Source organism: Microbacterium stercoris, assembly GCF_017592545.1.
Taxonomy (GTDB): domain Bacteria; phylum Actinomycetota; class Actinomycetes; order Actinomycetales; family Microbacteriaceae; genus Microbacterium; species Microbacterium stercoris.
This window is the reverse complement of sequence record NZ_JAGFOA010000007.1, coordinates 170,475-213,441: the sequence shown is the minus strand read 5'-3', so window position 1 is coordinate 213,441 and position 42,967 is coordinate 170,475. Positions and strand designations below refer to the sequence as shown.

General features: G+C 70.8%; 38 protein-coding genes (1 of these 38 running past the window's edge). 5 read left to right on the top strand and 33 right to left on the bottom strand.

The window, feature by feature from the left end:
• Window positions 1–33: 33 nt before the first annotated feature.
• The 6 genes from J5V96_RS15950 to J5V96_RS15925 form a co-directional block, all read right to left on the bottom strand.
• A complete protein-coding gene (locus J5V96_RS15950) occupies window positions 34–1,506 on the bottom strand; it encodes a cell wall-binding repeat-containing protein (protein WP_208505239.1) in 1,473 nt (490 codons plus the stop codon).
• 111 nt (window positions 1,507–1,617) lie between these two features.
• The gene (locus tag J5V96_RS15945) at window positions 1,618–2,673 is read right to left on the bottom strand and encodes an acyltransferase (protein WP_208505237.1); all 1,056 of its coding nucleotides are present in this window, start codon (window positions 2,671–2,673) and stop codon (window positions 1,618–1,620) included.
• Complete coding sequence (locus J5V96_RS15940; RefSeq protein WP_208505236.1) at window positions 2,670–4,937, bottom strand: cell wall-binding repeat-containing protein; 2,268 nt, start codon at window positions 4,935–4,937, stop codon at window positions 2,670–2,672. The genes J5V96_RS15945 and J5V96_RS15940 overlap by 4 nt, the downstream gene beginning before the upstream one ends.
• Window positions 4,938–4,989: 52 nt before the next feature.
• Window positions 4,990–6,519 (bottom strand): cell wall-binding repeat-containing protein, encoded by a 1,530-nt coding sequence (locus J5V96_RS15935; RefSeq protein ID WP_208505234.1) that lies wholly within the window; start codon window positions 6,517–6,519, stop codon window positions 4,990–4,992.
• A gap of 81 nt (window positions 6,520–6,600) precedes the next feature.
• Complete coding sequence (gene wecB / locus J5V96_RS15930) at window positions 6,601–7,665, bottom strand: non-hydrolyzing UDP-N-acetylglucosamine 2-epimerase (RefSeq protein ID WP_208505232.1); 1,065 nt, start codon at window positions 7,663–7,665, stop codon at window positions 6,601–6,603.
• 32 nt (window positions 7,666–7,697) lie between these two features.
• Window positions 7,698–8,789 carry an acyltransferase gene (locus J5V96_RS15925; RefSeq protein ID WP_208505230.1) on the bottom strand — a complete coding sequence of 364 codons (1,092 nt, stop codon included), beginning with the start codon at window positions 8,787–8,789 and terminating at the stop codon, window positions 7,698–7,700.
• Between the two features lie 69 nt (window positions 8,790–8,858).
• Between J5V96_RS15925 and J5V96_RS15920 the strand changes: the two genes are divergently transcribed.
• Window positions 8,859–9,962 carry a glycosyltransferase family 4 protein gene (locus tag J5V96_RS15920; RefSeq protein WP_208505228.1) on the top strand — a complete coding sequence of 368 codons (1,104 nt, stop codon included), beginning with the start codon at window positions 8,859–8,861 and terminating at the stop codon, window positions 9,960–9,962.
• On the top strand, window positions 9,959–11,029 hold the full coding sequence (locus J5V96_RS15915) for a glycosyltransferase (protein WP_208505226.1): 1,071 nt from the start codon (window positions 9,959–9,961) through the stop codon (window positions 11,027–11,029). The genes J5V96_RS15920 and J5V96_RS15915 overlap by 4 nt, the downstream gene beginning before the upstream one ends.
• A gap of 32 nt (window positions 11,030–11,061) precedes the next feature.
• On the opposite strand, the gene J5V96_RS15910 is transcribed toward J5V96_RS15915, so the two are convergent.
• From J5V96_RS15910 to J5V96_RS15820, 19 genes are all read right to left on the bottom strand, one after another.
• On the bottom strand, window positions 11,062–12,204 hold the full coding sequence (locus tag J5V96_RS15910; RefSeq protein ID WP_208505224.1) for a glycosyltransferase family protein: 1,143 nt from the start codon (window positions 12,202–12,204) through the stop codon (window positions 11,062–11,064).
• 9 nt (window positions 12,205–12,213) lie between these two features.
• Window positions 12,214–13,455 (bottom strand): glycosyltransferase, encoded by a 1,242-nt coding sequence (locus tag J5V96_RS15905; protein ID WP_208505221.1) that lies wholly within the window; start codon window positions 13,453–13,455, stop codon window positions 12,214–12,216.
• A gap of 22 nt (window positions 13,456–13,477) precedes the next feature.
• On the bottom strand, window positions 13,478–14,611 hold the full coding sequence (locus tag J5V96_RS15900; protein WP_208505219.1) for a glycosyltransferase family protein: 1,134 nt from the start codon (window positions 14,609–14,611) through the stop codon (window positions 13,478–13,480).
• Entirely contained in the window at window positions 14,608–15,699 is a 1,092-nt protein-coding gene (locus J5V96_RS15895) for a glycosyltransferase (protein ID WP_208505217.1), read from the bottom strand. The genes J5V96_RS15900 and J5V96_RS15895 overlap by 4 nt, the downstream gene beginning before the upstream one ends.
• On the bottom strand, window positions 15,696–17,480 hold the full coding sequence (locus J5V96_RS15890) for an ABC transporter ATP-binding protein (protein WP_208505215.1): 1,785 nt from the start codon (window positions 17,478–17,480) through the stop codon (window positions 15,696–15,698). The genes J5V96_RS15895 and J5V96_RS15890 overlap by 4 nt, the downstream gene beginning before the upstream one ends.
• Before the next feature lie 31 nt (window positions 17,481–17,511).
• Complete coding sequence (locus tag J5V96_RS15885; protein ID WP_208505213.1) at window positions 17,512–18,720, bottom strand: glycosyltransferase family protein; 1,209 nt, start codon at window positions 18,718–18,720, stop codon at window positions 17,512–17,514.
• A 4-nt stretch (window positions 18,721–18,724) separates the two neighbouring features.
• The gene (locus tag J5V96_RS15880; RefSeq protein ID WP_208505277.1) at window positions 18,725–19,711 is read right to left on the bottom strand and encodes a Gfo/Idh/MocA family protein; all 987 of its coding nucleotides are present in this window, start codon (window positions 19,709–19,711) and stop codon (window positions 18,725–18,727) included.
• Window positions 19,708–20,805 carry a DegT/DnrJ/EryC1/StrS family aminotransferase gene (locus tag J5V96_RS15875; RefSeq protein ID WP_208505211.1) on the bottom strand — a complete coding sequence of 366 codons (1,098 nt, stop codon included), beginning with the start codon at window positions 20,803–20,805 and terminating at the stop codon, window positions 19,708–19,710. Before J5V96_RS15875 ends, J5V96_RS15880 begins: the two co-directional genes overlap by 4 nt.
• Window positions 20,802–21,413 carry an acyltransferase gene (locus J5V96_RS15870; RefSeq protein ID WP_208505209.1) on the bottom strand — a complete coding sequence of 204 codons (612 nt, stop codon included), beginning with the start codon at window positions 21,411–21,413 and terminating at the stop codon, window positions 20,802–20,804. The genes J5V96_RS15875 and J5V96_RS15870 overlap by 4 nt, the downstream gene beginning before the upstream one ends.
• A gap of 21 nt (window positions 21,414–21,434) precedes the next feature.
• Window positions 21,435–22,640, bottom strand: coding sequence for a glycosyltransferase family 4 protein (locus J5V96_RS15865; RefSeq protein WP_208505207.1), 1,206 nt, complete (start codon window positions 22,638–22,640; stop codon window positions 21,435–21,437).
• The gene (locus J5V96_RS15860) at window positions 22,633–23,037 is read right to left on the bottom strand and encodes a DUF2304 domain-containing protein (protein ID WP_208505206.1); all 405 of its coding nucleotides are present in this window, start codon (window positions 23,035–23,037) and stop codon (window positions 22,633–22,635) included. The genes J5V96_RS15865 and J5V96_RS15860 overlap by 8 nt, the downstream gene beginning before the upstream one ends.
• Window positions 23,034–23,765, bottom strand: a complete 732-nt coding sequence (locus J5V96_RS15855) for a glycosyltransferase family 2 protein (RefSeq protein ID WP_208505204.1) — start codon at window positions 23,763–23,765, stop codon at window positions 23,034–23,036. The genes J5V96_RS15860 and J5V96_RS15855 overlap by 4 nt, the downstream gene beginning before the upstream one ends.
• A 47-nt stretch (window positions 23,766–23,812) precedes the next feature.
• Window positions 23,813–25,732 (bottom strand): DUF6541 family protein, encoded by a 1,920-nt coding sequence (locus tag J5V96_RS15850; RefSeq protein ID WP_208505201.1) that lies wholly within the window; start codon window positions 25,730–25,732, stop codon window positions 23,813–23,815.
• Window positions 25,733–25,883: 151 nt separating this feature from the next.
• A complete protein-coding gene (locus tag J5V96_RS15845; RefSeq protein ID WP_208505198.1) occupies window positions 25,884–26,879 on the bottom strand; it encodes a glycosyltransferase in 996 nt (331 codons plus the stop codon).
• A gap of 55 nt (window positions 26,880–26,934) precedes the next feature.
• Window positions 26,935–28,413, bottom strand: a complete 1,479-nt coding sequence (locus tag J5V96_RS15840) for an LCP family protein (protein ID WP_372439955.1) — start codon at window positions 28,411–28,413, stop codon at window positions 26,935–26,937.
• Between the two features lie 13 nt (window positions 28,414–28,426).
• Window positions 28,427–28,894, bottom strand: a complete 468-nt coding sequence (purE, locus tag J5V96_RS15835; RefSeq protein ID WP_208505273.1) for a 5-(carboxyamino)imidazole ribonucleotide mutase — start codon at window positions 28,892–28,894, stop codon at window positions 28,427–28,429.
• 97 nt (window positions 28,895–28,991) lie between these two features.
• Entirely contained in the window at window positions 28,992–30,104 is a 1,113-nt protein-coding gene (locus tag J5V96_RS15830; protein ID WP_372439954.1) for a 5-(carboxyamino)imidazole ribonucleotide synthase, read from the bottom strand.
• Window positions 30,105–30,125: 21 nt separating this feature from the next.
• The gene (locus J5V96_RS15825) at window positions 30,126–30,683 is read right to left on the bottom strand and encodes a PH domain-containing protein (protein ID WP_208505193.1); all 558 of its coding nucleotides are present in this window, start codon (window positions 30,681–30,683) and stop codon (window positions 30,126–30,128) included.
• A gap of 48 nt (window positions 30,684–30,731) precedes the next feature.
• Window positions 30,732–31,472 carry a biotin--[acetyl-CoA-carboxylase] ligase gene (locus J5V96_RS15820; RefSeq protein ID WP_208505185.1) on the bottom strand — a complete coding sequence of 247 codons (741 nt, stop codon included), beginning with the start codon at window positions 31,470–31,472 and terminating at the stop codon, window positions 30,732–30,734.
• Window positions 31,473–31,562: 90 nt separating this feature from the next.
• On the opposite strand from J5V96_RS15820, the gene J5V96_RS15815 reads away from it, so the two are divergent.
• Window positions 31,563–33,185, top strand: a complete 1,623-nt coding sequence (locus J5V96_RS15815; protein ID WP_372439953.1) for an acyl-CoA carboxylase subunit beta — start codon at window positions 31,563–31,565, stop codon at window positions 33,183–33,185.
• Entirely contained in the window at window positions 33,182–33,409 is a 228-nt protein-coding gene (locus tag J5V96_RS15810; RefSeq protein WP_208505181.1) for an acyl-CoA carboxylase subunit epsilon, read from the top strand. Before J5V96_RS15815 ends, J5V96_RS15810 begins: the two co-directional genes overlap by 4 nt.
• A 306-nt stretch (window positions 33,410–33,715) precedes the next feature.
• On the opposite strand, the gene J5V96_RS15805 is transcribed toward J5V96_RS15810, so the two are convergent.
• The 6 genes from J5V96_RS15805 to J5V96_RS15780 all read right to left on the bottom strand — a co-directional run bounded on the left by J5V96_RS15805 (window position 33,716) and on the right by J5V96_RS15780 (window position 39,442).
• On the bottom strand, window positions 33,716–34,744 hold the full coding sequence (locus tag J5V96_RS15805; RefSeq protein WP_208505179.1) for a hypothetical protein: 1,029 nt from the start codon (window positions 34,742–34,744) through the stop codon (window positions 33,716–33,718).
• Window positions 34,741–36,000 carry a sensor histidine kinase gene (locus J5V96_RS15800; protein ID WP_208505177.1) on the bottom strand — a complete coding sequence of 420 codons (1,260 nt, stop codon included), beginning with the start codon at window positions 35,998–36,000 and terminating at the stop codon, window positions 34,741–34,743. Before J5V96_RS15800 ends, J5V96_RS15805 begins: the two co-directional genes overlap by 4 nt.
• A 4-nt stretch (window positions 36,001–36,004) precedes the next feature.
• Complete coding sequence (locus tag J5V96_RS15795) at window positions 36,005–36,652, bottom strand: response regulator transcription factor (RefSeq protein WP_208505176.1); 648 nt, start codon at window positions 36,650–36,652, stop codon at window positions 36,005–36,007.
• Window positions 36,649–37,338, bottom strand: coding sequence for a Pr6Pr family membrane protein (locus J5V96_RS15790; protein WP_208505174.1), 690 nt, complete (start codon window positions 37,336–37,338; stop codon window positions 36,649–36,651). Before J5V96_RS15790 ends, J5V96_RS15795 begins: the two co-directional genes overlap by 4 nt.
• 58 nt (window positions 37,339–37,396) lie before the next feature.
• The gene (locus J5V96_RS15785) at window positions 37,397–38,677 is read right to left on the bottom strand and encodes a class I SAM-dependent RNA methyltransferase (protein WP_208505171.1); all 1,281 of its coding nucleotides are present in this window, start codon (window positions 38,675–38,677) and stop codon (window positions 37,397–37,399) included.
• 114 nt (window positions 38,678–38,791) lie between these two features.
• The gene (locus J5V96_RS15780) at window positions 38,792–39,442 is read right to left on the bottom strand and encodes a Maf family protein (RefSeq protein ID WP_208505169.1); all 651 of its coding nucleotides are present in this window, start codon (window positions 39,440–39,442) and stop codon (window positions 38,792–38,794) included.
• Window positions 39,443–39,580: 138 nt separating this feature from the next.
• On the opposite strand from J5V96_RS15780, the gene J5V96_RS15775 reads away from it, so the two are divergent.
• Window positions 39,581–41,350 carry an acetyl/propionyl/methylcrotonyl-CoA carboxylase subunit alpha gene (locus J5V96_RS15775; protein WP_208505167.1) on the top strand — a complete coding sequence of 590 codons (1,770 nt, stop codon included), beginning with the start codon at window positions 39,581–39,583 and terminating at the stop codon, window positions 41,348–41,350.
• A gap of 61 nt (window positions 41,351–41,411) precedes the next feature.
• Here J5V96_RS15775 and J5V96_RS15770 read toward each other — a convergent pair whose 3' ends face one another.
• Window positions 41,412–42,578 carry an acyl-CoA dehydrogenase family protein gene (locus J5V96_RS15770; protein WP_372439956.1) on the bottom strand — a complete coding sequence of 389 codons (1,167 nt, stop codon included), beginning with the start codon at window positions 42,576–42,578 and terminating at the stop codon, window positions 41,412–41,414.
• 57 nt (window positions 42,579–42,635) lie between these two features.
• On the bottom strand, window positions 42,636–42,967 hold the final stretch of the coding sequence (locus J5V96_RS15765; RefSeq protein ID WP_208505271.1) for an HpcH/HpaI aldolase/citrate lyase family protein. 496 nt of this gene lie beyond the right edge of the window; the window shows 332 of its 828 coding nt (coding positions 497–828); the start codon falls outside the window, past its right edge; it ends in the stop codon at window positions 42,636–42,638.

The following is a 42,967-nucleotide window of genomic DNA, read 5'->3' as shown; positions in this document are numbered from 1 at the left end:
GGGGGCCGGCGCGATGCGGATGCGGATGCGGGCTCAGCCGATCCGGGTCCAGGTGCCGCAGCCCGACGTGAGGAAGCCCGTCTCGTCCGCCGTGATGTCGACGGTCACCTCGGCGCCAGCCGCCGCCGCACCGGAGTCCATCGTCTCCTCGAGGAGCCACTCGAAGCCGGACATCGTCTCCCAGTAGCACCCGTCACCGGGCGGGACGATCGAGCGGTAGGTCCCGGGCTCGAACTGGTGGCCCGTGAGGAAGACGCCCTCGCCGGGGATGACGCCGCCGGCGAGCTCCGGCGCCTGCTGGATCGGTCGCCAGAGAGCGCAGTCGGAGGCGAAGCCGTAGTTGTCCTCGGTGATCGTGACGATCTTCTGCCCGGTGCTCTCATAGCCCGTCACCACGCTGTCCGGCGACGGATTCAGGGAGTTCAGGTGAACCCACGAGCAGGGGAAGGACCGGGCCGCGGAGACGTAGGTGCCCGTGGCCACCTGCTGTCCCACGATCAGGCCGTCCGGAGCCGTGAAGGCGGGCGCGGGGTTGCAGATCGTGCCGTAGACGACACCGGCCTTGACGACCCCGGCGCCTCCGAAGATCCACCGCTGTGCGGGTGCCCATTGCGTGACGAGGTCTGCGGCCGAGCGTGTGAGGCAGGTGCCGGCGGTGACCAGCAGCGGCGCGCCGCGCCGGCCGGCGAAGGCCGCGCCCGCCAGCGCGTCCGCGAACCCCGTGCCCGCCGCGAAACTCACATCGGTCGCATTCGGGAAGGCGTTCGCGCTGATCGCGACAGACGTCTCGTATCGGTCCTTGCCCGCGAGACGGATGACCGGGGCCCACTGCGCAAGATGACTCGCGATGCCGGCGGACACCGCGCCGGTGCCTCCCGCCACCCGGATCTGCTCGGGCCCGAAGGTGCCGATCAGCTCGGCGAGGCCGCCATCGACCTGGGGCTTGCGGCCATCGAGCAGCAGCACGGCACCGCCCATGCTCCCCGCCGCGGCCGAGGAGCTCAGCGCATCGGGGAAGTCACGCCCGCTCGCGATGTAGACCACCGAGGCGCCGTTCGGGAAGGCGCGCTCGTTGACGATGCGGGAGGTCGCATAGCGGTCCGCTCCCGCATCGCGACGGATCTCCGGCTGGATGCCCGCCAGCTGCGCGTAGACGCCCGCGGAGACGGCCCCCGTTCCCCCCACCACCACGATCTTCTGCGGCTGAAGTCGCAGCAGCTCGTCTCGGACGACGGCGGGCAGCTGGTTCGGCGCGGTCAGAAGCAGCGGTCCCCCCTGCGCCGCTGCGGCCGGGGCCGCGCTCAGCCCGTCGGGGAAGGCCGTTCCTGCGGCGATGTACACCACCGGGACTCCGGCCGAATACTGCTGGCTGATCGCAACCGAGGTCGAATACCGATCGGCGCCGGCGAGGCGATCGACCTCACCGGGAAGGGCGGCTCGCGCCGGGATCCCCACTCCGAGCACAAGGAGGGCGGCGACGCTGATGCCCACGAGAAAACGTTTCATGGCTCACTGTTACCACGCGCGCGCGTTCGCCACGGGAACCGCGCGACCCGGATCGGCGAAATCAACCGACGAGCGCGGCGGCGGCTGAATAGGCGCGAGCCGCCCGCGTCCTCAGACCAGGCGACGCACCCCGGGGATCCGCCGCATCACCATCGCCGCCGCGAACGAGAGCACGAGGGTCACGAGCCACAGCGCGGTGACCGCCACGGGGTGATCCGGATCGAACAGGGGGCGCAGCAGGGTCACGATCGCGAAGTGCACGAGGAAGACGCCGAACGCCGCATCGGACAGCTCACGCAGCACGGCGGCGACGCGTGGCCCCGGGGCGACCTTGGCGAACAGGCTGGCGCTCACCACGAAGATGCCGATCGAGGCGAGCACAACAAGCGGCCCCGGATAGGTGTTCGGCAGCGCCGCGGCGAGCAGCGGGTGCTGATCGGCCGTGCCGTAGAGCCACACATAGCCAGCCAGCAGCGCAGCGGTCGCCGCCGCGGCCGCGGCGAGCGCGAGGCCCCGCAGCCTCACCTGTGCGAGGGCCCATCCGGCGACGAAGTACCCCACGTACGGCACCCACTGCGTGAGCGAGATGAGCGTCATGGGCCGCGGGTGCCCCAGGTACGTGAGCAGCGACGCCGAAGCCCAGGTGAGGGTCGTCGCCGCCAGCACGCACGCGGCGAGCATCAGCGCCCGACGGCGTCCCCCCTCGCGCAGGAACGCCGCCAAGACGGGCGCGACCGCGTACAGCCCGACGATCAGCCAGAGGAAGTACAGCTGCGAGTAGGTCTTGCCGTCGACGAACATCGCGACCCACGCCGAGGGGCTGAAGTGCTGGCCGAGCATCAGCACGCGCACCACAACGACGTAGAAGATCGGCCAGAACACGAAGGCCGGGGCGAGCCTCAGCAGGCGTCGGCGGTAGAACCAGGCCGGACCGCGCTCATGCTGTCGCGGGGCCAGGATCAGCGCGCCGCTGATCATCACGAACACCGGCACCGCCCAGACGAAGCCGGCATCCATGATGACCGCGTACCACCAGCGAGCAGATCCGTGCACGGCCGGATCGACGACGACGTTGCCGAAGGTGTGGATCGACACCACGCCCGCGATGGCGATCACGCGCAGGATGTCGAGCGACCACTCCCGCGCCGGGGGCGTCTGCGCGCTCACTTCACCCTGCACTGGCCAGCGGCGAGCAGCAGTTCCTCACTGACCGACGACGTTCCGCCGACCGCGGTCACCCGGCGCGGATCCAGTCGATAGATCTCCGCGCACAGCGCCTCGGTCATGGTCCGCCCGTCCACGAGGAGCACCGAGCCGGGAGAGGTTCCCGTCGTCGACGCCGCGGAGAGCGCATCGGGGAAGTCCCGTCCGTTCGCGAGATAGACGTCACCGGCCCCGGGTTCGAAAACGGACCGGGAGATCTCGAGCGAGGTCTCGAATCGGTCTGCACCCGCGATGCGGTCGACCCGACCGCTCACCGCGTACGGCGTCAGCTGCGATCGCACACCCTCGGACACGGCGCCGGGGCCCCCGAGCACCACGATCCGCTGCGGCTTCAGCCGCGTGAGCTCGGTCGCCACCGCGCCGGGGACGTTCTCACCGACCAGCAGCATCGGACCGCCGTCGGCGATCGCCGCCACGGCGCCGGAGAGGGCATCGGGGAAAGCCGTGCCGCTCGCGACATACGCGACAGGCACGCCCGGTGCGAACCTGGCGCGGGAGACCGCCGCCGCTGTCGCGTAGCGATCCGGTCCGGCGATCCGCTCAACGGACGCAGAGGGGTTCTCGCGCCGGAGCCACGCGACGACATCGTTCGACACCGCCCCCGTGCCACCGAGCACAACGATTCGCTTCGGAGCCAGGTTCCTCGTGGCCAACGACGTGGCGTAGGGCAGGAAATCACGGGCGGTGAGCAGAATCGACCCCTTCTCGATGCCCGCCGCGGCTGCTCCGGAGAGCGCATCAGGGAAATCGAAGCCATTGGCGATGTACACCACGGGTTGGGTGCCGAACCCGCCGCTCGCGGCCACCGCGGTCTCGAAGCGATCAGCTCCCGCGAGGCGATAGGGCCCGTAGTTCGGCTGCACCAGGAGCTCCTTGCTGCGGACAGCACCGGTGGTTCCCGTGGGGAGCACGCCGTTCACCAGCACCGTCAGGCTCTTCCCCGCGTCGTCGGTCGTCAGACGGTACGTGGGCGACGTCGCCCCGGCGATGGGCTTTCGATCGTTCGGGCCCCCGTGGAACCACTGGTAGGTGAGCTTCGACCCGCTCGGCCATTTGTCCAGGCCGCCGACCGACACTGTCGCGCCGGTCTTCGGGCGGCCGAGGATCGTCGGCTGACCGACGTCGATGAAGGTGACGACGAAGGGCGCGCTCTGAACGGTGACACCCTCCGAGGACGTGAAATCGACAGCGAACTCGCCCAACGGGGCCAGGAACGACCGATCCACTTGCACCTGGGCCCGACCGTCAATCGGGACCTTCACCGACACGCGGGTGGGATCCCGCCAATGCGGTACGACGACATGGATGGTTCCCTGCATCCGAGGGCTGATCGTGACGTCGATGGTGAGGGGCTCCTCCGAGAGCGCCAACTCCGTCGACCGCCCGGGCACCGCCGTCACCACGGGCAGATGGCGTACCCGCAGAGGCGCCGATACGGATGGCTCGTTCCAGGCCGTGCCCAAAGTGCGGACCCGGTAGTAACCCTCGTTCGCCGCGGCGTTCTGGAACCACCTCGTCGTCGCGGCGTACACGTGCTGGAAGGTGACGCGCTCGAGCTCCGTATACGAGTTCCCCGTGGCCGAGAACTCCCACACGAGATCCACCGGCGGCACCACGTCATCGACCGCAGCCCACTGATCGAGCGCACTCCCTCGCTTGATCCAGATCGTTCCGTCCGTGGCCTGCCCGAAGACAGGTTCGAGGGTGGCGGTCGGCTTCTCCTTCTCGATGGTCACAACGACCTCGGCGCTCGTCGCGCCTGTGTACTCCACCGTCGAGGTGACAGGTGAGGGCGCCTGTGGCCACACCTCGGTGCGCGGGCGGATCACGAAACGCAGCCGATGTGTCCCCGGCAGGAGAGGGTCCTTCTGCAGGAAGCTCTCGAGGATCGGCATCACATCGATGCGCTTCGAAACCTCACCGACGCACGGCTCATTGGAGACCTCCATCTGGATGTAGGGAGGCACGAATCGCCACTCATCGCCATCCCAGATCTCGGGGTCCACACCCGCGGAACAGCCAGGAGTGCTGACAGTGAGCGACGCGTCGCCCAGAGGCGCGGCGACGATCGAGGTGCGGTCGACGTTCAGGTAAGCCTCGACCGGGCCGTCCGCGGCGTGTGCGGGACCAGGAAGGATCGCGGCGACCGCGGCGACGAGAAGGGAGGCCAGCATCGCGGCACCGCGACGCAACGGCAGGGGCGTCATCGAAGAAGTATCGCAGAGCTGTGGCCCCGCGCCGTGCCGCGCGCCGGGCCCGTCACGGCAGCGGCGGCTGGGTGAGGCCCCGGTACTCGACGTGCAGGTGGTCGCAGGAGTCCTGGAACTGCACCCAGCCCGGCGGCATCGTCAGCGGATCCTCGCTGCGGCATTGGTACTGCCCGAGCCCCGCGGGCGTCGGCATGGCGACGAGCAGGTCGGTGATGAGCGCGCGCTCGGCAGGGGTCTTCCCGGTGGTGGTGACGCCGTTCACGGTGCGGATGTCGATCGCGTGGCCCCCGCCGCGCTGGTAGTGATAGCTGGCCGATCCCGCGCCGGAGGTCGCATCGCCGACGCAGTACCGGTTGAGCGACCACAAGCCGAGCCGGTAGCCGCGATCGACGACGATCTTCTTCAGCGTGGAGAGGATCGCGTTGTCCACCAGGCACTCTCGGGCGACGCCGTCGATCGTGTGCGTCCGGATCACCCCGTTCGCGTAGGCGCGGAGCTGCTCGTACGACTCCCCGCTCGCGGTGACACGGCCCGTGGCGATGATCGCCTGGGCGGTCTTCTGCTGCGCGGGGGTGACATCCGTCCCCGGTTCGTTGGTGCCGGCCCGGCAGGACTCGCCGTCCTCGACGCCCTGGCCGAGCACGGCGACCCCGCCGAGCAGCCAGCGGTGGCGGGGCGACCACTTCTTGACGAGGGCGAGCGTGGCCGCCGGGAGGCACGCGGGTGGGGTGACGATCAGAGGGGCTCGGCGATTGCCGGAGAAGGCCGCACCGGCCAGGGCATCGGCGAACTGCGTGCCCACGGCGAAGCTGACCTCGGTGGCCGTCGGGAAGGCCTGCTGGCTGATCGCCACGGATGTCTGATAGCGATCGGTTCCGGAGAGGCGCAGGACCGGGGCGATCGTGGCGAGCTGGGTCGCGATGCCGGCCGTCAGCACCCCCGTACCGCCGACCACGCGGATCTGCGTGGAGCCGAGGGCGCTCACGAGCGCCCGGGTCGGGTCGTCGACCGAGGGCCGGGTTCCGTCCACGAGCACAACGGCTCCCCGGAGACTGCCGGCGGCCGCCGAGGCGCTGAGGGCATCGGGGAAGGCGCGCCCGGTCGCCACGTACGTGACCGCGGCACCCTGAGGGAAGGCGCGCTCGTTCACGATCCTCGAGGTCGCGTAGCGGTCGGCACCGGCGTCGCGTCGGATGTTCGGCTGGATCGCGGCCAGCTGGCGATACACGGCATCGGAGACCGCCCCCGTACCGCCGACCACAACGATCTTCTGGGGCTTGAGTCGCCGCAGCTCCTCCGCCACCACGGCGGGAAGCGATGTCGCGCTGGTGAGCAGCAGCGGCCCGCGCTGCGCCGCGGCCGCGGGTGCCGCGCTCAGCGCATCCGGGAACTCCAGGCCGTTCGCCACATAGGCGACCGCGACCGACGGCGCGTAGGTGAAGGAGATCCTGGCCGAGGTCGCGTAGCGATCGGCGCCCGCGAGCCGGGTCGTCTCTCCCGGCAGCGCGGCGGACGCCGGAGCCGCGATGCCGAAGGTGACGAGAGCCACGACAGCGGCGATCGCGGCGATTCGTCTCATAAGGGGACGATAACCCGGCGCACCGCTTCGGTCGGAGCGATGTCCCAGCCGTCGGCTGCGTCGCGCGATGGGCACGCTCCCTCAGGCCCGGTCGATCAGTTCCCGCACAACGCGCTCGGCCGCGTGTCCGTCGCCGTACGGGGCCTCATCCGTGTCCGCCGGACGCGGGCGCGTCACGCCGGCCGCGATCTCCTCCGCCGTCAGGGCCAGCACGTTCCAGCCCAGTGCCACCGTCTCGACCCACTCGGTCTCGGTGCGCACCGTGGTGCACGGCACCCGCAGCAGGAACGCCTCCTTCTGCAGGCCACCCGAATCGGTCACCACACCAGCGCTGTCCAGCACGGCCGCCAGCAGATCCGCATACGCCAGCGGCGCGTGCACATGCAGCGTGCCCTGCGCCAGATCGATGCCGTGCGCCGCCGCCTTGGCCACCACACGCGGGTGAGCCAGCAGGATCACCGGCTTGTCCAGCCCCGACAGGGCGCCTGCGATCTCCGCCAGACGAGCCGGGTCATCCGTGCTCTCCGCACGGTGGATCGTCGACACGTAGAACGACCCCGGCTCCAGACCCAGCTCGGCGGCGAGCTTGGACGGGCCCTCCGGCAGCGCATCACGCTGCTCGAACAGCACATCGGTCATCACATCCCCCACCAGCACCGTGCGATCGGCCAGGCCCTCGGTGGCGAGATGATCCACCGCCACCTGCGTCGGAGCCAGCAGCACGTCGGCGGCATGGTCGGTGAGCACACGGTTGTGCTCCTCGGGCATACGGCGGTTGAAGCTGCGAAGACCCGCCTCCAGATGCGCGACCGGGATGTGCAGCTTCACCGCGCTGAGCGCGGCGGCCACCGTCGAGTTCGTGTCGCCGTACACCAGCACCCAGTCGGGACGGTGCTCATCGAACACCGCATCCAGCGCCCCCAGCATCGCCCCCGTCTGCACACCGTGCGAACCCGAGCCGACACCCAGATGCACATCCGGGGCCGAGATGCCCAGCTCCGTGAAGAACACGTCCGACAGCATCGGGTCATAGTGCTGACCCGTGTGCACGATCACGTGCTCCACCCCCGCCGCACGCGCGGCCTTGTCGATCGGGGCGAGCTTGACGAACTGAGGACGGGCACCGACAACACTCAGGATCTTCACGTCGACCGAGTCTACGTGGCCGGTCGGGACACTCAGAGAACGCGACGGACCACGGGCACCCGACGCAGCAGGATCGTCGCCCCGAACGAGATCACCACGGTCGCGATCCACAGCAGCGTGACCATCACCGGCGAATCCAGCGCGCCGGCGAACGGCGGCGCCTGGCGCAGCAGGATCAGGATGACGAAGTGCATCAGGAAGACGCCGAAGGACGCATCGGACAGCTCGCGCAGCGCCGCCCCGATGCGCCGTCCCGGCACGAAGGCTGAGAGCAGGCCGTTTCCGGACACGAACACGCCCACCGCAGCCAGGGCCACGAGCGGACCGAGATACGAGATCGGCGCCAGGGCATCCAGCAGCGGATGCGCGGGCCGGGTGCCGTACTGCCAGACGAGCAGCGCGATGACCGCGGCCGTGAGCACCGTGGCCGCCGCGAGCTTCGCGCCGCGCGGGCGCAGGTCGCGCAGGGCCCATCCGGCCACGAAGTACCCGGCATACGGCAGCCACTGCGTGAACGCCAGGAGCGTGAGCGGGCGCGGATGACCGGCGTATCCGAGCAGGGACGACGCCGACCAGGTCGCGACCGCGACGGCGAGCAGGGCACCGGCGAAGAGGAGCGCGCGCTTCTGCCCGCCGTCCGAGAGGAACGCCGCGAGCACCGGCGCCACGGCGTACAAGCCGACGATCAGCCAGAGGAAGTAGAGGTGCGTGTACGTGCGGCCGTCGAGAATCGAGGTCGCCACCCCCGCGACCGTCAGCGTCTGCCCGGAGATCCATCCGAAGACGACGACGATGTAGAAGATCTGCCAGAACACGAAGGCCGGCGCCAGCCGCAGCAGTCGGCGCCGGTAGAACGAGGCGGGACCCTCCGCGTGCTGACGCGGAGCGAGCAGCAGCGCGCCACTGAGCATCACGAAGACCGGCACGACCCAGATGAAGCCGATGTCCATGGCGGTGGCGTACCACCACCGCGCGGAGCCCTGCAGGTCGGGGTTGGAGACCATGCCGGCGAACGTGTGGATCGCGACCACGCCGACGATGGAGATGACACGCAGAACGTCGTACGACCACCGGCGGGACGACCGCGCGGAGACGCCGCTCGCGATGCTCGTGTCGTTCGTCACGGTTGGCGAGCCTACCCCGCAGGGGTCGCGGCCAGCGTTCGCAGGGGCGCGGGTTGCTACCGTGGTGCGGTGCGCATCCTCCTGCTCACGACCTGGTATCCCACGGTCGCGGCCCCCAGCTCCGGAATCTTCGTCCTCAAGGACGCCGAGCTGCTGGCACGGGAGCACGACGTGCAGGTCGTCCATCTGGCATCGCCGCGCCTGCTGAGCGCGGAGGACGAGGCGGTCGACCGCGACCGCGCCGTGCCGGTCACGCGCATCCCGATGTCAACGACGAACCCGCTGCAGATCCTCGCCGCCGCGCGGCGCATCCGGCCCTTCCTCACGGATGTCGACGTGCTGCACACCGAGGCGATCAGCACGCTGCTGCCGCTGCTCGCGGTGGGCGTGCGGGTGCCGTGGGTGCACGTCGAGCACTGGTCGGCGCTGTCGAATCCCGACACCATCGGCAGGGCGCGCCTCGCGCTGCCCGTGCTCAGACGACTGCTGCGCCGCCCGGATGTCGTCACCGCCGTCTGCGACTACCTCGCCGACCCGATCCGTGCCCATCGCCCCGGCCCGACGCGTGTGGTGCCCTGCATCGTGCCGCAGCCCGAGACCGTCGCGCCACACCCGGGGGGCGCCGGTCCGCGCCTGGTCGCCGTGGGCGGCCTCGTCGAGCGCAAGGATCCGATCACCGCGGTCGAGGCGCTGCGTCTGCTGCACGATGCCGGCCTTCCCGCCTCGCTCCACTTCGTCGGCGACGGCCCCCTGCGTGATGCCGTGCGGGCTCGCGCCGACGCGCTCGGGCTCGGCGAGAACGTCGTCCTCGGCGGAGTGCGCGACCAGACCGGCGTGGAGGCCGAGCTCGCCGCAGCCGACCTGTTCCTGCTGCCGACGAAGGGCGAGAACTTCTGCGTCTCGGCGGCCGAGGCGATCGTGCACGGGCGCCCGGCGGTGGTGGGGGCGAACGGCGGCCAGCGGGAGTACGTCACCGACCTCAACGGCCGGCTCGTCCACGAGCAGACACCCGAGGCCTACGCGTCCGCCGCGCTGGAGCTGCTGCGCCGCGACCCCCGTCCTTCGGCGGACGCGGTCGCGGCCACCATCGGCGATCGCTTCTCCCCTGCTCGGGTCGCCGAGGGCTACGCGGCGGCATACGAAGAGGCGCGCGCGGTTCGGGCCTCCCGATGACCCCCGAGGTCGATCTCGTCATCGCGGTGCACGACCCGGCGCGGCCGATCGATCGCGCGGTGGGCAGTGTGCTCGACGCCACGGATGCCGAGGTGCGCGTCACGGTGGTGGTGCACGGGATCGACCCCGACCTCATCGCACGGAACCTCGCCACGCGCCTGCCGGATCCGCGACTGCGGCTGCTGCCGTTCTCCGACGGCCGCCGCAGCCCGGCCGGCCCCTTCAACGCCGGTCTCGACGCCGCCGACGCGCCCTTCACGTCGGTCATGGGATCCGACGACACACTCGAGCCGCATGCGATCGACTCGTGGCTGCGCGTCGCCCGTCGCGATGCGGCCGACGTCGTGATCGCTCGCCTGCGCCACGCGGGAGGGGCCGCCGTGCCCACGCCCGCCACACGCCCCTTCCGCTCGCGCCGGCTCGACGGCGTCCGCGATCGTCTGAGCTACCGCTCCGCGCCGCTCGGGCTCGTGTCGCGGGCGCGTTTCGGCGACCTGCGCTTCGCCCTGGACGTGCCCACGGGCGAGGACATCCCCTATGTCACCGCCCTTTGGTTCTCGGGCGCCGGCATCGCCTACGACCGTCGCGGACCCGCGTACCTGATCCACGACGACGGTGGGCCCCGCACCACCTTCGCGCGCCGCTCCATCGCGGACGAGTTCGCGTGGCTCGACCGCCTGCTCGCCGAGGAGCGGTTCTCGACGCTGCCTGCGGCAGCACGATCGGCCGCCGTGGCGAAGCTCATCCGGATCCAGCTGTTCGGGGCGATCTTCTATCGCGCCGACGCGGAGCTGTGGGGCGCGTCCGAACGCGCCGCGCTCGCGGATGTCGCGGCGAGACTCGTCGAGACCGGTGCCGGAGTGCACGAGCAGCTCTCCCGGCGCGACCGAGACGTGCTCGACGGCGCCCTCGACCCCGCCCGTCCTGCCACCGAGCTGATCGCGGCCGCGTACGCGCGGCGCCGGTTCCTCGCGGTGGGGTCGCTGCTCCCCCGCCGCCTCCGCTTCGCGCTGCATCGTGAGGCGCCGCTGCGGTTCGCCGCGGCGACCGCCCTCCAAGCACGCTGACGACAAGCCGCAGCCCGCGCGGCTCGGACCGCTCAGAGACGCGCGAGAAGCGCCTCCACCGCGGACCTCCAGGCCGTGACCTGGTTCTCGCTCGACAGCTCGCGCGCGTGGGCGTGCGCCTTCGCCTTCGCGGCCGACACCGTCTCGGGCGTCAGTCCGTCGATGGCGCGCGCCAGCGCTTGCGCGGAGAAGTCCTCGGCCACCACGCCGAGGCCATAGCCGGTGACGTACTCGGCCATCTCCGGCGACGGACCGATCAGCACGCCGAGCCGCGCCTGAACGTAGTCGAAGATCTTGTTCGGCAGTGCCCACCGGTTGTTGAAGTTCACCGGCGGCAGGATGTGGATGCCCACGTCGTAGCCTCGCAGGGTCTCGGCGAGACGGGCGTACGGCACCGGATCCTGCACCCGCACGCGGCCGCCCGTCGTCGCGGCGCGCTGCTTCAGCTCGTCGATGTACGACGGGTCGTTCGGGGTGAGGTACAGGTCGAGCGTGCCCGCGCGCGAGGCCAGCACACCGTCGACGATCGTGTCGAGGAAGCGACTGCGCTGCGCGGCACCCGAGTGCACGAACCGGATCGGGTCATGCACCTCCGTCGGCACGGCATCCACGAAGGGCGCGGCGTTCGTGACGACGACGGGACGGAAGCCGAAACGGCGCGCGTACTCGCGGGCGAGTCCGTTGCTGACCGTCGACCAGGATCCGGCCTTCGCGACGTGGTGGCGGCAGATCCACTCGATGAACGGCTTCACGAACACGCGGAACCGGAGCAGCTCCTCGTGCTGGCGCGGCGCGTACTCGTGCAGGTCCGCATGGATGCCGGCGCGCACGGTGGTCGACAGCGCCACGCCCACGGCGTCGACGTCGTTGGCGATCGCGACGTCGAACACGCGGCCGCGCAGCGCGGAGGTGGCGGCCGCGATCGCCTTGTTCTCGCGGTACGCGCGGCGGTACTGGCGCAGCACCACGGCTAGGCGCGGGTAGCGCCACACCGCGAGCTCGTCGGGGATCCGCAGGTGCTCGACGACGCCGTCCGGCTTCTCACCGTGCCCGAGCGTGGTGATGGCGTAGTCATCGCGGAACAGCGCGATCTGCTTGAGCAGACGCGCATCGGCGATGATCGGCGAGAACGAGACGATCAGCAGGCTCGGACGAGTCGGCGTGGGCGTGGTCACAAGCGCTCCTCAGGGGATCAGGTCGCGGACGAGCTGTGCGGCCCGCGCGCCGGTCACGGTCGCGTCGAACTCGAGGCGCCAGCGCTGGCGGGGCGCGAAGGCCTCGTCGTCGGAATCGAGCACGGTCCGGATCGCCCGAGCCAGCTCCGTCGGCTGGGGATCGGAGGAGACGAGCAGGCCGGTGCGCAGCTCGGATCCGACGATCTCGGGACTGCCTCCGACGGCCGTCGCCACGACGGGGATGTCGTGCGCGATGGCCTCCATGATGCTGACGGGCACACCCTCGCTGCTGCTCGCGTTGACGAGCACATCAACGCGGTGATCGCGATAGAACGAGGCGATCTCCTCATTCGGCGTCTGACCGCGCAGGTCGATTCGCAGTCCGGGCGTGGTGGCCATCGCCTCGTCGGCCGCCCGCTGGAGGTCGTCCATGAGCGGTCCCGTGCCGAAGTGCACCCACCTCACCGGCGCTTCGTCCGACATTCCGGGCAGGGCGCGAAGGGCGGCGAGGATGAGCGCGACGCGCTTGATGTCGGTCACCGCGGAGCACGACACCACAAGACGCTCGTCGCCGTCACGCGACGGGCGCGTGAACTCCTCGGGCCCCTCGGCGCCGAGCCGGCTCAGCACCGTCTTCGCATCCACCCGGCGGTCGCGATAGGTCTCGGCGAGGTACATCCGCGCGTCCTGCGAGATCGCCAGGATCCGGTCGGCACGCGCGAGCAGGAACCGACGGAAGGGAAGGTAGCCGCCGGGCGCGCGGTCCTCGTACAGGTCGTAGCGGTGCAGGCGCAGCGCCTTCGCACGCACCCCGCGCAGCCAGGCCAGTCCGAGCCCGCCGCCCATCCCCCAGAACGCATACGCGACGGTGTCGCGGTCGCCGGCGATCGCCTCGCGCACGGCGCGGCGATTGGCCTGGGTGATGCCGACGCGCGCTCCCATGAGGAACAGGCGCAGATGCCGCAGCAGACGGCCGGCCCGGAGCTCGCGCCAGGCAGCATCCGCCAGCAGGGCGAGATTCGGCGGGGTGAGCGGCGTCCAGAGGCGGTCGTCGTCGCTGCGCTCGAACAGGTTGCCGCCCAGCGTGACATTCGCCGGCATCTGGACCCGGCCCGGCGAGGTGTCGCGCGCATGGCAGAACACCACGACGTCGTCGAACCGCTCGGCGAGATACGGGATCTCGCGAGCGACGAAGCCGCAGTCACCCGTGGCGTACGGGTACTCGTTCGTGAAGAGCAGAAGGCGGGTCATCGCACCGGAGCCGTCGACGACGTCAACGACGTCCCCTCATCAGCCGGTCGATGAGCGACACCCACACGTCGACCTGGCGCTCGCCTGCGAGCTCGGCCGCGTGTGCATGCGCATTCTGCTTGAACGCCGTGACCGACTCGGGGGTGAGCTTCTCGATTGCGGCGCGGATGTCGTCGCGCTCGAAGCTCGCCGACACCTCTCCGATGCCGTACTCGTCGGTGTAGTGGATCATCTCCTGCGACGGTCCGATGAGCACGCCGAGCCGGGCCTGCACGTAGTCGAACAGCTTGTTCGGCAGCGCGAGCTTGTTGTTGAAGTTGATCGGCGGCAGCACGTGGATGCCGACGTCGTAGCCGTTCAGGATGCCCGCGAGCTGCGCGTACGGCACGGGGTCGTGCACCGTGACGCGATCGGTCGTCGCCGCGAAGTCCTTCAGCTCCTGCAGGTAGGGCGGGTCGTTGGCCGTCAGATAGAAGTCGAGGGTCACATCGTTGGCGGCCTCGGCAACGGCCTCCGCCATGACGTGGAGGTTGCGATTGCGCAGGCATGCGCCACTGTGCACCATGCGGATCGTGGTGCCGACCGGCGTCGGCTCGGCCTCCTGGTACGGAGCGGCGTTGGTGACGAGCTCGGCCCGGAAGCCGAAGTTCTTCTCGTACTCGTCGACGATGCCGCGGCTCACGGTCGACCACGCCTTGGCGCGGGTCACGTAGAGACGCACGATGAAGTTGAACCACGGGGTGATCCGCTTGAACCACAGGGCGTGGTCGTCGTGCAGACGCGGGCTGTACTCGTGCAGGTCGGCGAGCACACCGCGGCGGGGCCGCAGCCGCACCGCCACGGGCACCGCCTCGACGTCGTTCGCGATCGCCACATCGAACTTGCGTCCACGCAGCGCCTGGCGCGAGTACTTCACGGCGGACAGGCGCCAGTACGCCGTGTAGTACCGCTTCAGGGTGATGAGCGATCCGTTGAGGTCGTTGTATCGCTCCGACTCGGGGATCTCGATGTGCTCGACCACCCCTTCCGGGGCGGGACCGTAGCCGCAGGTGGTGACGTCGTAGTCCTGGGTGAAGCGCACGACCTGCTTCAGCACGCGGGCATCGCGGGCGATCGGCGAGTACGACAGGATCAGCATGGAGGGGCGAGTGGTCATCGGTTCGTCCGTTCGCGGTTCAGCAGGTAGAGCACGTAGCGGCGCAGACTCGTCTCGCGACCGAACGCACGCAGCGGGTTCCGGGTGAACCAGCGCTGCAGGCGCCCGGCACGCGCGGCCTTCTCGACGGCTGCGAGCACGCTCGCCAGATCGGGAGTCCCGAGCAGCACATCCAGGAGCGCGCGATCCTGGAGGTTGAAGGGGGCGAGCACACCCGGCGCGAGCGACACGAGGCGACGCAGAAGCTCCGCGAGGAAGGCGAGCTCCTTCTCGTCGCTCCACTGCGCGGCGGTCGGGCGGGCGCGGACCTTGCCGACGATGCTGACACGCACGAGCTTGATCGCCAGGGCGCGGCGATCCGCGGGCGAGAGCAGCCCGGGCAGCTCGCTGTCCAGCAGACGCGTGACGGCCGCGAGGTCGTCCTCGAGGCGCATGGGCGCGAGCGTCGTGCGTTCGCGCGCATCCTCCCCGATGACGTAGCAGGGCGCGTCGCCCAGAAAGTCAACCCGGTCGGCGAGAGCGAACAGTCGCACGCTGAAGTCGAGATCCTCCCCGACACGCACCCCCTCCGTCATCCGCAGGCCCATGCGCCGCATGGTCTCGGTGCGGATGAGTCCCAGGGGGGCGGTGCGGTAGAAGAGCCGGTCACGAGCCGGGTCGAGGTCGTGACGCCGCCCGATCCGAACGAGCGGGTTGGGCATGATCGGCTGTCCCGCGATCCGGATCCGGGCGATCGCCGCATCCGGACGCCGCGCCTCGGCGGCGGAGATCCATCCCGCCAGTGCGCCCGGTTCGAGCGAATCGTCCGACCCCATCACCGCGCAGTACTCCGCGTCGGCGAGGCCGAGGCCGTGGTTGTACGGCCCGGCGGCGCTGCGGACGCCGTCGGCGAACTCGACGACGCGCCATTCGCCCTCGATGCCCGCGAGCCTGTGCTCGAGTGGTGCTGCCGGGATGCCGTGCGCGACGACCGTCACGCGCACACGATCGCGCACGGAGGAGTCGGCGAGCACCGACGCGACGGCGCGCTCGAGCGGGCGGGATTCGTCATGGCAGGCGATGACGAGATCGACGAGACGCGCGTTCACGCGAGCCCCGCGAGCTGGGCCTGCTCGGCGAAGTTCGGCACCGCCCGCACCAGCTCGTCGAACGTGCCCCGCGCGGCGATCTCGCCGTCCTGCATAAAGCACACCAGGTCGCTGTCACGGATCGTCGAGAGACGGTGCGCGACAGACACGATCGTCACCTCGCCCTTGAGACCCCGGATGGCCTCGGTGACGAGCTTCTCGGTCTTGGTGTCGAGCGCGCTCGTCGCCTCGTCGAGCACGAGGATCAGCGGGTCGCTGTACAGGGCGCGCGCGATGCCGAGACGCTGACGCTGGCCGCCCGACAGCGCGAGACCTCGCTCGCCGATGCGTCCGCGCATGCCGCCATCGCGCTTCTCGATCGTCTCCCAGAGCTGGGCGCGCTCGAGCGAGGCGCGGACGCGGTCGTAGTCGATCCCGTCGTCATCCCACGACAGGGCGACGTTCTGGGCGATCGTGCCGTCGAAGAGCGCGACGTCCTGGGGCACGTAGCCCACGCGGTTGCGCCACGAGGCGAGGATGTCCGTGAGCTTCTGGTCATCGAGCATGATCGTCCCCTGCTGCGGCACGAGCAGTCCGAGGAGCACGTCGACGAGCGTCGACTTTCCGGCGCCCGAACTGCCGACCAGGGCGAGGGAGCTCCCGATCGGGATGTCGAGGTCGATGTTCTTCAGCGTGGGCGTCTCCTCGTGGCCGGGGTAGCCGTAGCTCACCCCGGACAGGCGCAGCATGCGGGGATGACCCTCGATCTCGTCGTGCCCGAGACGCTCGGCCACCTCGAGGTACAGCTCCGTCGACTTGAGATCGAAGATGACGGCCTGGACGTGCGGCACGTTCGCGGTGGTCGTCGTCACGATCGACTGGAAGCCCGTCAGCGACGGGATGAGACGGAAACCCGCGACCGCGAACAGCGCCACGCCACCGAGCGCCTCCTCGAGACCTCCGACGAGGTACCCGACGGCGCCGACCAGGATGAAGCCGCCCACGAGCGCGGCGTTGAGCACGAAGCTCGGCAGCGAGCCCAGGAAGTTCATGTTGGCGCGCGCCCGCGTGCTGAACGAGCGGTTGTAGTGCACGACGTCGGCGACCTCGCCGGTCTTGTTGCGGAGGGTGATCTCCTTCAGCGCCTGCATCATCTCGGTCATCAGGGCGGCGACCTTGAAGGAGTAGTCGCGGGACACGCGCCCCGCCTGCACGGCTCGCCCGGAGACCACGCGGTACATCAGGAAGACGATGAGCCCGAGATACACGATCGTGATCAGCGCCGTCAGCGGCTGGGTGATCACGATGATCGCGATGATCAGGATGAAGCTGGCGGCGATCGCGGGCAGCTGCACGATCGGCAGCAGGAATCCGCTGATGACGTTGGCGATGCCGACATCCGCGATGCGCACGATCTGCGCGGTGTTGCGAGCAAGACGATGCGTCCACGGCGCCTTGATGTAGGCGTCGAACAGCTGTCGCCCGATCTCGAGCTCGAACTGCGCGAATCGCCGGGTGGCGAACCACTGCTGCACCATCGCCAGGATCGACTTGGCGAGGATCAGGAAGGCGACGACGGCGATCAGCCAGACGTACGCCTCGCGACCGAAGGATCCGATGAACGGGATCCGGATGTCGGCCCCCGAGATCATCGGGGCGAGGCTGACCGCGAGCACCATGATGGCGACGATGTCGAGCACGGCGAGCACGCACGAGATGATCACGTACTTGGTGAGGTAGCGCCGCGCGTCGCCCGGAAGCCAGCGCATCAGCTCCCGCAGCGTCTCCAGAACGAGCTTCATAGGGCGGGGCCTTCGCTCAGGTGAACGGTCATCATCCCATCCTCGCATGGGCATACTGACCGGATCCGGCGAGGAAGCCTTCGAGCACGCGGGCGGAATGCGCACCGGAGTGGAGCGCATCGACGAACACCGGACCGCGCGCCGCGATGGCCGCGAAGCGCTCGCGATCGGCGATGACCCGTTCGAGAGTCTCCACGATGTCGCGCCCCCGCGATTCGACGATGGGAAGGTCCTGCCCGGTGAGGCGGCGCGCCTCGGCGCGGACGGTCTCCGAGGTGCGGCTGATCACGAGACGGCCTGCGGCGAAGGCCTCACAGGCGGCGACGCCGTAGATGCCCAGCCCGAACTGATCGAGGACGATATCTGCTCGGCCGTAGAGAGCGGGCATCTCAGCGGCGGGGATGTCGGAGACGAGCCGCAGCTCGATGCGCCCGTCGGCGTGCATCCGCTGCAGGGCGTCCTCGACGAGGGCCGTGCCCTTCAGACCCGCGCGGCTCGGTGCGTGCACGACCACGGGCCGCTCGCGCTGGAGCGGCGGCTGCGGTGCCGCGGCACGCCACCGTTCCGGCTCGACGACGACGGGCAGCAGCGTGGCCCGCGGGGCCCACTCGAGGAGATCCGGTGTCGAGACGAACACGGGCAGGTCGAGCTCCGCCATCAGGCGATGGTTCTCCTGCGCGACGCGCTCGAGCGCTTCCTGATCCTCGTAGCCGTCGTCGCGGAACGGCGAGTCCTCGTCGCGCTGCGCGTGCAGACTCGGGATGCGGATGTCGCTGCCGTGGAAGAGCAGGCCGACGCGGACGCCCCGGGCGGTCAGATCAGCGATCTGTCCGCGCAGATCGTCGGGCGCATAGATGCCCCGGCCGGATTCGATCAGCACGTGGGTGAAGCCGCGGATGATCGCGCGACGCTGTGCCCGCTGCCAGCGCTTGTTGTGCACGAAGTAGGGCGTGGGAACCGAGTGATCCGCCGGGAAGCGGAACGCGTCTGAGGCGCCGCGGTACATGAAGTCGCACGCCGACGTGTCGGGCAGCGTCTCGGCCGCGCGCGCCCAGGCGTACCCCTGCCCCGCCGAGTTGACGGGCCCGATCAGCAGCCGGCGCTCGGCGGGCCTCGTGCTCGACACGCCAGCCGCGGCGAACGCACGGCGCCGCCAGGGCACCACCCGATCCGCGATCGGATCCGGGATCGCGCGGACGACTGCCCGCGCGATCCGGTGCGCGACCGACGGCCCCGTCACGGCGTCAGAGGGCGACCGAGGTGCCGCCGCGAGCCGAGTCCAGCGCGCCCTCGACCACCGCCAGCGTGCGCAGGCCCTGCTCCATGGTGACGACGTCGCTCTGCTCGCCGAGCACGGCATCACGGAAGGCCTCGTGCTCGACGCGCAGCGGCTCGCGCTTCGCGTACGAGTACCGGATGACATCGCCCTCGGAGACGCCGCGGAACGACGAGACCGACTCCCACTCGAGCGGGATGGTGCCGTTGGCGTAGAAGGTGAGGTCGCCCGTGGAGGTGTCGGCGACGAACGCACCCTTCTCGCCGGTGATGACCGTGAGGCGCTCCTTCATCGGCGAGAGCCAGTTCACCAGGTGATTCACGATCACCCCCGACTCGAGACGACCGGTGATGGCGATCATGTCCTCATGCTCGCGGCCCGACTTGAAGGTCGTCTGCGCGAACACCGTCTTGTACGTCGACTGCGCAACCCACGCGGTCAGGTCCACGTCGTGCGAGGCGAGGTCCTTGGCGACCCCGACATCCGCGATGCGCGCGGGAAAGGTGCCCTGACGACGCGTGGCGATCTGGTACACGGCGCCCAGGTCGCCGGCCTCGATGCGGCGGCGGGCCTGCTGCAGGGCGGGGTTGAAGCGCTCGATGTGACCGACAGCTCCGACGAGACCTGCGTCGCGGAAGGCATCCACCATCCGCTGGCCCGCCTCGAGGCTGTGCGCGATCGGCTTCTCCACCAGCGTGTGCACGCCCGCGGCGGCCAGCTTCAGCGCCGCGTCCTCGTGGAACTGCGTCGGAACCGCCACCACCGCCAGATCGATGCCCTCGGCGATCAGCGCGTCGATATCGGGCAGGATCTGCAGCTCGCCCGCGACGCCGTGCGGGTCACCACCCGGGTCGGCGATCGCCACCAGCTCCACACCGTCGACCTCACGCAGCACACGCGCGTGGTGACGACCCATCATGCCCACACCCAGCAGACCCGCACGCAGAGTCATCAGGCACCTGCCTTCGCGACGGCGTTGACGGCGGCGACGATCCGATCCAGATCGCCCTGCGACAGCGACGGGTGTACGGGCAGCGAGACCACCTCGCGGGCGGCGCGCTCGGTCTCGGGCAGCTCCAGGCCGGGCGCGTACGGCGCCAGCGACGGCAGACGGTGGTTCGGGATCGGGTAATACACACCCGCACCCACCCCGTACTCCTCCTTCAACGCCTTCACGAAACCGTCACGGTCCTCCGCCACCCGGATCGTGTACTGGTGATACACGTGCACCGCCCCCTCGGCGACCGGAGGCGTGATGACGCCCTGCAGGTTCGCATCCAGGAACGCCGCGTTGTCCTGACGGGTCTTCGTCCACGCGTCGACCTTCGTCAGCTGCACACGACCGATGGCGGCGTGGATGTCGGTCATGCGGGCGTTGAACCCGACGATCTCGTTCTCGTACTGACGCTCCATGCCCTGATTGCGCAGCAGCTTCACCCGGCGAGCCAGCTCCGCCGTCGCCGTGGAGACCATGCCGCCCTCACCGGAGGTCATGTTCTTCGTCGGATACAGCGAGAACATCGCCCACTCACCCCACGTGCCCACCGGACGCCCATCCAGCGACGCCCCATGCGCCTGCGCCGCATCCTCATACAGCGCCACACCCCGCTCGGCGGCGATCGCCTCCAGCTCACGCATACGCGCCGGGTGACCGTACAGATGCACCGGCAGGATGCCACGGGTCTTATCCGTGATCGCCGCGGCAACCGCCTCCGGCGCAATCGAGAACGTCTCCGGCTCGATGTCCACAAACACCGGCGTCGCCCCCGTCAACGCCACCGAGTTGCCCGTCGCCGCGAACGTGAACGACGGCACGATGACCTCATCGCCCGGGCCGACACCGGCCGCGAGCAGCCCCAGGTGCAGACCCGCCGTGCCCGAGTTCACCGCCACCGCCGGGCGCCCCTGCACGAAGTGCTCCGAGAACTCCGCCTCGAACGCCGCCACCTCCGGCCCCTGCGCGACCATGCCCGAACGCATCACACGATCGACCGCCTCGCGCTCCTCATCACCGATGATCGGCTTCGCCGGGGGAATGAACTCGCTCATGCGTTCTCCTTGGTGAGCTTTCCAGCAGTCTCGATATAACGGGCGCCCGTCGTCGGGCACACCCAGACGCCCTCGGCGTCTCCGGGGGTCAGCGGCACGCCGGCCTCGCCCACCCAGCCGATGCGGCGGGCGGGCACGCCCACCACGAGCGCGTAGCGCGGGACGTCCTTGACGACGACCGCGCCGGCGGCCACGGTCGCCCAGGCGCCGATCGTGACCGGAGCCACACAGGTGGCGCGGGCTCCGATGGAGGCGCCCTCCTCGATCGTCACGCCGACCGGCTCCCAATCGTGCGCCGACTTGAGGGACCCATCGGGGTTCACGGCGCGGGGGTAGGTGTCGTTCGTCAGCACCACCGCGGGGCCGATGAACACGCCGTCGCCGAGCTGGGCCGGCTCGTACACGAGGGCGTAGTTCTGCACCTTGCAGTTGTCGCCCATCTGCACGCCGGTGCCGATGTAGGCGCCGCGTCCGATCACGCAGTTCTCGCCCATGACGACGCCCTCGCGCACCTGCGCGAGATGCCAGATGGAGGATCCGCCGCCGATGACGGCGTCGGGAGAGACATCGGCCGAATCGACGATGCGGGCGGCAGGGACGTTGGTCACATCAGCTCCTTGATCCGGGGGTCACCGGTGAGGGTTCAGTCTACGGCGGGCGCGATCGGCGACCGTCTCGAGCACCGCGTCGGCCGCGCGGCGGCCCGCGGCCGCGAGGGACACGTTCTCGCGCACCCAGGCGGCGCGCGTCGAGCGGAGCGTCTCGCTCTGCCCCGAGTCGTGGTCGGCGAGAAGCCGGCGCATCGCGTCGGCGACGGCTTCGGGCGTGAACGCGACGGCTTCGCCGAGGCCGGCCTCGCGCACGAGCTCGCCGCCCGTGCGCGCTCCCGCGAACAGCACCGGAGTGCCGCAGGCGGCCGCGGCATAGGTCTTGGTGGGACGAGCGAAGTCGTATCCGACACCGGGGGTGATGCTGACGAGAGCACCCACCGCGCCGCGGATCCACCCCGCGGCCTCGGCGGGCGGCACAACGCCGCCGAACTCCACCCGCCCAGGGAGCAGCTCGGCCGCGAGCCGCTCGAGCTCGTCGCGCAGGGCCCCCTGTCCGAAGAAGCGCAGGCGGACATCCGGATACTCGTCGGCGATCCTCGCGAAGGCGCGCACGAACACGTCGGGTCGCTGCCACTCCGACATGGTGCCGGTGTACGCGAAGTACCGCTCCTCCGGCGCCGCCGGGGCGACATCGGGGCTGAAGACGTCCGTGTCGATGCCGTTGCCCACCTCGACGATGCGCTGCGGATCGGCACCCAGTGCGACCAGGCGCCCCGTCACCTCGGACGAGACCGACAGGATGCGCGACGCCGACCGCAGCGTGGCCCGCTCGAGCAGACGCATCACGGCGACGACGGGGCGCGGGGCGCCCATCGAGATGACGCCGTCGGTCCACACGTCGGCGGCGTAGTACACCAGCGGCACGCGCTTCATCCAGGCGACGACGGCCGAGACGACGCCCGTTGTCGGAGGCGACTCCGCGATCAGGGCGTCGACGCGTCGGCCGAGGAGCCGAAGCGCGAGAGGAGCATCGAAGCTGAGGTACTGGATGTATCCGCGCACGTTGCCGCCGGCGTCGCGCAGCACAGGCCACCGCGAGATCTCGACGCCCGCGATATCGAACGGGCGGCGCAGAGCCGGCGGCGCCTGGGTCGTGACGACCGTGACCTCCGCTTCGGAGGAGGCAAGCGCTCGCGCCAGCGCGCCGAGGCGGAAGGCACCGGCGCTGACCTCTGGTTCGAACAGTCGGGACGCGAGCACCACCCGAGGGCGGGACTCACTCATCCGCGTCCTCCCGGCGGACCGGGCCTGGCTCATCCGGGATCTCGCTCTCGCGCTGCTCGAGCTCGCGCAGCCGCAGCTCGATCGTCGCCACCCGCTCGGCGAGCGTGCGGGCGCGATCCTCGATCTGGGTCAGCTCCGTTGCCTGCTGCAGACCCACGAGGAAGAGCAGTCCGACCGCGATGAACACGACCATGTTGAACGGCACCTCGATGCCGAGCAGATCGGATGCCCAGAACAGGGTCTGCGGGAAGACCGCGGCGACCAGCGCCAGCACCGCCCCCACGGTCCACCAGACGGCGTGGCGCTCCCGCAGCGCCGACCGGCGCAGCATCTCGAACACCAGCACGAGCACGAGAATCGCCGCGACGATTCCGAAGACATAGGAGATGGTGCTCACGAGACCTCCTCCAGCGGCACGGCGGGCCGGAACAGCGCGAGACAGAAAGCGAGGCTGGCGCGCACGAGATGACGCGTGGCGCTGAGCACACCCTGCGACGGCACACCGCCCTGGCGCGGACGCATCGACACCGGCAGCTGCCGGATCACGAGCCCGGAGCGCGCGGCGATCACGAGCGCCTCCACCGTGTCGCCCAGATACTCCGCGGGGTAGGTGTGGGCGAACAGACGCACGGCGCGGGGGCCGGCCGCCTTGAATCCGCTGGTCGCATCGGTCAGGCGTGTGCGCGCGACGGCGCTGACGGCATGCGCCAGCAGCCACATCGCCCAGCGGCGCGGGCCACGCGCCTCGTACTCGGCGCCGCCGGCGAAGCGCGCGCCGATGACGACGTCGGCCTCGTCGAGGCCCCCGATCAGCTCGGGAATCGCGCGGGCGGGATGCTGACCGTCGCCATCGACCTGCACCACCACATCGAAGCCGCGCTCGCGCGCGAGCCGGAAGCCTGCGCGCATCGCACCACCGACGCCCAGATTGACCGGCAGCCGCAGCACGGTCGCGCCCGCGGCGGAGGCTACGGCGGCGGTGTCGTCGTGCGACGCATCGTCCACGACCACGACGGTCGCCTCGGGCATGACCTCGTTGATCTCGGCCACCACGGCGCCGACGGCCTCGCGTTCGTTGAAGGCCGGGACCACGATCATCACGCGCGCGCGGTCGATCCCAGCCATGTCCAGAAGCCTATTGCCGATCGTCCGGGCTTCCTGAGCACCCGCCGTCAATCGCGATCTCCGCAGCCGGTGACTTCGAAGAGCTTGGCGTCTCCCGAGCTTGCGATCTCGGTGAGCACGGGCGAGCGCTCCAGGCGGTCAAGACCGGTGTAGCGAGGGTCTCCCGGCGGGAAGACGCTCACCTCGCCGAAGTCGAGGGCGTGCGTGACGCCCATCCGGTTGATGGCATCGCAGACGTCGGCGCCCCCGAAGCGCAGCCTCTTGCCCAGCAGGTCCGCATCGTCCGACCAGTCCCCCAGGATGTGGGGGAAGACGACGCGGATGCCCGTCGCGGCATAGAGCAGGCCCGTCGCCGTGAGCGGGCTGCCGACGACCAGCGCGTCGTCGGGCAGCAGGCGCTCAGCCTCGGCGAACAGGGCTTCCTCATCGGGAGACAGGCCCGTCGCCTCGTCGGTGGCGTTGAAGGTGCCGATGCGCATCGTCTTGGTCTCGTTGCGCACCGCGAGGAACTGCGGGCCCAGCAGCGCGGCCAGCGCCACGAGCGCGACGCCGATGCGGGCGATCCGCGCGAGTCCGTCCTTCTGCCGCGTCGCTGCCCACCAGGTGCGCACGGCGCCCAGTACGGGCTCGACCCCCCGCGCGGCCAAGGGCAGCGACGCGACGACGAGCGTCGCCGCCGCACGGTTGAGGTCGCTGTACCAGATGCCGACGATGAGCTCCCGCAATCCCGCGTGCAGCAGCGAGACGGCACAGAGGAAGAAGAACACGCCCACCGCGTGGGTCACGAGCAGCCAGCGGCCCTGTGCCCGACGAATCGCCACGATCGCCCCGACCACGCCGAGCACAACGATGACGGCGGGGATCGGGCGGGACATCGGGGCGAGCAGCAGCGCCTCGCCGAGGCCCTGGGCGGGCGACTGGTTCGGCAGCCACTCGTTGTGCACGCGCCGCAACGCGACCCAGATGACGGCGATCGCCGCGGCAGCGACCACCAGGGCGACGGTCCATGCCACGCGGGCGGTGCGTGTGCCGCGACCCTCCCGCCACAGTCCGATCACACGCTCGGCGAAGATCGGCACGGCGAAGACCAGGGCGAGCAGCAGCGACGAAGGATGCCCCAGCGCGCAGGCACCGGCCGCCCCGAGCAGGAGCACCGCGTGCGCGAAGCGGTCTCGGGCCGCGACGCCGGTGCGCAGGATCCACACGATCAGGGCGAGGATCGCGGGGACGAGCGCGTTGCCGAGCAGGTTCGGCAGCAGCGGGCCCCAGTTGAGGAAGCCCATGGGGAAGAACGAGATGCCCAGCGTGAGCACGGGTGCAGCGAGGATCGCGATGCGCTGCTTCGGCCACACCGCCGCCGTCAGCAGCATCACCGAGGCGGGCCACAGCACGGCGCACGCCGCGATGATGACGAGGTTGGTGGCCTCGAAGACGCCGCCCGCGACGGGAACGACGAGCGCCGTGTAGGCGTGCCAGAGCGCCGGGTAGAACACCGACGACGACTCCGGGTAGGCGAGGGTCTGATGGAACGACGAGGCGTCGCCCGTGTCGAGCACGAAGCGCACCGCGTTCAGGTGGTAGAGCCCGTCGTAGTTCTGGATCGGCAGGGACGGACGGGTCATGCTGTAGGCCATCAGGGCGATCCAGACGACCGCGGCGCCGACCAGCCAGAGCCATCCCTGAGACCGGATCGCAGGACGCCCGCCCCGACGGAATCCCGCGACGATCCCGACCACGAGGCTCAGGACGACCGTGCCGATCAGCACCGGCACCAGCGACCAGCGCAGCCCCACGACGGGCGCTGCGAGGGAGGAGGCGGCGATGATCGCGAGCGATCCCACCGATCCGATGCCGATCAGCAGCGGGCCGCGGAACCCTGCCAGCCACGCCGCGGGAAGGCCGGGCAGCACCAGGAGGGCGATCGCGAACGCGAGCGCCGGGAGGCTGTCGATCCAGTCCAGAATCATCCGACGCGCACGGTGGTGGTCAGTGCGCGGCGGCGGCTGCGCACGGGCGAGTCGGTCATGATCGGGGAGGAGGATGGCACGAGCACCCATCCTAGGCCAGGGGTCTGAGCCGCCTCCGAGGACTCCCGGGCACCCTCCAGCACCCGCGAGATCACAGGTCGGCGTGCAGCTGCCACACCCGCTCTGCGGCGCCGGCCCAGGAGAACGCCCGCGACCGATCCCTCCCGAGCACCCTCAGGCGTGCCGCGTCGCGCCCCCCGCTCGCGGTCTCGGCGACGGCGGCGGTGAGCTCGTCGGCCGCCACAACGAGGCCACCGTCCAGCACGACCTCGCGATGCACCTCGGAGTCGAGAGCGACGAGCGGGGTGCCCAGCGCCATCGCCTCGAGCGCCCGCCAGGGCCAGGCGCTGTGCCCCGAGGGCGCCAGGCAGAGCACCGCCTCGGACAGGACGGTGGCCCGGTCACCGCGGTCCAGAGAGGCGAGCGGATGAACGCGAGCCGGGTCGAACCCGGCCGAGATCGCCCGTGTGCGCGCCGCTTGCGCAGTCTCGGGCCGGACGTCCAGGATGACGACGTCGAGCCCGGTCGGGGCCGCGGCCGCCAGGCCCGCCGGGAGGCCGTCCTCTCCCCCGACGAGCGCGACGAAACGCGCAGGGAGCCCCAGATCTCGATGGCGGGCGGCGGCATCCGTGGGCGCGCCGAAGCCGCCCGGATGCGCGCCGGCGATCACCCGCACGCGATCGTCGAGTCGCGCGAGACCTCGCAGCCTCTCGGCCATGGCGTGCGTGGGCACCACCACGGCATCGGCGCGCTTGGCGGCGCGGCGCAGGCGCTTGCGCGCGTCGGCGACCTGCACGTGCGGCAGCTCACCCGGCGCCTCCCACGGGCGGAGATCCCAGACCGTGACCGCCGTCTGATCTCCGGTAGCCTCGCGCCCGCGGCGGGCGAGCGGGGCGCGCAGCGTGGGCGAGTGCACCATTCCACCCGGTGCCATCTCCCGCGGACGCGCGGCCACGAGCTCCTCCACGACGCACCCTTCCGGCGCCGTCTCGTGCAGGGCCGCCACCAGCTCGCGCGAGGCCTCCGCGAGGTCGGCGTCGTCGGGCGCGACCAGCTGGTCCAGCACCACCCGCAGCGTCACCGTCATGGGACGAAGCGTAACCAGCGGCGCTCCGAGCGAGCCGCTGACAGGACGGGCAGGCCTACTCCCCCGGCGTGGGCGCGGGGGTCGGGTGCAGCGTCTCTGCGAGGTGCTGCCGGATCGCCTCGAAGTCGGGTGCGTCCGGATCGACGAGCGGCGGCACGAGCTCGATGGTCGTCACCGGCTGCTCCTTGGCCTTGAGGCCGAGCTCGACGAAGTACGACAGCATCGACTGCGGCAGATCGGTCTCGACGATCGCCGATCCGGCCTTCGCCACATCCTGGAACCGCGTGAGCACGGTGGACGGGGTGAACTGCGCGAGGATCGCCTGCTGCAGCTGGCGCTGACGCTGCATCCGATCCCAGTCGCTGGTCGTGTAGCGCGATCGGGCGTACCACTGCGCGGTGTCGCCGTCCATACGCTGCAGACCCGGCTCGATCCAGCCGGTCGCCCACTCCTGCGCCGGCTGACCCTGGTATGCCGGTCCGCCGCCCTCCGGAAGCCGTTCTGTCACCTCGATCTCAACGCCTCCGAGCGCGTCGATCAGCGCCGCGAAGCCGTGCATGTCGATGAAGACGTAGTACGGGATCTCGATACCGAGGATGCCCTCGGCCGCGTCCTTCGTGGCCTCCACGCCGGGGGCCGAGCCGCGAGCGGCGGCCTCCGGGTACAGCCCCGTGCCCTTGTCGTCGCGGCAGTTCTCCGCGGCGTTGCGCAGCTGGTTGATGCCGCCGTCCCAGCCGCATGCCGGGTCGCCGTGGCCCTCGAAGCCGTTCGGGTAGAGCTCGCGCATCGGGCTCCCCTCGCTGAAGGGGAACTGGCGCATGTCACGCGGGATGCCCGTGATGGTCACGGCGCCCGTGTCGGCGTTGATCGACAGCACCGAGATGCTGTCGAAGCGCATGGAATCCCGGCCGTCGCCCGAGTCGGCGCCCAGCAGCAGGATGTTGTAGTGCCCGTCGGAGGGCTCGACCGGCGGTCCGCTCTGGCCGAACACCGCGCCGAGGGTGTCACGCACGGCGCCGATGCTGGACGAGGCGTACGCGGCGGTGCCGCCCGAGATGACCATCAGCACGATCGACAGCACGGCGATGCCGACGCGCGACCATCCGCGGGTCTTCACCAGGCGCACCAGGCGCAGGGTGTCGATGCCGAGGATCACCCAGAGGATGCCGTAGCCCGCGGCCGCGACCTGCGCGATCGTGAGCAGGATGGGGCCGATCACCGGCGCGAACATCACCGACGTCACCCCCGGACGCCACAGCATCACGGCCAGCACCAGCACAACGCCGATCGTCCACATCCAGAGCGTCGCGCCCAGCCCGAACCGCCCGAGGCGGCGATTGCCCGCGAGCACCTGGGCCGATCCAGGCACGAGCCAGCCGAGCACGACCAGCCACCAGCCTCGGCGCGTCATCGTGCCGGGCGCCCCGTCGGGGTGACGGAGCGGGCGCTGGTCGATCAGCGCGCGGCCAGGGGCCGGGCGCACGCCGGACCGGCCGGCGTAGGCGCCGACTGCCGTCACCGATCGCACCGCCACGAGACCGCCCCCATCACAGCGAGGCCTTCAGACGCGCGTTCTTCTCCTCGACCTGGCGCTCCAGGTCTCGGGCGAACGCCTCGATGCGGTCGGCGGTGCCGGGATCGCCCGCTCCCAGGATCCGCGCGGCCAGCAGGCCGGCGTTGCGGGCGCCATTGATCGACACCGTGGCGACCGGGATGCCCGCGGGCATCTGCACGATGGAGAGCAGCGAGTCGAGGCCGTCGAGGGTCGCGAGCTGCACGGGCACTCCGATGACGGGCAGAGGCGTCATGGAGGCGACCATGCCCGGCAGGTGCGCGGCGCCGCCGGCGCCGGCGATGATCGCCTGGAGGCCCCGACCGCGTGCGCCGCGCGCGTAGCTCATGAGCTTGTCGGGGGTGCGGTGCGCCGAGACCACCTCGACCTCGTGCGCGATGCCGAACTCGGTCAGCGCTGCGGAGGCGTCCGCCATCACACGCCAATCGGAATCGGATCCCATGATCACGCCGACAAGGGGGGTCTCGGAGTTCAGCACGCCATACAGGCTAGGGCGCGAGCCTGGTGTTTCCCGAAAGCGACCCGGCCCGAGCCCGCGTTCAGGCGAAGAAGGCCGCGGCGGCGCGGGCCTCGTACACGACGTCGTCGAGGTCGTCGCCGACCATGTTCACGTGCCCCACCTTGCGCCCGGGACGCGGATCCTTGCCGTAGGTGTGGATCTTCGCCGCGGGATGCGCGGCCATCGCCGAGGCGAAGCGCTCGGTCAGACCGCCCTCGGCGGGGCCGCCGAGGATGTTGATCATCACGGCCCATTCCGACGCCAGATCGGTGGCGCCGAGCGGGAGGTCGAGCACCGCGCGCAGGTGCTGCTCGAACTGGCTGGTGACGGATCCGTCCTGGGTCCAGTGACCGCTGTTGTGCGGCCGCATCGCGAGCTCGTTGACCAGGATGCGCTCATCCGCGGTCTCGAACAGCTCGACCGCGAGCATGCCGGTCACTCCCAGGCCCTCGGCCACCTGCACGCCCAGGCGCGCGGCGAGCTCGATGAGCTTCTCGCTGGCCTTGGGGGCGGGCGCGATCACCTCGGCGCAGACGCCGTCGCGCTGCACGGTCTCGGCGACCGGATACGCGACGACCTCGCCCGACGGGCGGCGCGCGACCTGCTGGGCCAGCTCTCGGGTGAAGGCGACGAGCTCCTCGACGAGCAGCGGGCCGTCCCAGGATGCGAACCAGTCGGCGACCTCCGAGGGGTCGGAGACGACGCGCACGCCCTTGCCGTCGTACCCGCCTCGCGGCGTCTTGACGACGGCGCGACCGCCGTGGTCGTCGAGGAAGGCGCGCAGGTCGGCCTCGTCGGCGACCGCGGCCCAGTCGGGCTGCGGGGCGCCCAGTTCGGCGAGCTTCGCCCGCATCACGAGCTTGTCCTGCGCGAACTGCAGCGCATCGGGCCCGGGGTGCACCGGCACACCCGCGTCGACCAGGGCTCGCAGCACCGGCTGCGGCACGTGCTCGTGGTCGAACGTGATGACGTCGACGTCCTTCGCGAAGGCCAGAACGGTCTCGGCGTCCTTGTAGTCGCCGACCGCGGTCGCCGCGAGCTGCGCGGACATCCCCTCGCCCTCGGCGAGGACGCGGATCTCGACTCCGAGCTCGACCGCCGGGGCGATCATCATCCGAGCCAGCTGACCACCACCGATGACACCGATCTTCATAAGAGACATTCTCTCAGAGGGTCAGTCAGTCGGAATGTCGCCCGTCGAGCCCAGACCCTGCGAGTCGCGGTGCGCCAGGATCTGGTTCAGCTCGATCTGGTCGACGAGCACCTCGCCGACCAGCACCGCGTGCGGCACGTCCCGCAGCTCGAGGCGCCCCTCGACGCCGTCGGAGAGCATCAGCGTGCCGGTGCCGCGCATGCGCTGCGCCACCGACCGGCGCGTGGTGACCGCGTACCCGCGGGCGTGAGAGAGCTCGGAGCGATGGCGCGCCAGGAGGCCGCTCTTGCTGATCACCCGGCGCGTGGTGATCGTGTACGTGCGCGAGAGCCACACGAGGAAGGGCAGGACCACCCCGAGGAGGACAACGGCGCCGGCCGCGGTGAGCAGCATCCAGTTCTCGAACGGCGCCGGGAGGTTGTCGAAGAGCCAGCCGGTGACACCGGCCACCGCGATGAGCAGCACCGCGCTCCACACCAGGTGCCCGCCGTGGGAGCGCAGCCGCGCGACCACGAGCTCAGGCGCTCGTGTGCCCGGCGGCGGCGTCTGCAGACGCGCGGCGGGCGTGGGCTGGCTCATGTCTTCCATTGTGCCGAGGGGCTCCGACACAGCGGGATGACGCGCCGGTCAGCGCACGTGCACGACGTCGCCCGCCGACACGGCGCGGCCACCCACCACGAGGCGCCCCTCCTCGTCGACATCCGTCGCCACGCCGCGCAGGACGGATCCGTCGGGCAGCGACACGTTCACCTCCCGCCCGAGGGTCAGGCACTCCCCGCGCACCGCGGCGCGCACCGTGGCGGGATCCGTCGCGAGCGCGCCGAGCAGGCGGTCGAGCTCCCCCAGGTAGCCGGCGAGCAGCGCGTCCTCATCGCACTCGATGCCCAGGGCCGCGAACGACGTCGCCGTGGGCACGGGCAGGTCGGCGGCCGCCATGGCGGTGTTCACGCCCGATCCGATCACCACCGACTCGAAGCCGGCCACACCCTCCGCGAGGATCCCGCAGATCTTGCGCCCGCCGACGAGCACGTCGTTCGGCCATTTCAGCCCCGTGTCCAATCCAGGCAGCTGCGCACGGACGGCCGATGTCATCGCCGCGCCCGCGACCAGCGGGATCCAGCCGCGCAGCGCCGCGGGCACCTGCCTCACGCGCACGAGCACCGACACCGCGAGCGCGGATCCGGCGGGCGCCTGCCACACGCGGTCCAGGCGACCGCGCCCCGAGCGCTGGTCCCTCGTCATCAGCACGGTGAGGTGGGGCAGCGCCGGATCGGCGTGCGCGAGCGCCACGAGATCCGCGTTGGTCGATCCGGTGTGCGCCACCTGACGCCACTGCGCTGCCACGGAGCGCGATTGCGGGAAGTCCATGCGGGAAGCCTATGGCTGGTGACAGACGACACAGGATCCGCCCGGTCGTTGTGCAGACGCGCCAAGGCCAGGCGAGGCCCCGCGGATAGGGTGGAAGGCGTGACCGAAACGCCCTCGCCCGAGAACGTGCCCAGCTACGACGTGTCCACCACGGCCGGCAAGATCGCCGACCTGAGGGCGCGGTACGAGGAGGCCGTCGTCGAGGCGGAGGAGACCGCCCGGCAGAAGCAGCACGCCAAGGGCAAGCAGACCGCCCGCGAGCGCATCGAGCAGCTGGTCGACCCGGGCAGCTTCGTCGAGTTCGACGAGTACGTGCGCCACCGCACGAGCGCCTTCGGCATGGATCGCTCGCGCCCCTACGGCGACTCGGTCGTCACGGGCGTGGGCACGATCCACGGCCGCCCCGTCGCGGTCTACTCCCAGGACTTCTCGACCTTCGGCGGATCGCTGGGCGAGGTGGCCGGCGAGAAGATCATCAAGATGATGGAGTTCGCACTCCGGGGCGGCATGCCGATCATCGGCATCCTCGATTCGGGCGGCGCGCGCATCCAGGAGGGCGTTGTCGCGCTCGGCAAGTACGGCGAGATCTTCCGCCTGAACACCGCCGCCTCCGGTGTCATCCCCCAGATCTCGATCATCATGGGCCCCGCGGCCGGCGGCGCCGTGTACTCGCCCGCCCTGACCGACTTCGTGATCATGGTCGACAAGACCAGCCAGATGTTCGTGACCGGGCCCGACGTCATCAAGACCGTCACCGGCGAGGACGTCGGCATGGAGGAGCTCGGCGGCGCGTACACGCACAACACCCGCTCCGGCGTCGCGCACTACCTGGCAGAGGACGAGGAGGATGCGCTCGACTACGCGCGCACGCTGCTGAGCTTCCTGCCGGACAACAACCAGACCGATGCGCCGGTGTACGAGACGGGCTTCGAGTTCGAGACGACGGATGCCGATCGCGCCCTCAACACGATCATCCCGGACTCCCCCAACCAGCCTTACGACATCCACCAGGTCATCCGGGGCATCGTCGACGCCGAGGACTTCCTCGAGGTGCAGCCGCTGTTCGCGCCCAACATCGTGATCGGCTTCGGCCGCGTCGAAGGCCGCTCGGTCGGCATCATCGCCAACCAGCCCTCGCAGATGGCGGGCACCCTCAACATCGAGGCCGGCGAGAAGGCCAGCCGCTTCGTGCGATTCTGCGACGCGTTCTCGATCCCGATCGTGACGCTCGTCGACGTGCCGGGCTACCTTCCCGGCACCGACCAGGAGTGGACCGGCGTCATCCGCCGCGGAGCGAAGCTGCTCTACGCGTATGCCGAGGCCACCGTCCCGCTGGTCACCGTGATCCTGCGCAAGGCCTACGGCGGCGCGTACATCGTGATGGGCTCCAAGCAGCTGGGTGCCGACGTGAACCTCGCGTGGCCGACCGCCGAGATCGCCGTCATGGGCGGCCAGGGCGCCGTCAACATCCTGTACCGCGGCGAGATCAAGCGGGCAGAAGAGGCCGGCGAGGATGTGGCGGCCGTGCGCACGCGCCTGGCCAACGAGTACACCTACAACGTCGCCTCGCCGTTCCTCGCGGCCGAGCGCGGCGAGCTCGACGGCATCATCGAGCCGTCCGCCACCCGCGTGTCCATCGCCAAGTCGCTCCGCGCCCTGCGCGGCAAGCGCGCGGAGCTGCCCGCCAAGAAGCACGGGAACATCCCCCTGTGAGCGAGAACGCCGGATCCGTCGAGACGCCGCGCATCCAGGTGGTCTCGGGCAACCCGACCGAAGAGGAGCTCGCGGCGCTCATCGCCGTGGTCGGCGAGGCCTATGTGCGCGAAGCCGAGGAGGCGGTGGCCGAGGATGTGCGCCCCAGCGCCTGGTCGCGCACGCAGCGAGCTCTGCGGACCCCGCTGAGGCGAGATGTCCCGTGGGGCAGATTCGCCCGCTGATCAGCCGTTCCGGCAGCCGAGCGTGCGCATGTGAGGGGAATCACATCAATGTCCCCCAAAGTACCTACAGACGCACCGCTTGCATCGGACAGATACTGATATCGGAAACGCTTAGCGTTGGCCGAATCTCCATCCCAGGGTAGGTGGAGAATCTCTCGGCCTCTCGCGGACGGTTTTCGGGTAACCGTTCCGCACCCGGTGGGGGTGGCATCGCCACCCCCACCTTTCTTTGTCTCTGCGCCCCTTGTCAAGCACGCGGGCCGATCCTGCGCGGTACAGTCCCGCTGAGTCGGTCAGAGGGCCCGCTCAGTCGGTCAGAGGGCGCACGATCTCATGCCAGAGCAGCAGGTCGTCCTCCTCCGTGAGCCCCTCACCGCCGGCCGAGCGTCCGACGATCGTCACCGCGACGCGCGGATCCGGGGCGGTGCGGATGATCAGGCGGGCGGCGTCCGTGGCGCGCAGCGTCTGGGCGAGCTCATGGCGCACCGCGTCGAGGGCCTCGGTGTCGAGGTCGTCCAGTCCTCCCTCGTCGAAGACCGTGACGGTCGCGCCGCGCAGGCGGGAGGCGTTGATCGCCTCGCGCACGTCGTCGTCGAGCAGGCGGGCCCCGCGCAGCTCGTCGCGGAGGCGCCCCTCGGCCAGGCGGGCCTGCGTGCGCTCCTCGTCGGTGAGCACACCCTCCGCGGCGATCACCCGCGAGAGCACCGGTCCCGCGACCGCGAGGGCGTACTGCACGCGGCGGCGCCGCTCCTGCCGGCGCACGTCCTGGCTCGCCTGCCACGCGGAGGTCGCCTGCTGCAGCTCCGCCAGGCGCGCGGTGTCGCGGTACGCGCGATCCGTGAACACCATCAGCAGCTGCGCGATGGCCACCCAGACCGCGGATCCGACGAGGCCGGCCGCGAGCGCCTCGACCAGACCGAGGCGCAGTGACGACACGAAGGCGAGCACGCCGATGCCCACCCATGCGTGGATCGGGCGATGGCGTGCGCACACGATGGTGAGCACGGCTCCGACCGCCCCCAGGTACCACGTGGCGTGCGAGGCCTGCTGCTGATCCGCGGGCGTGTAGAACATCACCACGGGCGGCAGTGCGGCGCAGCCGGCGACGACGATCACCGCGGCCCAACGCGGCAGCACCGAGCCCGCCCGCTCTCGCGTGCGCCGGGCACCGCCTCGGGGCTCGACGTAGAGCGCGGCGGCCGTGAGCGCCACGTACAGCAGCACCGCGACGACCGGCAGCACCGAGCCGTTCCCCTCGGGCCGCACCAGCCCGCGCACAGCGAAGTACGCCGTCAGCGACCAGGCGATGACATCGAAGACGCGGCGCACCTTCATGCTCGGCGATCCCCCGTCCAGGTGAGAGCGACGGTGGTGCCGCGCCCGCTCGATTCGATCGTCGCCTCGCCGCCGACCGCCGTCATCCGCGCGAAGATCGACGCGCGGATGCCCAGGCGATCGGAGGGGATCAGGGCGACGTCCACCCCCGGGCCCGTGTCCGAGACCTCCACCCGCACACCGCGTCCCGCGCGGAGGATCCGGCTGCGCAGGCCCGCCCCCTCGGCGTGCTGCACGGCGTTCGCGACGGCCTGCGTGGCCGCGAGCACGATGGCCCGCGCGACACGTCCGGGGATCACGGGCTGCTCGACGGTCTCGGGGCCGATGTCCACCCGTTCGACCGCGAGCTCGACCCCCAGGTCGCGCGCGGATCGCTCGATGTCGTCCGCGATGCGGCAGCGGCCGACCGGCTCATCGCTTCCCTCCGGATCATCGGACTCCGCGTTGGCGAGGCGGGTGAGGGCCTCACGCGCCATCGAGACGGCGAGCTGATGCTCCCGCGGGGTGTGCGCGCGCTCCGCCGCGATGAGCGCGGCCAGCACGCTGTCGTGCATCAGCGCCGCCACGGCGACCCGCTCCTGCTCCCCCGCGTCGGCCGATGCCGCACGCGCGTAGGACAGGACGGCCTGCACGCGCGCGGCGTCGACGCCGGCACCGAGGCTGCGCAGCACCCAGGCGACGGTGACGATGACGAGGTTCAGGAGCACCGCGACCGAGATGTCGTATCCGACGCCGATCCAGTACTCGATCGCGAAGCCGCCCATCCAGAGGCGCATCGCGGCGTAGAGCAGGGGTGTGCCGATCGCCCAGACGTACTGCCAGGGCAGGCGGAACGCCACGAGCGCGCCTGTGGCGGCGAGGCTGATCAGGTAGAACGGCCAGGGCTGGGAACCGGAGTTCGGCGGGGTCGCCGCCGTCACGAACGGGAACAGCACCAGCGAGATGGGAAAGAGGATCGCGAACACCGCCGACGCGATGCGGGCGCCCCACCCGATGATGCACAGCACCGTCATGGCGAGCAGGCTCACGAACACGGTGCCGCGCAGGATGCCGTGCGAGACGCCGCTGCCGGCGAGATCGAGAGAGGCGAAGAAGCCCTGGCCGCCGATGGCGAGGCAGCCCACCGCGACGACGATCTGGACGATCCGCTCCATCCTCGCGGACGTGTAGCGTCCCGCGCCCTCGACGGTGCGCCCCGAGGCCGGGAGCGTTCCCCAGGCCGCATCGATGACGCCCTGCGGCGACGTCACCGCCACGGGATCAGCTCTCCGCGGAGGCGTCGACGATGCCGTCCTCCATGGCGCGGCGCAGCAGATCCACCTTCGTCGGCGCGGGACGACCCACCTCGATGTACTTCATGCGCACCCGGGTGATGTTCTCCTTGGCGGTGGAGTACGCCACGCCCAGGCGGTCGGCCACGATCTTCAGCGGCAGACCCGCGGCGTACAGACGCAGCACCTCACGCTCGCGCGCGGACAGCTGCGCGTCCGCGAAGGCACGGTCGCCCTCGACCGCGCTCGCCCATTCGACGTTGTTCAGGGGCTCGCCGAGCGCCGCGGTGCGCACCGCGCCCAGCACGTCATCGAGCGGGGAGGCCTTGCTCACAACACCCACGGCGCCGGCGGCGAGCGCCTCGCGGACGGCGGCGGGACGGTCGGCGACCGAGTGGATGATGACCGACGACTCACCGGCGAGGCACACGACGTTCTCGGTGACGGTGGTGCCGTCGCCGAGCGTGAGGTCGAGCAGCACGACGTCGGCGGGAGCGGCCTTCGACGCCTTGCGCCAGGCGAGGTACTCCGCCACGCCGGCTCCCGTGAACACGACCTCGTCGCCGGCGCGCTCGAGAGCGGCCGCAAGGCCCAGGCGCACGGATTCGTGGTCGTCGATCAGGGCCACTCGCGTCATGGGGAGAGCTTATCGGCGACGGGCTCCGGCGCCGTGAGCCGCAGGGCCGGCGCGCGTGCCGCGCGCGCCAGGAGCTTGTCGTAGGCGATGACGGGCGCCGCCACGAGCGCCACGGCGATGACGATCGGGAACTGCAGCACGATCACCTGTCCCCAGCCCCCGTCCCCCGGCTCCAGGAACGGGTACGGGATCGCGTTCGCGGCATCAGGGAACACCACCGCTCGGAGGATCGTGAGCAGTCCGTACGCCAGCGCGTACAGCGGCCAGATCGCGATGTCGATCCATCGGGTGCGCCCCCGCGGACCGAACAGCAGCCAGTCGAGGAGCATGCCGATCGGCATCACGTAGTGCGCGAACAGCAGCGCCGTCCCCCGCAGCGAGGCGGCGGGATCGGGATCGAAGACCGCATCGAACGGATTCGCCCAGTGCGAGAGCAGGGAGTGGGCGATGATCGCGACGAACAGCATCCAGGTCACGATCGCCCCGCGCAGACGCGGCGCCGGCAGCTCGTCGGTGCCGCGCGTCCACATGGTCCACACCCCGACGACCAGGTAGCCCAGCAGGATGGCGTTGGTGATCGTGGTGAGGAACGTCGTCGAGTGCGATCCGACCATAAAGCCGTAGATCGACAGGACGATCAGCAGGCACGCGAACCAAAGCCGGGGTGACGCGATGGGCCTTCTCACGCCCGTATCCTACGAGCGTCGCGAAGGGCCGCGGCGCAGGCTCCCGCGCCCGCTCCGGTCAGCGGGAGAGGACGGCCAGCGCCTCGACGTGGTGCGAGTTCGGGAAGAGGTCGAACGCCTCGAGGCTGGTGAGCTCGTAGCCGGCCTCGCGGAAGTACCCGATGTCGCGCGCGAGCGCGACCGGGTCGCAGGCCACGTAGGCGACGCGCTCGGGTGCGAGGCCGGCGATGCCCGCGACGACCTCCTTGCCGGCGCCGGAGCGCGGCGGATCGAGCAGCGTGACGCCGCGCGAGAGCATCTCGCGATCGAGGTCGGTCGCCTGGTGGGCGAGGCGCGCCAGGAAACGGTCGACGCGCGCCGTCACGGCCTCGGCCCCGAACATCTCGAGGTTGTAGCGGGCGTGCGCGGTGGCACGGGCCTCCGACTCGACGGTGGTGATGCGCGCGCTGCCGGCGAGATCGCCCATTGCCGCGGCGAACAGGCCGACGCCGCCGTAGAGGTCGAGGTGCCAGGCGTCGCTCGACAGCTCGCCGAGCGCGGCGCGCACCGCCGAGTCAAGGGTGGCGGCCGCGGCGCGGTGCACCTGCCAGAACCCGCCCGCGTCGACGCGGAACTCGCGATCGCCGACGACCTCCTGGATGACCTCCGGTGCCGCCTTCTCCGGACGCGGCGCGAAGCGGCGTCGCTTGTCGCCGGTGAAGGCGGGACGACGGATGGTGCGCACCTGGCCGTCGGACGGCTGCACGAGATCGAGGCGGCCCTCCGGGGCCTTGCGCACGGCGAGCGCGACGGCCTCGATGTCGAGGGTCGCGAGCGGGTGCGAGGTCACGGGGATGATCGTGTTGCTGCGCGCGGCGTACGGGCCGATGCGGCCCTCGCCGTCCACATGCAGGCTGATGCGCGTGCGATAGCGGGTGCCCTCCTCGGTGCCCTGCACGGCAGGGTGATCCGCACCGAGCACCTCTTCCGGACCCCGGACGGTCACGTCGAGGGACGTGCCCGCGAACTTCTCGAAGGCTTCCGAGAGCACCTGCGCCTTGAGGGCGCGCTGACGCGGAAGGGCGATGTGTCCGAAGTCGGCGCCGCCGGGACGCTGCTCGGGTGCGTGGGCGATGTCGGCCTGCTCCCAGACGTGCGCACGGCGATCGGGGGACGCATCGAGCACCTCGAGCGCCTCCGCGCGCGCGAACGACTTCTTCACGTCGGTGATGCGCACGCGCACGGTCTCGCCGGGAAGCGCGTCGGGCACGAACACCACACGGCCTTCATGGCGCGCGACGAAGACTCCCCCGTGCGCGACGCCGGAGATGTGGAGGTCGATCGTGTCACCGCTCTGCATGGGTCCATCCTCCCAGGCCGCACCTGTGCTTATGCCCGTCTCTCGGGCGATCCGGATCCGCGGCCTCAGAACGGCAGCAGCACGGGCACGAGCGCCTGCTCGGGGGTGATGGGGCTACGTCCGCACGGTCCAGAGAGAGGTCCACGAGACGCCGAGCTCGCGCACGAGGCGGCGCACGGTTGACAGCGACATGCCCACGACCGTGGACGGGTCGCCCTCGACGCGGTCGATGAACGCGCCGCCCAGGCTGTCGACGGTGAAGGCGCCCGCGACGTGCAGCGGCTCCCCCGTGCTCACGTAGGCCGCGATCTCGTCGTCGTCGACGTCGGCGGCGAAGGTCACTGCGGCTTCGGCGACCGCGTGCGCCTCGACCGGATCGGCATCGTCCGTCACGCGGAAGACGCTGTGGCCCGAGTGGAGCACTCCGGTGCGTCCTCGCATGCCGCGCCAGCGCTCGGTGGCCGCCTCCGGCGTGTACGGCTTGCCGTATACAACGCCGTCAAGCTCGAACATGGAGTCGCCGCCGATGACGATCCCCTCGAAGCCGGGATGCTCCGCGCGCACGCGGGCGGCCACGTCGGCGGCCTTGAGGCGCGCGAGCAGCAGCACGTGCTCGGCCGGCGGCAGCACCCGATCCTCGCGCGCCTCCGTCTCGGCGATCACGGCCTCCTCGTCCACCGCGGGCGCGAGCGTGAGGGGCTCGATGCCGGCCTGCCGCAGCAGCATCAGGCGGGCGGGGGACGTGGAGGCGAGACAGACCTGCATGCGTTCACGGTAGCGGTCCGCCCCGGCATCCGAACGGGACGACGGATCCGGGCGTTGGATGCCACCCCACACGTTCTCGACGTTTTCTTGTCGAGGGTCCGCAAAGACCGCGCCCCCGCCGTCGGTAGGCTGAAAATCATGTCTGCCATCGCCAAGGTGCTCATCGCCAACCGCGGCGAGATCGCCGTCCGCATCATCCGCGCGGCCCGCGACTCCGGGATCTCGTCTGTCGCCGTCTACGCCGACCCCGACCGCGACGCGCTGCACGCACGCCTGGCCGACGAGGCCTACGCGCTGGACGGCGCGACCAGCGCCGACACCTATCTCAAGATCGACAAGATCCTCGCCGTCGCTCGCCGTTCGGGCGCCGATGCGGTGCACCCGGGCTACGGCTTCCTCGCCGAGAACGCCGACTTCGCCCGCGCGGTCATCGCCGCCGGCCTCATCTGGATCGGCCCGTCTCCCGAGGCCATCGAGGCCCTCGGCGACAAGGTGACCGCGCGCCGCGTGGCCGAGAAGGTCGGCGCCCCCCTGGCCCCGGGCACACCCGGCCCCGTCGACACGGCGGAGGAGGTCGTGGCCTTCGCCCAGGAGGTCGGCCTGCCGATCGCCATCAAGGCGGCGTACGGCGGCGGCGGCCGCGGCCTCAAGGTCGCGCGCACCATCGAAGAGGTGCCCGAGCTGTTCGAGTCGGCCACGCGTGAGGCGATCGCGGCGTTCGGGCGCGGCGAGTGCTTCGTCGAGAAGTACCTCGACAAGCCGCGCCACGTCGAGACCCAGTGCCTCGCCGACGCCGAGGGCAACGTCGTCGTCATCTCGACGCGCGACTGCTCGCTGCAGCGCCGCCACCAGAAGCTCGTCGAGGAGGCGCCCGCGCCGTTCCTGACCGACGAGCAGAACGCCAAGCTGTACGAGGCGTCCAAGGCGATCCTGCGCGAGGTGGGCTACACCGGCGCGGGCACCTGCGAGTTCCTCATCGGCGCCGACGGCACGGTCTCCTTCCTCGAGGTCAACACCCGTCTGCAGGTCGAGCACCCGGTCTCCGAGGAGGTCACGGGCATCGACCTCGTGCGCGAGCAGTTCCGCATCGCCGCCGGCGGCCTCATCGACTACGACGACCCGAAGCCGGTCGGCCACTCCATCGAGTTCCGCATCAACGGCGAGGACCCGGGCCGCGGATTCCTCCCCCAGCCCGGTCCGATCCACGTCTTCAAGACCTTCGGCGGCCCCGGCATCCGCCTCGATTCGGGTGTCACCGCTGGCGATGAGATTGGCGGCTCCTTCGACTCGCTGCTGGCGAAGATCATCGTCACCGGCAAGGACCGCGCCGAAGCGCTGCAGCGCTCGCGCCGTGCCCTCGACGAGTTCGAGGTGGCAGGCCTCCCCACGGTGCTGCCCTTCCACCGCAAGGTCGTGCGCGACCCCGCCTTCACCGCCGAGAACGGCGAGTTCGGCGTCTACACGCGCTGGATCGAGACCGAGTTCGTCAATGACATCCCCGCGTGGGACGGCGAGCTCGAGGCTCCGAAGCCCGCGGAGGGTCGTCACACCGTGGTCGTGGAGGTGGCCGGCAAGCGCCTCGAGGTGTCGCTGCCCGACCGCATCGCGCAGGCATCGGGCACCGCGGGCCGCCCCGCCATCGTGCCGCCGTCGCGCCGCAGCCACGGCGGATCGCCCGTCGCGGGCGGCGCCTCCGGCGACGCGGTCAAGTCGCCCATGCAGGCGACGATCGTCAAGGTCGCGGTTGAGGAGGGGCAGTCGGTCGTCAAGGGCGACCTGGTCGTCGTCCTCGAGGCGATGAAGATGGAGCAGCCCCTGCAGGCGCACAAGGACGGCGTCATCAGCAAGATCGACGCGACCCCGGGCACCACGGTCGCCGCGGGACACCAGCTGCTCCACATCAGCTGACGTCGCGGTACACGCGAAGAAGGCCGGATCCATCGGATCCGGCCTTCTTGCTCTCTCGCGCTCAGGCGAACGCGCGGTCGAAGCCGAGGCTGCGCGCGATGATGCCGAGCTGCACCTCCGTCGAGCCCTCGCCGAGGGTGAGGATGCGCGAGTCGCGGTAGTGCCGGGCCACCGCGTTCTCGTTCATAAATCCGTAGCCTCCCCAGATCTGCGTCGCATCGGCGGCGTTGGCCATCGCGGCCTCCGATCCGATCAGCTTCGCCAGCGACGCCTCCGTGGTGAACGGGATGCCCGCATCGATGCGGCGCGCGGCATCGTGCATCACCGCGCGAGCGCCCGCGACGCGGGCCTGCATCCGCGCGATCGTGAACGCGATGTGCTGGTTGTCGCCGATGGGACGCCCGAACACCTGGCGCTTCTTCGCGTAGGCGACGGCCTGCTCCAGGCATCCCTGGGCGGCGCCGACGCAGAGGGCCGCGAACGCGACCCGCCCCTCGTCGAGCACACTGAGGAAGTTCGCGAAACCGCGTCCGCGCTCCCCGAGCAGGTTCTCCTCGGGCACCCGCACGCCGTCGAACACAAGCGGGTGGGTGTCGGAGGTGTGCCAGCCGACCTTGTCATAGGCCGGCAGCGCCGTGAAGCCCGGCGTCGGCACGGGAACGATGATGGTCGACAGCTCGGGTCGGACGGATCCGTCCGGTCCGCGGCGCTCCCCGGTCACGGCCGTGACCGTGACGATGCTCGTGATCGGCGTGCCGGAGTTCGTGATGAACTGCTTGGTCCCGTTGATCGTCCACCAGCCGTCCGAGAGCGTCGCGGTGGTCTTCGTGGCGCCCGCGTCGGATCCCGCCTCCGCCTCGGTGAGACCGAAGGCGGCGAGGTTCTCTCCCCGCGCCAGCGGCGGCAGGTAGGTGCGCCGCTGCTCCTCGGTGCCGAAGCGATACAGCGGCATGGCCCCGAGGCCGAGGCCGGCCTCGAGCGTGACCGCGATCGACTGGTCCACGCGCGCGAGCTGCTCGACCGCGACGCACAGGTGCAGGTACGACTTGCCCTGACCGTCGTACTCCTCCGGCAGGGGCAGACCGAACAGGCCCATCCGCCCCATCTCCTGGATGATCTCGACGGGCAGGCGCCGCTCGGTGTCGTACTCGTAGGCGGCCGGGGCGACCACCTCGTCCGCGAACTCGCGCACGCGGTGCGCGAGCTCCTGCAGATCGGGTTCGAGCATCTCGGTGCCGGGTACGGCGGCGCGGGTGGGCGTGACGATCGACATCGTCGTCTCCTTTCACGGCGCAGGGCTTGTGGCCCCGCGGGGTTCGCGCGCGAGGATGCCGCGCGCGTGTCTGAGGACCGGCTCGTCGACCATGCGGCCTTCGAACCGGAAGACGCCTCGGCCATCGGCCGTGGCGCGGGCGGCCTCCGCGAGCACCGCGCTCGCCCACCGCAGCTCGCTGTCGGAGGGGGCGAAGGCATCGCGGATCGCCGCGACGTGCGACGGATGGATCGCCGCCTTGGCCGCGAAGCCGCTCGCGGCCGCGTCTTCGGCCTCGGCGCGGCAGCCGTTGATGTCGGCGATGTCGAGGTGCACGGCGTCGATCGCCGCCACCCCCGCGGCGC

Excerpts from the sequence above, each read along its gene's own strand:
- J5V96_RS15850 (WP_208505201.1), bottom strand. The coding sequence starts at position 25,732 with ATGATTCTGGACTGGATCGACAGCCTCCCGGCGCTCGCGTTCGCGATC.
- J5V96_RS15820 (WP_208505185.1), bottom strand. The coding sequence starts at position 31,472 with ATGGACTTCCCGCAATCGCGCTCCGTGGCAGCGCAGTGGCGTCAGGTG.
- J5V96_RS15830 (WP_372439954.1), bottom strand. The coding sequence starts at position 30,104 with ATGAAGATCGGTGTCATCGGTGGTGGTCAGCTGGCTCGGATGATGATC.
- J5V96_RS15825 (WP_208505193.1), bottom strand. The coding sequence starts at position 30,683 with ATGAGCCAGCCCACGCCCGCCGCGCGTCTGCAGACGCCGCCGCCGGGC.
- J5V96_RS15805 (WP_208505179.1), bottom strand. The coding sequence starts at position 34,744 with ATGAAGGTGCGCCGCGTCTTCGATGTCATCGCCTGGTCGCTGACGGCG.
- J5V96_RS15775 (WP_208505167.1), top strand. The coding sequence starts at position 39,581 with ATGTCTGCCATCGCCAAGGTGCTCATCGCCAACCGCGGCGAGATCGCC.
- J5V96_RS15900 (WP_208505219.1), bottom strand. The coding sequence starts at position 14,611 with ATGACCACTCGCCCCTCCATGCTGATCCTGTCGTACTCGCCGATCGCC.
- J5V96_RS15915 (WP_208505226.1), top strand. The coding sequence starts at position 9,959 with ATGACCCCCGAGGTCGATCTCGTCATCGCGGTGCACGACCCGGCGCGG.
- J5V96_RS15890 (WP_208505215.1), bottom strand. The coding sequence starts at position 17,480 with ATGAAGCTCGTTCTGGAGACGCTGCGGGAGCTGATGCGCTGGCTTCCG.
- J5V96_RS15855 (WP_208505204.1), bottom strand. The coding sequence starts at position 23,765 with ATGGCTGGGATCGACCGCGCGCGCGTGATGATCGTGGTCCCGGCCTTC.
- J5V96_RS15845 (WP_208505198.1), bottom strand. The coding sequence starts at position 26,879 with ATGACGGTGACGCTGCGGGTGGTGCTGGACCAGCTGGTCGCGCCCGAC.
- J5V96_RS15780 (WP_208505169.1), bottom strand. The coding sequence starts at position 39,442 with ATGCAGGTCTGTCTCGCCTCCACGTCCCCCGCCCGCCTGATGCTGCTG.
- J5V96_RS15770 (WP_372439956.1), bottom strand. The coding sequence starts at position 42,578 with ATGCTCGAACCCGATCTGCAGGAGCTCGCGCACCGCGTGCGCGAGTTC.
- J5V96_RS15875 (WP_208505211.1), bottom strand. The coding sequence starts at position 20,805 with ATGAGCGAGTTCATTCCCCCGGCGAAGCCGATCATCGGTGATGAGGAG.
- J5V96_RS15795 (WP_208505176.1), bottom strand. The coding sequence starts at position 36,652 with ATGACGCGAGTGGCCCTGATCGACGACCACGAATCCGTGCGCCTGGGC.
- J5V96_RS15905 (WP_208505221.1), bottom strand. The coding sequence starts at position 13,455 with ATGACCCGCCTTCTGCTCTTCACGAACGAGTACCCGTACGCCACGGGT.
- J5V96_RS15865 (WP_208505207.1), bottom strand. The coding sequence starts at position 22,640 with ATGAGTGAGTCCCGCCCTCGGGTGGTGCTCGCGTCCCGACTGTTCGAA.
- purE (WP_208505273.1), bottom strand. The coding sequence starts at position 28,894 with ATGGGATCCGATTCCGATTGGCGTGTGATGGCGGACGCCTCCGCAGCG.
- J5V96_RS15950 (WP_208505239.1), bottom strand. The coding sequence starts at position 1,506 with ATGAAACGTTTTCTCGTGGGCATCAGCGTCGCCGCCCTCCTTGTGCTC.
- J5V96_RS15940 (WP_208505236.1), bottom strand. The coding sequence starts at position 4,937 with ATGACGCCCCTGCCGTTGCGTCGCGGTGCCGCGATGCTGGCCTCCCTT.
- J5V96_RS15935 (WP_208505234.1), bottom strand. The coding sequence starts at position 6,519 with ATGAGACGAATCGCCGCGATCGCCGCTGTCGTGGCTCTCGTCACCTTC.
- J5V96_RS15785 (WP_208505171.1), bottom strand. The coding sequence starts at position 38,677 with ATGCAGAGCGGTGACACGATCGACCTCCACATCTCCGGCGTCGCGCAC.